At 71.8% G+C, this 56,265-nt stretch carries 55 protein-coding genes, 4 tRNA genes and 1 other RNA gene (1 of these 60 only partly in view); 17 read left to right on the forward strand and 43 right to left on the reverse strand.

All coding sequences use genetic code 11. The annotated features are described in order from the left end of the window. Positions 1 to 87 precede the first annotated feature (87 nt). From ettA to AOM09_RS08925, 4 genes are all read right to left on the reverse strand, one after another. Positions 88 to 1,770 (reverse strand): energy-dependent translational throttle protein EttA, encoded by a 1,683-nt coding sequence (gene ettA / locus AOM09_RS08910; RefSeq protein ID WP_062387063.1) that lies wholly within the window; start codon positions 1,768 to 1,770, stop codon positions 88 to 90. A 119-nt stretch (positions 1,771 to 1,889) separates the two neighbouring features. Continuing rightward, positions 1,890 to 2,414, reverse strand: coding sequence for a single-stranded DNA-binding protein (locus tag AOM09_RS08915; protein ID WP_062387067.1), 525 nt, complete (start codon positions 2,412 to 2,414; stop codon positions 1,890 to 1,892). 161 nt (positions 2,415 to 2,575) lie between these two features. Continuing rightward, a complete protein-coding gene (locus AOM09_RS08920) occupies positions 2,576 to 4,090 on the reverse strand; it encodes a GTPase (RefSeq protein ID WP_169747637.1) in 1,515 nt (504 codons plus the stop codon). Then, a complete protein-coding gene (locus tag AOM09_RS08925; protein WP_169747638.1) occupies positions 4,087 to 5,676 on the reverse strand; it encodes a dynamin family protein in 1,590 nt (529 codons plus the stop codon). Before AOM09_RS08925 ends, AOM09_RS08920 begins: the two co-directional genes overlap by 4 nt. 161 nt (positions 5,677 to 5,837) lie before the next feature. Here AOM09_RS08925 and AOM09_RS08930 point away from each other — a divergent pair. From AOM09_RS08930 to AOM09_RS08940, 3 genes are all read left to right on the forward strand, one after another. Beyond that, positions 5,838 to 5,913: transfer RNA gene (locus AOM09_RS08930), tRNA-Arg, on the forward strand. Positions 5,914 to 6,002: 89 nt separating this feature from the next. Then, a complete protein-coding gene (locus tag AOM09_RS08935) occupies positions 6,003 to 6,602 on the forward strand; it encodes a TetR/AcrR family transcriptional regulator (RefSeq protein ID WP_062387079.1) in 600 nt (199 codons plus the stop codon). 73 nt (positions 6,603 to 6,675) lie between these two features. Beyond that, the gene (locus tag AOM09_RS08940) at positions 6,676 to 7,785 is read left to right on the forward strand and encodes an NADH:flavin oxidoreductase/NADH oxidase (RefSeq protein WP_062387083.1); all 1,110 of its coding nucleotides are present in this window, start codon (positions 6,676 to 6,678) and stop codon (positions 7,783 to 7,785) included. A 3-nt stretch (positions 7,786 to 7,788) separates the two neighbouring features. On the opposite strand, the gene AOM09_RS08945 is transcribed toward AOM09_RS08940, so the two are convergent. The 9 genes from AOM09_RS08945 to AOM09_RS08985 all read right to left on the reverse strand — a co-directional run bounded on the left by AOM09_RS08945 (position 7,789) and on the right by AOM09_RS08985 (position 17,390). Next, entirely contained in the window at positions 7,789 to 8,808 is a 1,020-nt protein-coding gene (locus AOM09_RS08945; RefSeq protein WP_062387086.1) for a LacI family DNA-binding transcriptional regulator, read from the reverse strand. A gap of 2 nt (positions 8,809 to 8,810) precedes the next feature. After that, positions 8,811 to 10,334 carry a sugar ABC transporter ATP-binding protein gene (locus tag AOM09_RS08950; RefSeq protein WP_062387089.1) on the reverse strand — a complete coding sequence of 508 codons (1,524 nt, stop codon included), beginning with the start codon at positions 10,332 to 10,334 and terminating at the stop codon, positions 8,811 to 8,813. A 55-nt stretch (positions 10,335 to 10,389) separates the two neighbouring features. Next, positions 10,390 to 11,421 (reverse strand): ABC transporter permease subunit, encoded by a 1,032-nt coding sequence (locus AOM09_RS08955; protein ID WP_228375101.1) that lies wholly within the window; start codon positions 11,419 to 11,421, stop codon positions 10,390 to 10,392. Next, positions 11,421 to 12,470 (reverse strand): ABC transporter permease, encoded by a 1,050-nt coding sequence (locus AOM09_RS08960; protein WP_062387092.1) that lies wholly within the window; start codon positions 12,468 to 12,470, stop codon positions 11,421 to 11,423. The genes AOM09_RS08955 and AOM09_RS08960 overlap by 1 nt, the downstream gene beginning before the upstream one ends. Beyond that, positions 12,467 to 14,002, reverse strand: coding sequence for a sugar ABC transporter ATP-binding protein (locus tag AOM09_RS08965; RefSeq protein WP_062387095.1), 1,536 nt, complete (start codon positions 14,000 to 14,002; stop codon positions 12,467 to 12,469). Before AOM09_RS08965 ends, AOM09_RS08960 begins: the two co-directional genes overlap by 4 nt. A 105-nt stretch (positions 14,003 to 14,107) precedes the next feature. Further along, on the reverse strand, positions 14,108 to 15,118 hold the full coding sequence (locus AOM09_RS08970) for an ABC transporter substrate-binding protein (RefSeq protein ID WP_062387099.1): 1,011 nt from the start codon (positions 15,116 to 15,118) through the stop codon (positions 14,108 to 14,110). Between the two features lie 288 nt (positions 15,119 to 15,406). Further along, entirely contained in the window at positions 15,407 to 16,153 is a 747-nt protein-coding gene (locus AOM09_RS08975) for a hypothetical protein (protein WP_156162312.1), read from the reverse strand. Further along, positions 16,150 to 17,034, reverse strand: coding sequence for an ABC transporter ATP-binding protein (locus AOM09_RS08980; protein ID WP_062387105.1), 885 nt, complete (start codon positions 17,032 to 17,034; stop codon positions 16,150 to 16,152). The genes AOM09_RS08975 and AOM09_RS08980 overlap by 4 nt, the downstream gene beginning before the upstream one ends. After that, a complete protein-coding gene (locus AOM09_RS08985; protein WP_062387108.1) occupies positions 17,031 to 17,390 on the reverse strand; it encodes a GntR family transcriptional regulator in 360 nt (119 codons plus the stop codon). The genes AOM09_RS08980 and AOM09_RS08985 overlap by 4 nt, the downstream gene beginning before the upstream one ends. A gap of 211 nt (positions 17,391 to 17,601) precedes the next feature. Between AOM09_RS08985 and orn the strand changes: the two genes are divergently transcribed. The 3 genes from orn (at position 17,602) to AOM09_RS09000 (ending at position 19,099) form a co-directional block, all read left to right on the forward strand. Next, positions 17,602 to 18,219 carry an oligoribonuclease gene (orn, locus tag AOM09_RS08990; RefSeq protein WP_062387111.1) on the forward strand — a complete coding sequence of 206 codons (618 nt, stop codon included), beginning with the start codon at positions 17,602 to 17,604 and terminating at the stop codon, positions 18,217 to 18,219. Positions 18,220 to 18,256: 37 nt separating this feature from the next. Continuing rightward, positions 18,257 to 18,332 (forward strand) — tRNA-His (locus tag AOM09_RS08995). Positions 18,333 to 18,433: 101 nt separating this feature from the next. Then, the gene (locus AOM09_RS09000; protein ID WP_082098992.1) at positions 18,434 to 19,099 is read left to right on the forward strand and encodes a DUF4126 domain-containing protein; all 666 of its coding nucleotides are present in this window, start codon (positions 18,434 to 18,436) and stop codon (positions 19,097 to 19,099) included. A 73-nt stretch (positions 19,100 to 19,172) separates the two neighbouring features. Here the strand turns inward: AOM09_RS09000 and AOM09_RS09005 are convergent, their stop codons facing one another. Further along, positions 19,173 to 19,928, reverse strand: coding sequence for an ABC transporter ATP-binding protein (locus tag AOM09_RS09005; RefSeq protein WP_082098993.1), 756 nt, complete (start codon positions 19,926 to 19,928; stop codon positions 19,173 to 19,175). Positions 19,929 to 19,987: 59 nt separating this feature from the next. On the opposite strand from AOM09_RS09005, the gene AOM09_RS09010 reads away from it, so the two are divergent. From AOM09_RS09010 to AOM09_RS09020, 3 genes are all read left to right on the forward strand, one after another. Then, on the forward strand, positions 19,988 to 20,683 hold the full coding sequence (locus tag AOM09_RS09010; RefSeq protein ID WP_228375102.1) for an ABC transporter permease: 696 nt from the start codon (positions 19,988 to 19,990) through the stop codon (positions 20,681 to 20,683). After that, complete coding sequence (locus AOM09_RS09015) at positions 20,680 to 21,411, forward strand: ABC transporter permease (RefSeq protein WP_156162313.1); 732 nt, start codon at positions 20,680 to 20,682, stop codon at positions 21,409 to 21,411. The genes AOM09_RS09010 and AOM09_RS09015 overlap by 4 nt, the downstream gene beginning before the upstream one ends. Before the next feature lie 141 nt (positions 21,412 to 21,552). After that, the gene (locus AOM09_RS09020) at positions 21,553 to 22,548 is read left to right on the forward strand and encodes a glycine betaine ABC transporter substrate-binding protein (RefSeq protein ID WP_062387119.1); all 996 of its coding nucleotides are present in this window, start codon (positions 21,553 to 21,555) and stop codon (positions 22,546 to 22,548) included. 92 nt (positions 22,549 to 22,640) lie between these two features. Here the strand turns inward: AOM09_RS09020 and AOM09_RS09025 are convergent, their stop codons facing one another. From AOM09_RS09025 to AOM09_RS09035, 3 genes are all read right to left on the reverse strand, one after another. Beyond that, positions 22,641 to 23,741: an NAD-dependent epimerase/dehydratase family protein gene (locus AOM09_RS09025; protein ID WP_082098994.1), complete on the reverse strand. Its 1,101-nt coding sequence runs from the start codon at positions 23,739 to 23,741 to the stop codon at positions 22,641 to 22,643. Positions 23,742 to 23,969: 228 nt separating this feature from the next. After that, positions 23,970 to 24,605 carry a LysE family translocator gene (locus AOM09_RS09030; protein ID WP_062387126.1) on the reverse strand — a complete coding sequence of 212 codons (636 nt, stop codon included), beginning with the start codon at positions 24,603 to 24,605 and terminating at the stop codon, positions 23,970 to 23,972. 204 nt (positions 24,606 to 24,809) lie between these two features. Next, positions 24,810 to 24,885, reverse strand: a tRNA-Lys gene (locus tag AOM09_RS09035). A gap of 120 nt (positions 24,886 to 25,005) precedes the next feature. Between AOM09_RS09035 and bcp the strand changes: the two genes are divergently transcribed. From bcp to AOM09_RS09050, 3 genes are all read left to right on the forward strand, one after another. Further along, the gene (gene bcp / locus AOM09_RS09040) at positions 25,006 to 25,476 is read left to right on the forward strand and encodes a thioredoxin-dependent thiol peroxidase (RefSeq protein WP_062387130.1); all 471 of its coding nucleotides are present in this window, start codon (positions 25,006 to 25,008) and stop codon (positions 25,474 to 25,476) included. Positions 25,477 to 25,527: 51 nt separating this feature from the next. Continuing rightward, a tRNA-Leu gene (locus AOM09_RS09045) sits at positions 25,528 to 25,609 on the forward strand. 72 nt (positions 25,610 to 25,681) lie between these two features. After that, positions 25,682 to 26,314, forward strand: coding sequence for a LysE family transporter (locus AOM09_RS09050; protein WP_062387133.1), 633 nt, complete (start codon positions 25,682 to 25,684; stop codon positions 26,312 to 26,314). A gap of 112 nt (positions 26,315 to 26,426) precedes the next feature. On the opposite strand, the gene trxA is transcribed toward AOM09_RS09050, so the two are convergent. Continuing rightward, positions 26,427 to 26,792 carry a thioredoxin gene (gene trxA / locus AOM09_RS09055; protein WP_062387136.1) on the reverse strand — a complete coding sequence of 122 codons (366 nt, stop codon included), beginning with the start codon at positions 26,790 to 26,792 and terminating at the stop codon, positions 26,427 to 26,429. Positions 26,793 to 26,923: 131 nt separating this feature from the next. Here trxA and AOM09_RS09060 point away from each other — a divergent pair, with 131 nt between their 5' ends. Continuing rightward, a complete protein-coding gene (locus AOM09_RS09060; protein WP_156162314.1) occupies positions 26,924 to 27,466 on the forward strand; it encodes a DUF4916 domain-containing protein in 543 nt (180 codons plus the stop codon). 26 nt (positions 27,467 to 27,492) lie between these two features. Here AOM09_RS09060 and rdgB read toward each other — a convergent pair whose 3' ends face one another. From rdgB to AOM09_RS09105, 9 genes are all read right to left on the reverse strand, one after another. Then, positions 27,493 to 28,110: an RdgB/HAM1 family non-canonical purine NTP pyrophosphatase gene (gene rdgB, locus AOM09_RS09065; RefSeq protein WP_062387139.1), complete on the reverse strand. Its 618-nt coding sequence runs from the start codon at positions 28,108 to 28,110 to the stop codon at positions 27,493 to 27,495. Continuing rightward, positions 28,107 to 28,838 (reverse strand): ribonuclease PH, encoded by a 732-nt coding sequence (rph, locus tag AOM09_RS09070; protein ID WP_228375103.1) that lies wholly within the window; start codon positions 28,836 to 28,838, stop codon positions 28,107 to 28,109. Before rph ends, rdgB begins: the two co-directional genes overlap by 4 nt. A gap of 149 nt (positions 28,839 to 28,987) precedes the next feature. Next, on the reverse strand, positions 28,988 to 29,773 hold the full coding sequence (locus AOM09_RS09075; RefSeq protein WP_062387142.1) for an MBL fold metallo-hydrolase: 786 nt from the start codon (positions 29,771 to 29,773) through the stop codon (positions 28,988 to 28,990). After that, on the reverse strand, positions 29,770 to 30,591 hold the full coding sequence (gene murI, locus AOM09_RS09080; protein ID WP_062387144.1) for a glutamate racemase: 822 nt from the start codon (positions 30,589 to 30,591) through the stop codon (positions 29,770 to 29,772). Before murI ends, AOM09_RS09075 begins: the two co-directional genes overlap by 4 nt. Then, positions 30,588 to 31,220, reverse strand: coding sequence for a DUF2017 family protein (locus AOM09_RS09085; RefSeq protein WP_062387145.1), 633 nt, complete (start codon positions 31,218 to 31,220; stop codon positions 30,588 to 30,590). Before AOM09_RS09085 ends, murI begins: the two co-directional genes overlap by 4 nt. Further along, positions 31,217 to 31,504: an ATP-dependent Clp protease adapter ClpS gene (clpS, locus tag AOM09_RS09090; protein WP_062387147.1), complete on the reverse strand. Its 288-nt coding sequence runs from the start codon at positions 31,502 to 31,504 to the stop codon at positions 31,217 to 31,219. The genes AOM09_RS09085 and clpS overlap by 4 nt, the downstream gene beginning before the upstream one ends. Positions 31,505 to 31,539: 35 nt before the next feature. Next, positions 31,540 to 31,815, reverse strand: coding sequence for a DUF3039 domain-containing protein (locus AOM09_RS09095; protein ID WP_082099009.1), 276 nt, complete (start codon positions 31,813 to 31,815; stop codon positions 31,540 to 31,542). A gap of 32 nt (positions 31,816 to 31,847) precedes the next feature. After that, positions 31,848 to 33,437 carry a hypothetical protein gene (locus AOM09_RS09100; RefSeq protein WP_062387150.1) on the reverse strand — a complete coding sequence of 530 codons (1,590 nt, stop codon included), beginning with the start codon at positions 33,435 to 33,437 and terminating at the stop codon, positions 31,848 to 31,850. After that, the gene (locus AOM09_RS09105; protein WP_062387151.1) at positions 33,419 to 34,189 is read right to left on the reverse strand and encodes an ABC transporter ATP-binding protein; all 771 of its coding nucleotides are present in this window, start codon (positions 34,187 to 34,189) and stop codon (positions 33,419 to 33,421) included. Before AOM09_RS09105 ends, AOM09_RS09100 begins: the two co-directional genes overlap by 19 nt. A gap of 102 nt (positions 34,190 to 34,291) precedes the next feature. On the opposite strand from AOM09_RS09105, the gene AOM09_RS09110 reads away from it, so the two are divergent. Then, positions 34,292 to 35,161: a VOC family protein gene (locus AOM09_RS09110; RefSeq protein WP_228375104.1), complete on the forward strand. Its 870-nt coding sequence runs from the start codon at positions 34,292 to 34,294 to the stop codon at positions 35,159 to 35,161. A 142-nt stretch (positions 35,162 to 35,303) separates the two neighbouring features. Next, on the forward strand, positions 35,304 to 36,374 hold the full coding sequence (locus AOM09_RS09115) for a fatty acid desaturase family protein (protein ID WP_062387154.1): 1,071 nt from the start codon (positions 35,304 to 35,306) through the stop codon (positions 36,372 to 36,374). Between the two features lie 10 nt (positions 36,375 to 36,384). Here AOM09_RS09115 and AOM09_RS09120 read toward each other — a convergent pair whose 3' ends face one another. The 5 genes from AOM09_RS09120 to AOM09_RS09140 form a co-directional block, all read right to left on the reverse strand. Next, complete coding sequence (locus AOM09_RS09120) at positions 36,385 to 37,230, reverse strand: formate/nitrite transporter family protein (protein WP_082099010.1); 846 nt, start codon at positions 37,228 to 37,230, stop codon at positions 36,385 to 36,387. A 40-nt stretch (positions 37,231 to 37,270) separates the two neighbouring features. Beyond that, entirely contained in the window at positions 37,271 to 38,359 is a 1,089-nt protein-coding gene (locus AOM09_RS09125) for an endonuclease/exonuclease/phosphatase family protein (protein ID WP_062387157.1), read from the reverse strand. Between the two features lie 133 nt (positions 38,360 to 38,492). Further along, a complete protein-coding gene (locus AOM09_RS09130; RefSeq protein WP_062387159.1) occupies positions 38,493 to 40,241 on the reverse strand; it encodes a bifunctional metallophosphatase/5'-nucleotidase in 1,749 nt (582 codons plus the stop codon). Between the two features lie 205 nt (positions 40,242 to 40,446). After that, positions 40,447 to 40,814, reverse strand: a transfer-messenger RNA (tmRNA) gene (gene ssrA / locus AOM09_RS09135). Positions 40,815 to 40,867: 53 nt separating this feature from the next. After that, a complete protein-coding gene (locus AOM09_RS09140; RefSeq protein ID WP_062387161.1) occupies positions 40,868 to 41,434 on the reverse strand; it encodes a TetR/AcrR family transcriptional regulator in 567 nt (188 codons plus the stop codon). Positions 41,435 to 41,620: 186 nt separating this feature from the next. On the opposite strand from AOM09_RS09140, the gene AOM09_RS09145 reads away from it, so the two are divergent. Further along, positions 41,621 to 44,227 (forward strand): MMPL family transporter, encoded by a 2,607-nt coding sequence (locus AOM09_RS09145; protein ID WP_062387164.1) that lies wholly within the window; start codon positions 41,621 to 41,623, stop codon positions 44,225 to 44,227. Positions 44,228 to 44,391: 164 nt separating this feature from the next. Here the strand turns inward: AOM09_RS09145 and AOM09_RS09150 are convergent, their stop codons facing one another. The 7 genes from AOM09_RS09150 to AOM09_RS09180 form a co-directional block, all read right to left on the reverse strand. Then, on the reverse strand, positions 44,392 to 46,200 hold the full coding sequence (locus AOM09_RS09150; RefSeq protein WP_062387167.1) for a DUF2207 domain-containing protein: 1,809 nt from the start codon (positions 46,198 to 46,200) through the stop codon (positions 44,392 to 44,394). Positions 46,201 to 46,260: 60 nt separating this feature from the next. After that, complete coding sequence (gene smpB, locus AOM09_RS09155; protein WP_062387169.1) at positions 46,261 to 46,734, reverse strand: SsrA-binding protein SmpB; 474 nt, start codon at positions 46,732 to 46,734, stop codon at positions 46,261 to 46,263. Between the two features lie 81 nt (positions 46,735 to 46,815). Next, a complete protein-coding gene (locus tag AOM09_RS09160) occupies positions 46,816 to 48,243 on the reverse strand; it encodes a M23 family metallopeptidase (RefSeq protein WP_062387173.1) in 1,428 nt (475 codons plus the stop codon). Then, a complete protein-coding gene (gene ftsX / locus AOM09_RS09165) occupies positions 48,240 to 49,151 on the reverse strand; it encodes a permease-like cell division protein FtsX (protein WP_062387176.1) in 912 nt (303 codons plus the stop codon). The genes AOM09_RS09160 and ftsX overlap by 4 nt, the downstream gene beginning before the upstream one ends. Beyond that, the gene (gene ftsE / locus AOM09_RS09170; protein ID WP_062387178.1) at positions 49,148 to 49,840 is read right to left on the reverse strand and encodes a cell division ATP-binding protein FtsE; all 693 of its coding nucleotides are present in this window, start codon (positions 49,838 to 49,840) and stop codon (positions 49,148 to 49,150) included. Before ftsE ends, ftsX begins: the two co-directional genes overlap by 4 nt. A 233-nt stretch (positions 49,841 to 50,073) precedes the next feature. Then, positions 50,074 to 51,192, reverse strand: a complete 1,119-nt coding sequence (gene prfB, locus AOM09_RS09175; protein ID WP_062387574.1) for a peptide chain release factor 2 — start codon at positions 51,190 to 51,192, stop codon at positions 50,074 to 50,076. A gap of 104 nt (positions 51,193 to 51,296) precedes the next feature. Continuing rightward, positions 51,297 to 51,563: a hypothetical protein gene (locus tag AOM09_RS09180; protein WP_156162315.1), complete on the reverse strand. Its 267-nt coding sequence runs from the start codon at positions 51,561 to 51,563 to the stop codon at positions 51,297 to 51,299. 89 nt (positions 51,564 to 51,652) lie between these two features. Here AOM09_RS09180 and AOM09_RS09185 point away from each other — a divergent pair, with 89 nt between their 5' ends. Further along, entirely contained in the window at positions 51,653 to 52,924 is a 1,272-nt protein-coding gene (locus AOM09_RS09185; RefSeq protein ID WP_062387183.1) for a metal-dependent hydrolase family protein, read from the forward strand. A gap of 25 nt (positions 52,925 to 52,949) precedes the next feature. Here AOM09_RS09185 and AOM09_RS09190 read toward each other — a convergent pair whose 3' ends face one another. The 4 genes in view from AOM09_RS09190 to AOM09_RS09205 are tightly spaced (at most 16 nt apart) and all read right to left on the reverse strand, a layout consistent with a single transcriptional unit that may run on beyond the window. Continuing rightward, entirely contained in the window at positions 52,950 to 54,203 is a 1,254-nt protein-coding gene (locus AOM09_RS09190) for an MFS transporter (RefSeq protein ID WP_062387186.1), read from the reverse strand. Further along, entirely contained in the window at positions 54,200 to 54,790 is a 591-nt protein-coding gene (locus tag AOM09_RS09195; RefSeq protein ID WP_062387189.1) for a cysteine hydrolase family protein, read from the reverse strand. Before AOM09_RS09195 ends, AOM09_RS09190 begins: the two co-directional genes overlap by 4 nt. Positions 54,791 to 54,804: 14 nt before the next feature. Continuing rightward, positions 54,805 to 55,473, reverse strand: coding sequence for a cysteine hydrolase family protein (locus tag AOM09_RS09200; protein ID WP_062387192.1), 669 nt, complete (start codon positions 55,471 to 55,473; stop codon positions 54,805 to 54,807). Positions 55,474 to 55,489: 16 nt separating this feature from the next. Next, positions 55,490 to 56,265, reverse strand: partial view of an ABC transporter permease gene (locus AOM09_RS09205; protein WP_062387195.1) — the 3' portion only. The gene runs 223 nt beyond the window's last position; only the last 776 of its 999 coding nucleotides appear in the window; its start codon lies off the right edge, out of view — the gene reads right to left on this strand; it ends in the stop codon at positions 55,490 to 55,492.

The following is a 56,265-nucleotide window of genomic DNA, read 5'->3' on the forward strand; positions in this document are numbered from 1 at the left end:
GTGGCGAGGGGGTGGGTGGCGAGGCTGTGCGCCGCCGGGCGCGCGAGAGCCCCCCGGCGCCGGGCACCGGGGGGCTCTCGACCAGCGTCAGTCGCGCGTGAGCTTGCGGTACGTCACGCGGTGCGGGCGGGCCGCGTCGGCGCCCAGACGCTCGACCTTGTTGGCCTCATAGGACTCGAAGTTGCCTTCGAACCAGAACCACTTCGAGGGGTCCTCCTCGGTGCCCTCGTACGCGAGGATGTGCGTCGCGACGCGGTCGAGGAACCAGCGGTCGTGCGAGACGACCACGGCGCAGCCCGGGAACTCGAGCAGCGCGTTCTCGAGCGAGCCGAGGGTCTCGACGTCGAGGTCGTTGGTCGGCTCGTCGAGGAGCAGCACGTTGCCGCCCTCCTTGAGCGTGAGCGCGAGGTTGAGGCGGTTGCGCTCGCCGCCGGACAGCACGCCGGCCGGCTTCTGCTGGTCCGGGCCCTTGAAGCCGAACGCGCTCACGTACGCGCGCGACGGCATCTCGACCTTGCCCACGTTGATGTAGTCGAGGCCGTCGGACACGACCTCCCACAGCGACTTGTTCGGGTCGATGCCGCCGCGGCTCTGGTCGACGTAGGAGACCTGCACGGTCTCGCCGACCTTGAGCTCGCCGTCGTCGAGCGGCTCGAGGCCCACGATGGTCTTGAAGAGCGTCGTCTTGCCGACGCCGTTGGGGCCGATGACGCCGACGATGCCGTTGCGCGGCAGCGAGAACGACAGCCCGTCGATGAGCGTGCGGTCCCCGAAGCCCTTCTTGAGGTTCTTCGCCTCGATCACCACGGAGCCCAGGCGCGGGCCCGGCGGGATCTGGATCTCCTCGAAGTCGAGCTTCCTGGTGCGCTCCGCCTCGGCGGCCATCTCCTCGTAGCGGGCGAGGCGTGCCTTCGACTTGGTCTGGCGGCCCTTCGCGTTCGAGCGGACCCACTCGAGCTCCTCCTTGAGGCGCTTCGCGAGCTTGGCGTCCTTCTTGCCCTGGACCTGGAGGCGCTCCTGCTTCTTCTCGAGGTACGTCGAGTAGTTGCCCTCGTACGGGTAGAGGCGACCGCGGTCGACCTCGCAGATCCACTCCGCGACGTGGTCGAGGAAGTAGCGGTCGTGGGTCACCGCCAGCACCGCGCCGGGGTACTTGGCGAGGTGCTGCTCGAGCCACAGCACGGACTCGGCGTCGAGGTGGTTGGTGGGCTCGTCGAGGAGCAGCAGGTCGGGCTTCTCGAGCAGCAGGCGGCACAGCGCGACGCGGCGACGCTCACCACCGGAGAGGACCGTGACGTCGGCGTCCGGCGCGGGGCACCGCAGCGCGTCCATCGCCTGCTCGAGCTGCGCGTCGAGGTCCCACGCGTTGGCGTGGTCGAGCTCCTCTTGGAGCGTGCCCATCTCGGCCAGGAGCGTGTCGTAGTCCGCGTCCGGGTTCGCCATCTCCTCGGAGATCGCGTTGAAGCGCTCGAGCTTGCCGTAGATCTCGCCGACGCCCTCGCGGATGTTGCCGATGACGTCCTTGTCCTCGTTCAGCGGCGGCTCCTGCATGAGGATGCCCACCGAGTAGCCGGGCGACAGCCGCGCCTCGCCGTTCGAGGGCTCCTCGATGCCGGCCATGATCTTGAGGATGGTCGACTTTCCTGCGCCGTTGGGACCCACCACGCCGATCTTGGCGCCGGGGTAGAACGCCATGGTGACGTCGTCGAGGATGACCTTGTCGCCGTGCGCCTTGCGCGCCTTCTGCATGGTGTAGATGAACTCTGCCACTGCTGCTCCGTCGGTAGAACCGTGCGGGCGCGCGGGCGCCCGGATGCCGCCCCCTAGCCTACGGGAGGACGATGCGGCGGCGGGCGCGGGCGGTCCCCCACCCGCCGCCGTGCATGGGCTCAGGACGCCGGCGCCATCGCCTCCTCGTCGTCGTCGAGCGGCTCGTCCGCGGTGCCGATCCGCGGGTCGAGGTGCTCCGACGGCGGCACCTCCTCACCCTCGGGGTGGGACGCCGCGATCGCGCCCGCCGCGGCGCCCATGTCCTCCTCCCCGAGCGAGGCGACACCCGTGGCGCGCGAGAAGCTCGCGACGCCGCGCATGCAGTCCGGACCCAGCGCGCTCGCGTCGATGACGTGGTCGACGCGGGGTCCGTCCTTCGCCTCCCACGTGCTGGTCCGCATCCGGCCGGTGACGACCACCGGCATACCCTTCTCGATCGACTTCGTCACGGTGAGCGCGGCGCCGCGGAACGCGCGCACCGTGAACCACTCGGTGACGCCGTCCACCCAGACCGAGCGCTCGCGGTCGTAGAAGCGCGGTGTCGACGCGAGGCGGAACGACGCGATCGCGAGGTCCCCCTGCCCCTGGAACAGGCGGACGTCGGTGGCAACCCACCCGGACACTGTGATGGTCAGCTCGTTCATGCTCTCCTCCCTGGAGCCGCACGGTGCGGCGTTCCCAGGGTGGGCCGAGAGCGGACCGGCGCACCGTCGGTCGCGTGCATCTGTGGAGGACCGCCGGGGCGCGCGGGTCCGGGGACCACGCACCCCAGGGGCGCACAGCGCGATCGGCGCGCACAGCGCGGTCAGCGCGCGGGTCCGCCGTCCTCGGGCCGCGTCACGGGCTCCCAGATGTCGGCGGGAAGCGCGGGCTGGTCCGGCTCGGGAGCGGCCGCCGATCCGTCGGTCTGCCCGCCGATGCCCTCCGGCTCCGCCGCGCCGGCCCCCGCCGCGCTACCCTCAGCCTCGTCGGCGCCGGCCTCCGGCCGCTCAGGCGCCGCCGCGCGTGCGATGACCGTGAGCTCGTCGAGGTTGCGGTACGCCTGGTGGATGAGGTCCGTGGGCCGCACGACGGCCGGCTCGACCGCCTCGCGCACCGCCTCGCGCCCGAGCCGCAGCATCTCCTTCTGGATCGCCGCGGCGCGCACACGCCGGCGGAACAATGGCGCGTGATCCGCGACGGGCCACACGACGGCCGCGAGCGCGCGGTCCACGAGCACGGTGAGCTCCTCGGCCGGCGTGATCGCCTCGTCGATGACCACGCGCCACTGCACGGGAAGGCCCTCGGAGGCAGCGTCCACCCAGTCGAGCCGCTCCCGGTCGACCACCTCGAGCCGCATCGGCTCCTGGCGCGGCACGGATGCGGCGCGTCCCGCGACCACCGCCGCCGCAGCCTCCGCGCGGGCGTCGACGCCCGCGGCCTTGGCGAGCGAGCCGACCAGCTCGGCGACGTCGGGCAGCTCGGGGTCGGCGTCGCGAGCGAGCGCGCGCTCGAGCGTGCGCCCGGCGTCCACCAGATCGGCCGCGACCGCATCGGCCGCGACGGACCGGGCCTGCACCGCGCCCTCGAGCTCGGCACGCAGCACGTCGACCCCCTGGCCCGTCCGCGCGCTCACCGGCATGACCGGCACGGAGTGCATGCCGTCCTCGGCGAGCAGCCGCTGCAGGTCGCGCGCGACGTCCCAGGCATCCTCCGTGCTGAGGCGGTCGACGTGGTTGAGCACCACGAGCGACGGCTGGCCCGTCGCGGAGGCCTCGCGCAGGTAGCCCTCGTGAATGGCGTTGTCGGCGTACTTCTGCGGGTCGACCACCCACACCAGCAGGTCCACGCGCGGCAGGATCCGGTCGACCACCTCGCGATTGTGCGGGTTGACCGAGTCGTGGTCGGGAAGGTCGAGCAGGATCAGCCCCGTGAGGGTCGGGTCCTCCGCGAGAGGCGTGTCGTCACGCCGCAGGCGGCTGTCGACCGAGACCCCGAGCCAGTCGAGCAGGGCATCCGCACGGTCGTGCCCCCACACCGCGGCGCTCACGTGCGACGTGGTGGGACGCGCGACGCCCGAGACCGCGAACTCGACTCCCACGACCGCGTTGAACAGCGTCGACTTGCCCGAGCCCGTCCCGCCCGCGAGCGCGACCACGGTCCAGTCGATGCCCAGCTCGAGCCGCTCGTCGCAGCGGTCGACCGCCGCATGGAGCTCGTCGCGGATGGGCGCGGGGATGGCCTCGCGCGCCCACTCGAGCGAGGAGCGCAGCCTGTCGACGCGCTCGCGCAGCAGCGCGGTCTCGTCCCGCGGCCCGACCTCCTCGAAGCTCACGCTCACAGCAGCCCCCTCAGCTCCGCGCGGCGCAGGCGGATCTTGGCGGACGAGTCGGGCATGAGCGACGGGATGTCGGTCGGCTTCATCATGTCGAGCGACTCGCGGTTGACGCAGTGGCGGCGCGCCGCGTCGAGCTCCGCGCGCGCCTCGTCGACCGCATCGCCCACCGCCTGCGACGTCACGATCATGAGCGCGGTGCGCGCCTGCTCGATGCCGAGGGCGGCGCTCGCCAGCGTGGTGGTGAGGCCCGGCTCGCCGATCACAGCGATGCCGTGCTCGGCGCCCGGAAGCTGCAGCACGATCTCCTGGCACCGGTGCACCCAGCGCCGCGCCGCATCGGCCGCCTGGCGCTCGCGCGCCTGGCGGGCGTCGCGCGGGTCGCGCCGCTCCGCGAGCCACGGCCCCACTCCCGTCTCGGCGCGCCGCAGCGCGTCCTCCATCGCCTCCGCGACGGACGATGCGGCGAAGACCAGTCGCGACTCGACGGCTTCGAGCAGGTCGCGGTAGACAGCGTGAAGCAGCTCGTCGCGCTGCTCGCGTGCGTGGCGCCGGCGCACCCAGCGCGTGTTGCGCAGCTTGAAGAGCGCACCGCCGTCGGCGGTCGCCTGCTGCCAGCGTGCCGTGAGGGCGCCGGTCGGGATGGTCTCCCACCACCGCTCCCCGCCCTCCTGGGACACCTGCGCCGCGGCGCGGCGGACCTCGGAGCGCACGTCCTTCGCGGCCGCCGACTGATCGTCCATCGCCTCCGCGAGGGTCTCGAGCCACTCCTTGAGGGACTCGGCCGAGCCGTGGAGCGTGCGCTCGACGATCGTCGTGGCCGAGGCGGCCGCCACCGAGTCGAGCCACCGGCCCAGCCCGCCGACCACGTCGCGGGGCACCGTCGCCTGCCGCGTCGGGTCCTCGGGGATGACGAACAGCGGAAGCGTCTCGAGGTGCTCGGAGGCGAGGCGGTCGACCAGCTCGCGCCGCACCTGCGCCGCCACGTCGACGGTGACGCGGTTGAGCACGATCGCGATGGACGCGCCGCGGTCCGCACCCCCGCGCAGCGCCTGCCACGGCACGGCGTCGCCGTAGCGCGCGGCGGTGGTGACGAAGATCCACAGGTCGGCCGCCTCCATCATGAGGTGCGCGATCTCGCGGTTCTCCCCGCTGATGGAGTCGAGGTCAGGCGAGTCGACGAGCGCGAGGCCTCGCGGCATCGCCTCGGTGGCGATCACCTTGCAGCGCTGCGCCACGTCGGTGAGCACCTGGGTGTCGAGCGGGTGGTGGAACAGATGGGGCACCCGGGTGGTCGGGCGCAGCACGCCCGACGGCGTGAGCTGCTCCCCTACCAGGGCGTTCACGACCGTCGACTTGCCGGCGCCGGTCGAGCCCGCCACGACCACGATGGCCGGCGAGGCCTCCTCGCGCACGCGCGGGATGAGGTGATGGTCGAGCTGATCGAGCATGCGCCGGATGGTCTCGCGGGCGTCCTCGACCCCGGCAGTCGGCAGGGGGAGCTGGACCCCCGCGACCACGCGGCGGGTGTCGACCAGGGCATCGAGAAGGTTGCCGGGGTACGACCACGTCTTGATGGGTCGCATGCTCATGCGACGGCGCACCCTCTCAGAACCATGCGTCAAGCGTAGCGCGGGGGCCATGTACCAGGCGGCACGGGAGGCGATGGCGCGGCTTCAGCGCCCGCACGCGCACCGCGCCTCGGCCCGCCCGCGCGGTGGCACTACCCTGGTGACCGCGGCGACCACCGCCGGCCCTCGTAGCTCAATGGATAGAGCAACGGCCTTCTAATCCGTAGGTTGCAGGTTCGAGTCCTGCCGGGGGCGCCACGCATCGTGCGGGCGTGCCCCCAGGTAACTGCGCCGATGCCCGCGCGTACCGCCGCCCGGACGGGATCCCACTGGCTAGGCTGGTCCGCGTGACCACAGACCCGCGGTTCGCGCGCAGCGCGGACGCCCTCGCCGAGGCGGTCCTCGCGCTCGCGGCCGAGCGACCCATCGAACGCGTCGCCGTGACGGAGATCGCGCGCGTCGCCGGCGTGACGCGCGCGACCTTCTACAACCACGCGACGTCGCCGGCCGCGCTCCTCACCTCCGTGCTCGTGCGCGACCTGGACGCGATCCGCGAGGAGTTCTTCGCGGGCGTGGACCGCGCGCCGCAGGACATCGAGGACATCTGGCGCGCCGGCGAGCTGGTCCTGGTGCAGCACGTGCTCGCCCATGCCGCCGTCTACCGGCGCGGGCTCGCGCACGCGGACGGCGAGCACGGCTCGGCGCTCACGGAGCTGCTCGCCGGCCACGTCGAGGCGAGCCTGCTGAGGTTCGCGCGGGACCACGGCGTCGACGTTGCCCGCGGCGACGGGCCGCGCTTCGCCATGGCGGCCGCCTTCGTGGCCCAGGGCACGGCCGGGGCGCTGCGGGTGTGGCTCGACGGCCCCGAGCCGCTCGACCCGCAGGTCGCGGTCGACACGATCCTGTCGATGATCCCGCCGCTGTGGTTCGCGCTCGCGCGCGCCTGAGCCCACCGGCTCGCGGAATCACCGACGCGCGCCGCGCGTTCTTGCGGATCCAGCCCTCCGACGAAGGAACCTCATGACGTCTGCCCTGTTCACCCCGCTGACGCTGCGCTCGGTCGAGGCGCGCAACCGGCTGTGGGTCAGCCCGCTGTGCCAGTACTCGTGCGAGGAGCAGGACGGCGTCCCGCAGGACTGGCACCTCGTCCACCTCGGATCGTTCGCACGCGGCGGCGCGGGGCTCGTGATGGCGGAGGCGACGGCGATCGCTCCCGAGGGCCGCATCTCCCCGTGGGACACGGGGATCTGGGACGATGCGCAGCGCGACGCCTGGGCGCGCATCGTCGCCTTCATCCACGGGCAGGGCTCGCTCGCCGCGATCCAGCTCGCGCACGCCGGCCGCAAGGCCTCGACGTACCGCGAGTGGAGCGGCACCGGCTCGGTGCCCGCGTCCGAGGGCGGGTGGGACACCGTCGCTCCGTCCGCGGTCGCCTACGAGGGGTACGCCGCCCCGGCCGCGCTCGACGAGGACGGCATCGCCGCGGTGGTCGACGCGTTCGGCGAGGCCGCACGGCGGTCGCTCGAGGCGGGCTTCGACGTGCTCGAGGTGCATGCCGCGCACGGCTACCTGCTCCACCAGTTCCTGTCGCCGCTGTCCAACCGGCGGGAGGACCGCTGGGGCGGGCCGCTCGTGGGCCGCGCGCGCCTGCTGCTCCACGTGGTGCGTCGAGTGCGCGAGGTCGCCGGCGAGGACGTGCCCGTGTTCGTCCGCGTCTCGGCCACCGACTGGCTCGAGCCCGAGGGATGGACGCTCGACGACACGGTGACGGTCTCGCAGTGGCTGCGCGAGGCCGGCGCGGACCTGGTCGACACCTCCACCGGCGGGCTCGTGCCCGGGGTCCCGATCCCCGTCGCGCCCGGCTACCAGGTGCCCCACGCGACCGCCATCAGGGAGCGCTCCGGCATCGCCGCGACGGCCGTCGGGCACATCGTCGACGCGCACCAGGCGGAGCGCATCGTCGCGTCGGGCCAGGCCGATGCGGTGTTCGTGGGGCGCGAGTTCATGCGCGACCCCCACTTCCCGCTGCGCGCGGCGCACGACCTGGGCACGGAGATCGACTACTGGCCCGCGCAGTACACGCGCGCCTCGTGGAAGGCGCGTCCCGCGCTCACCGCCGACGAGGACTGAGCCCTACCGGTCCGCCGCCGCCCGCGTCGAGCCTCGCACCACGAGGCGCGTGGGCAGCGGCGTGTCCGAGGTCTCGCCGTCGTGCTCCTCGAGCGCGACGAGCACCTTCTGCATGATCTGCCGGCCGAGCGCCTCGAAGTCCTGACGGACCGTGGTGAGCGCCGGGTACAGATACCCGGCCTCTGGGATGTCGTCGAACCCGACCACGCTCACGTCCTCGGGCACGCGCAGGCCCCGCTGGCGTAGCGCCGACAGCACGCCGATCGCCATCTGGTCGTTGCCGACGAACACCGCGTCGCCGGGCGCCACGTCCAGCTCGAGCCCGAGCGCGTGCCCGCTCGCGGCGGTCCAGTCGCCGTGGGCGGGCTCGCTCACCTCGAGGCGACGCGCGCCGAGCTCGTCGCGCCATCCCCGCGCACGCTCCGTCGCATCGGGCGCCTGCGCGGGCCCCGCGAGGTGCAGGATCCGCTCGTGCCCCAGCTCGGCGAGGTGCTGGACGGCGGAGCGCGCGCCGCGGTACTGGTCGATGGCGACGATGCGCGGGTCGCGCCGCGCGGTCGACGCCGCCGCGACGACGGGGATGGCGAGGTCGAGCCCGCGCACCACCTCGAGCGCGCCGGCGTACGCCACCACCACCACGACGGCGTCGACGCGCTGGCGCAGCAGGCCCTCGACCGCGGCCCGCACCGCGGCGGGTTCGCTGTCGACGGTGCTGACGGCGTCGACGCTGTAGCGCGCCGCACGGGCCGCGAGGTTGAAGTGCATCGCGATCGAGGCCGGGCCGTAGTCCACCGCGCTCGGGGTGATGAGGCCGATGGTCCGCGTCCGCCGCGTGACGAGCGCGCGCGCCGCGGGCGACGGGCTGTAGTCGAGCTGCGCGATCGCCTGCTCGACCCGCTCCTTGGTCGCGGGCCGCACGTTGGGCATGCCGTTGAGCACGCGCGACACGGTCTGGTGGGAGACCCCCGCGAGGCGCGCGACGTCGAAGATGTTCGCCGCCTTCGCGCTGCCCTGCTTCGCCACGCCTACTCCTCGTCCTCGCCGGGCTGCGCGACGAGCGCGAGCAGCGAGTCGGTGGTGACGTCCGCCGCGACCACGGTCTCGACGATGCGCCCGTCCCGCATCACCGCGACGCGGTCCCCGACTCGCAGGACCTCCTCGAGCTCGGCCGAGATGAAGACCACGGACATGCCGTTGTCGGCGAGCTCGCCCACGAGGTTCTGGATCTCGACCTTGGCGCCGACGTCGATCCCGCGCGTCGGCTCGTCGAGCACCAGCAGCCGCGGCGACAGCGCGAGCAGCCGCGCGAGCAGCACCTTCTGCTGGTTGCCGCCGGAGAGGGTCCCCACCGGACGGTCGAGGTCGGGCGGCCGGATGTCGAGTGCGTCGACCCAGCTCGCGGCGAGCTCGCGCCGGCGCGCCGGGGGGATCCGCCGGAACACGCCCCGCTCGGACTGGAGCGCGAGCGTGATGTTGTCGAGCACGCTCAGCTCCGCCACGATGCCGTCGCGGCGCCGGTTCTCCGACGAGTAGACGACCCCGAGCGTGATCGCATGCCGCGGCGAGTCCAGCCGCACGCTCTCGCCCTCGACGCGGATCTCGCCGGACTCGAGCCGCGCGACGCCGGTGAGCGCGTGCGCGAGCGAGGTGCGCCCCGAGCCGAGCAGACCCGCGACCCCGAGCACCTCGCCCTCGGCGAGCTCGACGTCCGCCTCGACCACGCCGTGCGCGACGGTGACCCCGCGCGCCCGCAGGATCGCGCCGGCGCCCGCCTCCGCATCGTCCTCCGCCGCGCGCTCGCGGGACCGCAGCTCGGACACGGTGCGCCCGAGCATCTTCTGCACCAGGTCGATGCGCAGGAGCTCGCCCGTGAGGTACTCCCCCACCAGCTCGCCGTCGCGCAGCACGGTGATGCGGTCGGCGAGCTCGTAGACCTGGTCGAGGAAGTGCGAGACGAAGAGGATCGCGACGCCGCGCGCCTTGAGCTCGCGGATCACGCGGAACAGCTCGGCGACCTCGTCGAGATCGAGGCTCGAGGTCGGCTCGTCGAGCACGAGCACGCGGACGTCTGCCGAGATCGCGCGTGCGATCGCGACCAGCTGCTGGACGGCCACCGAGTGCGTGCCCAGCAGCGAGGCGGGGTCCAGCTCGAGCCCGAGCTCGGCGAGCGCCGCGCCCGCGCGCTCGCGCATGAGGCGCCGCGACATGACGGCGCCCCGGCGCGGCTCGCGCCCGAGGCAGATGTTCTCTGCCACCGAGAGGTTGGGGAGGAGCTCGATCTCCTGGTAGACCGTGCTGATGCCGGCGAGCTGAGCCTCGTGGGGCGTCGCGAAGGCCACGGCCTCCCCGGCGAGTCGCAGCACGCCCTCGTCCATCGCGAGCGCGCCCGTGATCGCCTTGATGAGCGTCGACTTGCCCGCGCCGTTCTCCCCCATGAGCGAGTGCACCTCGCCCGGGTACAGCCGGAAGTCGACGTGATCGAGCGCCGCATCGGCACCGAAGCGCACCGTCGCGCCGGTGAGCTCGAGCAAAGGCCGCACCCCGTCCACGCGCCCATTATCGGGGTGAGGACGAGGTGCGGCGTGCAACGTGGCTGGAAGAGGGCTAACGGCGGCCCTCCGAACGGGCCACGATCGCGCGCTGCACCACGATGAAGAGCAGCAGCAGCGCACCGACGATGATCTGCATCCACGCCTGCTCGGCACCCATGAAGTTGATGATCGTCTTGATGGTGCCGTACACCAGCACGCCGATCATCGAGCCGAGCACGAACCCGCGTCCGCCGGTGAGCAGCGTGCCGCCGATCACCACCGCGGCGATCGCGTCGAGCTCCGTGCCGATGCCGTTGCGGGGGTAGCCCGCGTTGGAGTACGCCGTCAGCAGCAGACCCGCGAGGCCGGCGCACGTGCCGGAGATCACGTAGGCGCCGATCTTGGCGCGCCCGACCTTGAGGCCCATGAGCCGCGCCGACTGCTCCGACCCGCCGATCGCGTAGATGGTGCGCCCGAAGCGGGTGAGGTGCAGGACGAAGGCGGCGATCGCCACGGTCACGAGCGCGATGATGCCCGTCGGCGTGATGACCCAGTCGCCGATCTTGATGCGCGTCGACTGGAGCCACAGCACCGCATCGTTCTCGACCTTGATCGAGGACAGGCTCACGATGAACGCGAGACCGCGGCCCAGGAACAGGCCCGCGAGCGAGGCGATGAACGGCTGGACCCCGAAGTACTGCACCAGGACCCCGATGAAGAGGCCGATCGCCGCGCCGCCGAGCAGCATGGCCGGCACCGCGACCCCTACGGGCAGCCCCTCCGCGAGCAGCTTCGCGCCGAGCATCCCGGTGAACGCCATCACCGAGCCCACCGACAGGTCGATGCCTCCCGTGAGGATCACGAACGTCATGCCGACCGCGAGCACCAGCAGGTACGCGTTGTCGATCAGGAGGTTCGAGATGGTGAGCGGCCTGATGAAGTCGCCGCGCAGGAAGATCTCGCCTCCGATGAACAGCAGGACGAGGATGAAGACCGCCGCGAACGACGGCATCATGCCGCCGTGGCGGCTCAGGAACGTCTGAACCCGGGACGGGCCGTCGTCGCTCGGGCGGCTCTCCGCGCGCGTCATCGTCATCGCGGCCATCACGCCACCTCCACCTTGTCGCTGTCCTGGACCCCTGCGCCGCGCGATCGCACGCGCGCGGTCAGCGCGGCGAGGCCGTCCCTCAGCCGCGCGGACTGCACGATCACGACGATCACCACGACGATCGCGAAGAACACCGGGCTCTGCGCGGACGAGACGCCCAGGAAGAGGATGGTGGAGTCGAGGGTCTGGATGATGAGCACGCCGACCACGGTGCCGGCGATCGAGAACTTGCCGCCGTTGAGGGACGTGCCGCCGAGCACCACCGCGAGGATCGCGTAGAGCTCGATGAACACGCCGGCCGCGTTGGCGTCCGCCGCCTTGATGTTGGAGGCGTAGATGAGGCCCGCCACGCCCGCGAGCGTGCCGCTCACGATGTAGGCGCCCCAGATGATGCTGCGCGAGCGCACGCCCGCAAGGCGGCTCGCCTCGGGGTTGATGCCCACCGCCTCGGTGAGCACGCCGAGCGCGGTGCGGCGCTCCACCAGGCTGAGGATCACGATCGCCACCACCCCGATGAGGAACGCGAAGGGCAGCGCGAACAGGTAGCCCGAGGCGATGAAGGAGTACGGCTCGGAGTTGACGGTGGTGATGAATCCGCCCGTGATGAGGAGGGCGACGCCGCGGCCGGCGAGCATCAGCACCAGGGTCGCGATGATCGGCTGGATCCCGACCACGGAGACCAGGAACCCGTTCCACGCGCCCAGCACCAGCGACACGAGCACGGCGACGATGCACGCGATCAGCACCGTGCCCACGTTGCCCGGGTCCTCGGCCCCGTCGATGATGGTGAGCGCGACCGCGCCGGAGACGGCCATGATCGCGCCGACCGAGAGGTCGATGCCACGGGTCGCGATGACGATGGTCATCCCGAGCGCCACGAGCATGAGAGGCGCCGAGTCGCGCAGGATGCTGATGAGCGGGCCGTAGAGCTCGCCGTCCTGGACGCGGATCTTGATGAACTGCGGCCGTGCGACGGCGTTGATGACGATGAGCGTCACCAGCGCCACGATCGGCCAGAACAGCCGATGCCGGTAGATGGCGGTCATGCCGCGCTCCCTTCGCCCGCGTTGGCGATGTAGTCGATGAGGGTGTCGAGATCGGTGTCCGCCGCGTCGAGCTCGCCGATCTTCCTGCGGTCCCGCAGGACCACCACCCTCTGCGCCAATCGAAGCACCTCCTCGAGCTCCGAGGAGATGAAGATCACGGAGAGTCCCTGAGCCGAGAGCTCGGCGACCTTGCGCTGGATGTCGGCCTTGGCCCCGACGTCGATGCCGCGCGTGGGCTCGTCGAGGACCAGGAGCTCCGGCGCGGTCGCGAGCCAGCGCGCGAGCAGCACCTTCTGCTGGTTGCCGCCCGAGAGGTTGCCCACGAGGGCGTTCGGGTTCGCGGGGCGCACGCCGAGGGCCTCGATGTACTCCTTCACCACCGCGTCCTGGTCCTTCTTCGGGATCTTGCGCATCCAGCCCTGGCGTGCCTGGATGCCCAGGACGATGTTCTCCGCGACGGTGAGGTCCGCGACCACGCCCTCCTCGCGTCGGTTCTCCGAGGACAGCGAGATGCGGTGCTCGATCGCGTGCCGCGGCTGGTGCACCTTGGTCCCCTTGCCGTGGACCTCGACCTCGCCCTCGTCGGCGCGGTCCGCCCCGTACAGCAGCCGCACCAGCTCGGTACGGCCCGAGCCGAGCAGGCCGGCGATGCCGACCACCTCGCCCTCGTAGATCTCGAGGTCGGCGGGCTCGAGCACGCCCCGCTTGCCCAGCCCGGTCGCCTTCACCACCGGCGTGCCGGTGCGGTCGATCACACGATGCGACGAGTTCGCGATGGCCGCGAGGTCCTCGAGCTCGCGGCCGATCATCTTGGTGACCAGCGCGTCGCGAGGCAGCTCGGCGATCGGGTGCTCCCCGACCAGCGTGCCGTTGCGCAGCACGGTGATGCGGTCCGAGATCTCGTAGACCTGGTCCAGGAAGTGGGAGACGAACAGGATCGCGACGCCCTTGCCGCGAAGATCTCTGATCACGCCGAACAGCTGCTCGACCTCGCCGCGGTCGAGGCTCGACGTCGGCTCGTCGAGGATGAGCACCTTGGCGTCGAGCACCATCGCGCGGCTGATCGCGACGAGCTGCTGGATGGCGATCGAGTGGCTCGCGAGCATCGATCGGGTGTCGAGGCTCAGCCCGAGGCTCTCGAGGTGGCGGGCGGCCTCGCGGTGCGTCGCCTTCCAGTCGATTCCTGTGCCGCGCCGCTGCTCGTGCCCAAGCATCACGTTCTCGCCGACGGTGAGGTTGGTGCAGAGGTTGACCTCCTGGTACACCGTCGAGATGCCGGCGTCCTGCGCATCGGCCGCGGTGGAGAAGGTCCGGCGCTCGCCGGCGACGGTGATCGAGCCTGCGTCGATCCCGTACACGCCGGTGAGCGCCTTGATGAGGGTCGACTTGCCGGCGCCGTTCTCGCCCATGAGCGAGTGGACCTCGCCGGGCCGCAACGTGAAGTCGACACCGTCGAGGGCGAGCACGCCGGGGAACCGGATCGTGATCCCGCGCATCTCGACGATCGGTGGGACGTCGATGTCCACAGTCATGAGGGGGCAGCTTTCTGCTCGGTGCCGCGGGTCCGCTGCGGGGGCCGGCCTGAGCCGACCCCCGCAGGTGGAGCCCGCGCCTACAAGGTCACGATCCTGAGGGGATCAGTACTTGCGGTCCGGCAGCGCCGCCTCGGCCGCGGCCTGGTCGAACGCCAGGTCCTCGACGTACTGCACCGCCTCCACGCTGTCGCCGTTGACCACGCCGGTCACGGCCGCCGCGACCAGGTCGCCCAGGAGCGGGTTGCACTCGACGATGTAGTTGATCTTGCCGTCGACGAGCGCCTGCATGCCGTCGTGCACCGCGTCGATCGAGATGATCTTGATGTCCTCGCCCGGGGTCGCACCGGCGGCCTCGATCGCCTCGATGGCACCCAGCGCCATGTCGTCGTTGTGCGCGTAGACCAGGTCGATGTTGTCGACGCCGTAGTTCTGGATGAAGCCCTCCATGACGGACTTGCCGCCGTCACGGGTGAAGTCACCGGTCTGCGAGTCGATCTTCTCGATCATGGTGCCCTCGATGGCGGCGTCGAAGCCCGTCGCACGGTCGTTCGCCGGCGCGGAGCCCGTGGTGCCCTCGAGCACCACCATCTTGGTCTCGGTGTCGCCGAACTCGGCGGCCGCCCATTCGCCGGCCTTGGTGCCCTCGGCCTCGAAGTCGAGGCCGATCCAGGCCGCGTAGAGGTCCGCCGCGGCGGACACGGTGCGGTCCTCGAGGATCACCGGGATGCCGGCGTCCTTGGCCTCCTGGAGCACGTCGTCCCAGCCGTCCTCGACGATGGGCGCGATCACGATCGCGTCGACGCCCTGGCTGATGAAGCCGCGGACCGCGGCGATCTGCGCGGCAGTGTCGTTGTCCGCCGCGTTGAAGACGAGCTCGAAACCGTTCTCCTCGGAGAAGGCCGCCTTCATGGACTCGGTGTTGGCCGAGCGCCAACCCGACTCCGAACCCGTCTGCGCGAAGCCGACGACGATCGTGTCGCCGCCGCCACCGCCACCGGTGTCGCCGGATGCGTCACCGCTGCTGCCGGTGTCGCCGCCGTCGGAGGAGCACGCCGTGAGCGCGAAGGCCGCGGCCCCCGCGAGCGCCATGCTGGTGAGGAAACGCTTCTTCATGGTCAGAACCTCCCTGTCCTGCCCGGCGTCGTTGCCGGATCGAGCGCGTTGCTCCACGGCGCCTCCATCGGCGCCGTGCATTCGCATATTAGCGCTCACATTGTGAGGGTTCACAAGCGGTCCACGGTCACGGTTATGTAACGGATCCTCGGTCACGTACCGCAGCGGGGCCCGGGCGCGGCACCATGGTGCCCACGCGGAATGTGAATGCTCACTTCCCGCTCCACGTGGAGACGCGTGAGGGCCCGCGCATCGCTGAGGGGGATGATGCGCGGGCCCGTTCGCGTGTCAGCCGCGCGAGGGCGCCCGCCGGATCACCAGCCAGCCGAGGAGCGCGAGGACGGCGCTCACGGGGAGCGTCCAGGCCATCACCACGGCGAGCGGGTTGTCGCGGAGGAAGCCGACCAAGGCGTCCCCGCCCGCGCCGACGAGCCACCACACGAAGGCGACCACCGCGAGCGCGAGGCCCGCGAAGTAGGCGTAGAGACCGTACGCGCGCCACCGCACGAACATCGCGCCGATGAGCGACCCCATCGAGGTGAACAGCAGGTACAGCGCGACGTAGTGGAAGGCGACGACCGCGAACGGCTCGTCGTAGAGGTACGCGGGGGCGTAGAAGGATCCGTCCAGCCACCACCCGCCCGTCGCGCGCTCGACCAGCGCGAGGAGCCCCAGGCCGATGCCGTAGCCGAGCGCCATGAGCCCGAAGACGGCGACCGTCCCGACGTAGTAGTCGCGCCGCGTCGCGGAGAGGCCGAGCGCGAACCGGAAGCCCGCGTTCATCGCCTGGATCGCGATCACCATCATGTAGATGACCAGCCACGACACACCGCCGGCGTACCGGAACGCCTCGGGCTCGAGGGTGTCGCCGGCGTAGTGGGAGATGAGGGCCCAGATGGACCACGTGAGCGCGTGGACGCCGAGGAGAACGATCCACGGCAGGATGACGGTGGGCCACGGGTTCGCGACGTGGAGGCGCATCACGGCGGCGATGCGCTGGCGGGCGGGGATCTGCGCGGCGAGCGTGGTCATCACGCCACCTCCTCGTGGACGGGTGCGCCGGTGCGGTGCACGATGAGCTGCTGAAGGGACACCGGGGCGACCTCGAGCCCCGCCGCCGCCGCGCGCTCCCGCCCCTGGGCGTCGACGCCGGCGACCGTGACCGAGTGGATCCCGGCGATGCTCTCGCGTCCGAGCACCTCGCGCCCGTCGACGAACGCGTCGACGTCGCTCGCGCGGCCGACGAGCCGCACGGCCGTGCCGCGCAGGTCCTCGGCGGCCGCGTCGATCTCGAGCCTCCCCTGGTGGATGACGAGGACGTGGTCGAGGAGGTCGGCGGCCTCGTCGATGAGGTGGGTCGACAGCACGATGGTGCGCGGCCGCCGCGCGTAGTCCGCGAGCAGGCGGTCGTAGAAGACGTGCCGCGCCACCGCGTCGAGGCCCGCGTAGGGCTCGTCGAGCATCGTGAGCTCGGCCCCCGAGGCGATGCCGACGATGGCGCCGACGGCGGACCGCTGCCCGCGGGACATCTTCTTCATCATCCTGTTGACGGGCACGTCGAAGTCGTCGACCAGCCGCGTCGCGAGGTGCGCGTCGAAGTGCGGGAAGAACCTCGCCGCGATCGCGAGCACGTGCCGCCCGCGATACGCGTCGGGATAGCTCTGCGACTCCTTGATGAAGCACAGCCGCGTCAGCACGCGGGCGTTCTCCACCGGGTCCTCCCCTGCCACGCGCACCGTCCCGGCCGACGCGAAGTCCTGCCCCGAGACGAGGTTCATGAGCGTGGTCTTGCCCGCGCCGTTGCGCCCGAGCAGGCCCGTCACCCCGCCTTCCTCGACCGCGAAGGTCACGTCGCGGACGGCGTGCACGGACCCGAAGCTTCGGCTCAGGCCCTGCGCCTCGATCATGGCGGTCATCGATCCGCCTCCTTCCTGATCATGTCGATGAGCTGCTCGGGTGCGAGCCCGAGCGTCGCGGCGCGCCGCATGAGCGGCCGCAGGTGCTGGTCGCGGAACTCGTCGCGGCGCGCCGCGAGCAGCACGGCGCGCGCGCCGGTCGCGACGAACATCCCGATGCCGCGGCGCTTGTAGAGCACCCCGGCGTCGACGAGCCGGTTGACGCCCTTGAGCGCCGTGGCCGGGTTGATGCGGTGGAAGGCCGCGAGCTCGTTGATCGACGGTACCTGCGACTCCTCGGGCATCGACCCGTCGAGGATGCGCGCCTCGAGCGCCTCAGCGATCTGCTGGAACAGCGGCCGGCCGTCGTCCACCACGCCTCCCGGTTCATTGGTTAGTTACTTCACTAACTAACCAACCATGCGGGTGGACGCGTGTCAACCCCGCGATTCCCGATGACATGAGTGAAAGGAGGGGACGATGCGGCGGACGCGAGGCGCGCAAAGGTCACCCTCGTCGCTCGTCCACCATGTGTCATCGGGAATCGCCCGGCGGCCGGCGTCGGTGCGGCTCGATAGGGTGAAGGGCATGACCGACACCCCCCTCGTCTGGATCGACTGCGAGATGACGGGCCTCGACGTGGGCGCCGACGCCCTGGTCGAGGTCGCCTGCCTCGTCACCGACTCCGACCTCAACATCCAGGGAGACGGCGTCTCCGTGGTGATCAAGCCGTCCGATGCCGCGCTTGCCGGCATGGGCGACTTCGTGCGCACGATGCACGAGACCTCCGGGCTGCTGCCCGAGCTCGAGCACGGCACCACCATGGAGGACGCTCAGGAGCAGGTGCTCGCCTACATCAAGCAGCACGTCCCCGTCGCCGGGAAGTCGCCCCTCGCGGGCAACACGGTGGGCATGGACCGCATGTTCCTCGAGCGCGACATGCCCGACGTCATCGGTCACCTGCACTACCGCGTCGTCGACGTCAGCTCGATCAAGGAGCTGGTCCGCCGCTGGTACCCGCGCGTGTTCTTCCAGGCCCCTGCCAAGACCGGCGGCCACCGCGCGCTCGGCGACATCCGCGACTCGATCACGGAGCTGCGCTACTACCGCGAGACCGTGCTGGTCCCGCTGCCCGGACCGGACTCGGACCAGGCGAAGGAGGCCGCGGCCCGCGTCGCCCCCGACGCGTCACCTGCAGCCTCGTAGACCCGGTACACTGGTCTCCGTCCCGCGAGGGACGATGGTGGCTATAGCTCAGTTGGTAGAGCATCGCGTTGTGGTCGCGAGGGCCGCGGGTTCAAGTCCCGTTAGCCACCCCATCTCGAAGGCCCCGGCGGTTCGCGCCGGGGCCTTCGGCGTTCCCGCACGCGCCGACTATCCTTGCGAGGGCGCCGACGCGGCGCACGACGAAGGAGGACACATGCTCGCAGGGCTCACAGGAGCCGGGCTCGCCGCCGCGGCGGGCCTCAACGCGTTCATCCCGCTCGTCATGGTCGGGCTCTTCGCGCGCTTCACGGACTTCATCGTGCTGAGCCCTCAGCTCGACTGGCTCGCCTCGTGGCCCGCGATCATCATCGGCCTGCTGCTGCTCGCGGCGGAGCTGGTGCTCGACAAGATCCCCGGCGTCGACCACATCAACGACCTGCTGCAGTCGCTCGTGCGGCCCCTGGTCGGAGGCGTGATCTTCGCCGCCACCGCCGCGTCCCAGGTGGTCGAGCAGAGCCAGTTCTGGAAGGACAACCCGCTCATTGCGGGCATCGTCGGCGCGCTGATCGCGTTCGGCGTCCATGCCGCGAAGTCCGCGTCGCGCCCGTCCGTGAACGCCGCCACCGCGGGCACCGGCGCGCCCGTCGCATCGTTCGCCGAGGATGCCACCGCGGTCGCGCTCAGCCTCGTCGCGATCTTCGTCCCGTGGCTCGTCGTGCTCGTGCTCATCGCGATGGCCGCGGTGTTCTACCGCATCGTCACCACGGGACGCCGGCGCCGCAGGCGCCGCGCCCAGCTCGAGGCCGAGGAGCGCGCCGAGCGCGAGGAACGCGCCGCCGCGGGCATCAAGACGCCGTGGTGGCGGGGCCGCTGGCGTTGATGGCACGTCGGGCACCGCGGCGGGGCCGCTGGCGCTGAGCCCCGCGCGCATCGTCCGGGGACGATGCGACCCGTCAGGCCGCGGGCGCCTCGCCGAAGTCGGCCAGGAAGTCCGCGACGAAGTCGTTGGCGGGCGCACCCGTCACCTCGCCGGGCGTGCCGAGCTGCTCGAGCACCCCGCCCCTCGACAGCACGGCGATGCGGTCCGCGAGCAGGACAGCCTCGCGGATGTCGTGCGTCACCATCACCACGGTGGTGCCCAGCTCGCGCTGGAGGGCCTGGAACTCGCGCTGGAGCCGGCGCCTGCCCTGCGGGTCGACGGCGCCGAACGGCTCGTCCATGAGCAGCACGGGCGGCCGCGCCGCGAGCGCGCGGGCCACGCCGACGCGCTGACGCTCGCCCCCCGACAGCTCGTGCGGATAGCGCGCCCCGTAGGTCGCGTGTGGCAGGCCCACGAGCTCGAGGAGCTCGTCGACCCTCGCGCGCGTGCGCTCCTTGTCCCAACCGAGCAGCCCCGGCACGGTCGCGACGTTCTGCGCGACGGTGCGGTGCGGGAACAGTCCCACATGCTGGATGACGTAGCCGATGCCGCGCCGCAGCTCGACGGGATCCTGACCCATGACGTCCTCGCCGCCGAGCAGGATCCGCCCCGAGGTGGGCTCGACGAGGCGGTTGATCATGCGCAGCGTGGTCGACTTCCCGCACCCCGACGGGCCGACGAGCGCGAGCACCTCCCCCGCGCGCGCCTCGAGGTCGAGCGCGCCCACGGCGACGGTGCCGTCGGGGTAGACCTTGTGCACCCGCTCGAGCCGGATCCCGGTGGTGTCCATCGGTCCACCGTAGCGCGACGGCCCGACCGCGCCGGATGCGCGGCGTGTACGGTCGAGGGGTGGATAACCCCTGGCTGTCGCTCGACTACCTGCGGCGCAGCGGCGACGAGGTGTGGGAGCACCTCGCGATCCACACCACCCTGACGCTCGAGGCGATGGCCCTCGCCATCGCGCTCGCGCTGCCGCTCGCGATGCTCGCGCGGCGCTCGCCGCGGCTGTCCGGACCGATCCTCGGGCTCACCGGCGCGCTCTACACCGTGCCGTCCTTCGCGCTGTTCGCGCTGCTCGCGCCTTTCACCGGGATCGGCCGCACGACGGTCCTGATCGGCCTCGTCGCCTACGCGCTGCTCGTGCTCGTGCGCAACACGCTCGTCGGGCTCCAGGGGGTCGACCCCGACGTCGTCGACGCCGCGCGCGGGCTCGGCTACTCCCCCACCCGGCTGCTGCTGACCGTCGAGCTCCCCAACGCCCTGCCGAGCATCGTCGCGGGCCTGAGGATCGCGACCGTGTCGACGGTCGCGCTCGTCACGGTCGGCGTGGTGGTGGGCTACGGCGGGCTGGGGCAGCTGATGTTCCGCGGCATGCAGTCGAACTACCGCGCGCAGATCGCCACGAGCGCACTGCTGTGCCTCGCGCTCGCGCTGGTGCTCGACCTCGCGATCGTGCTCCTTGCACGCTGGGCGATGCCGTGGGCGCGTACGCGCCGCGACAGGGTTCGCGCGCCGCGGGCGCGCGTCCGGGGGGCCGCGGCGTGAGCACCATCGGCGACGCGTGGGCCTACCTCACCGACCCGCTCAGCTGGGTGGGCTCCCACGGCATGTTCGGGACCGCCCTCGACGGCTCGCTGCGGTTCCAGCAGGACTCGATCGTCGCGCTCACCCTCGAGCACCTGTACATGTCGTTCGCCGCGGTCGGGATCGCCGCCGCGGTCGCGTTGCCGCTCGGCCTGTGGCTCGGCCACATCCGCCGGGGCGGCGGGGTCACCACCGTCGTGTCGAACGTCTCGCGCGCGATGCCGACCCTCGCGCTGCTCACGCTGTTCTCGGCGTCCGCGATCGGCTTCGGCAACCGCGCGGTCATCATCGCGGCCGCGCTGTTCGCGTTCCCGCCGATCCTCACCAACACGTTCACGGGCATGGCGGACGTCGATGCCGACGTCCGCGAGGCCGCGTTCGGGCAGGGCATGACGCGGCTGCAGGTGGCGCTGCGCGTCGAGCTGCCGCTCGCGGTGCCGCTCATCGCCGCCGGGCTGCGCACGTCGACCACGCAGACCGTCGCCACCGTCCCGCTCGCGGCGCTGGTCGCCGGGGGCGGGCTCGGCGTCATCATCAACACGGGCGTCGCCACGCAGCGCTACGGCCAGGTGCTCGCGGGCGGCGTCCTCATCGCCGTGCTGTGCCTCGGTATCGACGCGCTCCTCGCCCGCGCGCAGCGTGCCGTCACCCCCGCGCCGTTGCGGCGTGCGGCCGTCGTCGCCGCCTGAGCCGCGCCTCGTGCCCCGCGCGGCACCCATCCGCCCTCGCGACGGGACCGAATGGTGAATACCCTGGAAACCGTGCCGCATGGGAACAACCGGGACGTGGCTCCGGTTGCGCCCCATGAGACCCCCGATCCGAGGAGTGACATGCGAAGCACCAACGGAATCATCGTGGCGGCCACGGCCGCCACCCTGCTGCTGGCCGGATGCTCGTCAGGAGGGACCGGCACGGACGAGTCGCCGGGCTCGTCCGCCGCGACGAGCGACGAGCCGATGGCGGTCGCCTGCCAGCCCGTCCCGGGCGACGACCTGGTGGTCCTCGACGACGACAAGATGCTCCAGAACGCCGACAACGTGATCCCGGCGATCAACGCGGATGCCGCGTCGGATGCGGTGGTCGCGGCGCTCGACGCCGTGTCGGCCGTCCTCACCACGGAGGACCTCATCCAGCTCAACAAGGCGGTCGACATCGACCGCTCGACCTCGCAGGAGGCCGCGGAGCTGTACGTCGAGGACAAGGGGATCACGGCGCCCAAGGAGGGCTCCGGCTCGATCGTCATCGGCGCCGCGAACTTCTCGGAGAACATCACGGTCGCGGAGATCTACGCGGCCGTGCTCTCCGCGGCCGGCTGGGAGACCGAGGTCCGGACCATCGGCTCGCGCGAGACTTACCTCCCCGCCCTCGAGAACGGCGAGATCCAGGTGGTGCCCGAGTACGCCGCGACGGTGACCGAGTACCTCAACCTCGCCGCGAACGGCGCCGATGCGGAGGCCGTCGCCTCGGGCGACATCGACGCGACGGTCGCGGCCCTCGAGCCGCTCGCGGCCGATGCGGGTCTGGTGTTCGGCGCGGCGTCCGCCGCACAGGACCAGAACGCGTTCGCCGTCACCACCGCCTTCGCCGACGAGTACGGCGTCACGTCGCTCACCGAGCTCGCGGACACGTGCGGCACCATCTCGCTCGGCGGACCGCCCGAGTGCCCCGAGCGCCCCTTCTGCCAGCTGGGCCTCGAGGACGAGTACGGGCTCGAGGTCGCCCAGTTCGACTCGCTCGACGCCGGCGGCCCGCTCACCAAGAACGCCCTCCGTCAGGGCCAGGTGATGGTGGGCCTGGTGTTCAGCTCGGACGGCGAGCTCGGCTGACGCGCGGTGCACGCGAACGCCCGGTCCGTACGGACCGGGCGTTCGTGTCTCGGAACGGGGCCGAGCGAGAGGCGGGCGCGCCGGGCGACGGGTCAGGCGGCGGCCTCGATGGCGCGGACGGGCTCGAGGTAGTACTCGGCCACCTGGCGTCGCGTGGTCACGGCCGCGGTCGCGCCCGCGTCGACGCTGCGGACCCAGTCGACGATGCGCTCGGCCGAGCGGCGCAGGTCGAACGCGTGGTGCCAGTCGAGCAGCTCCGCGGCGCGCGAGCCGTCGAGCCACAGCAGCTTGTCCTCGAGGAAGCCGCAGACGTCGCGCTCGGGGCTGATGAGCGCCTCGTCGCCCCACGCGCGTGCGAGCTCGAACACCATCTCGCCCGCGGTGTGGCCCGCCGTCGGAGGTGCGAAGTTGAGGGCGTGGACGGTCTCCTCCTGCGCGGCGAGGAGGCGAGCCCCCAGGCGCACGAATCCGTCGACCACGTCGAGCACATGCTGGAACGGCCGCACGGCGAGCGGGTCGCGCACGGCGAACACGCGCTCCTGCTGGAAGAAGCGGACGCAGTTGGGGACCAGGCGGTCCGCGTCATCGCCGCCGCCGATGACGTTGCCGAGCCGGACCGACGCGGAGCGGTGCGGCGCGCCGCCGAGCCGCGGGAGGTCCATGAACTCGCGGAACATGTTCTCGGCCATGGACTTCGACGCGGAGTACGGGCTGCGGCCGCCGATGGGGCTGTCCTCGGTGAGCATGCCGCCGTCCGCCGCCATGGGGACGTAGCACTTGTCCGAGGTCACGTGCACGAGCGCCGGGACCAGCCCGATGCGCTCGGCCTCCAGCATGTTGAGCGAGCCGTTGAGGTTGACGTCGAACGTCAGGTGCGGATCGTCGAAGCCGCGACACAGGATCGCCTGCGCCGCGAGGTGGAAGACGATGTCCGGTCGCGTCAGCTCGAGCGCGGCGAACAGCCGTCCGCGATCGCGAACGTCACCCGTGATGCGCTGCACGCCCTCGTCCGCGAGCCACGCGGCGCGCGTCGCCGATGAGGGGTCGTCGTCGACGGAGTACCCGACGACGGTCGCCCCCAGATGATCGAGGACCGTGGCGAGCCACGCCCCGATGAATCCGCTGTGCCCGGTGATGAACACCGTCCGGCCCGAAAAGATCGAGCTGTCGCCAGCCCTCTCAGCGTCGCCCATCACATACCCCCGTGCTGTGATCCCCCCTGGACGGCGCGTGCACCGGCTCCTCGCTCAGCGAGCGGAGAGCCCGAAGCTCGCACCCTGCGGACACCTGCAGGATTCCGTCGGACCGAAAGGTCCGCCTTCGTCCGTTTTGTCCACGCCTCTACTTCTAGCGCACGGAACGGCGCTTGGCCAGTGGCAATCGCGGCAGATCGCGCGATTCGGAGGATTCCGGCGCGCGGTTCAGCGGTGCGCGAGGGCGAGCCGGACCCCCATCGCCACCAGCGCCGTCCCCGCCACGGCGTCCACCGCGCGCACGCCCCGCGCGCTCCCGAGCCACCGCCGCGCGTATCCCGCACCGAGGATGATGAGGGCGAACCACACGAGCCCCAGCGCCGCATGCACGGCCGCGAGCAGCAGCCCGACCGGGAGCGGCGCGTACCCGTCGGGGATGAACTGCGGGATCGTTGCGATGTAGAAGACGCCGATCTTGGGGTTGAGCACGTTCGTGGTGAGGCCGGTCGCGAGCGCCCTTCCCACCCCGCGCCGGGCCGCCGGCGGCGCGTCGGCGACCGTCGCATCGTCCCCTCGCACGGCCCGCCACAGCATGCGTCCGCCCAGGTAGACGATGTACGCCGCGCCGCCGAGCGTGACCACCCGGAAGGCCTGCTCGGAGGCTGCGAGCAGCGCGGCGGCGCCCACCGCGGCGGCGGCGCCCCACACGAACAGCCCGAGCGTGATGCCGAGCGCGGCGGCCGCGGCCTGGCGCCGTCCGCCGACGAGCGTCGAGCGCAGCACCAGCGTGGTGTCGATGCCGGGCACGATGGTGAGCAGCAGCGCCACCGCGGCGAAGCCGAGCACCGCCTGATCGATCGTCATGGCGCGAGCCTAGGCGTGCGGTCGGGCGACGGCGGCCGCGTCGGCGTCCACGACGGAGACGTGCAGGAGGACGGCATCGCCGGGGCTGAGCGCGGAAACGACTCAGGGCGGTCCGGCCACCCGTGACGAGTGGCGGAACCGCCCTGATCGAGGCCTGACCTTCCCGCTCGCGAATCGCTTCACGAGGAACCGGCACGATGCCCGTGGTACGCCCCCAGGGACTCGAACCCTGAACCCGCTGATTAAGAGTCAGCTGCTCTGCCAGTTGAGCTAGAGGCGCATCGTCCGCTACCGCGGCGCGAGAGAAGACATTACCCGACTTCTCCGAGAATGTGAAATCGGCACCGCGTCCCCGCACGCGACGCCCGCGCTCTCGCACCCCGCAGTTACGGTGGTGCCCATGACCGATACCCGACTCGCCGTGGGCGACCCCGCACCCGACTTCTCCGCCTCCACCGATTCCGGCACCTTCCGCCTCGCGGACCTGCGCGGCCGCAAGGTGATCCTGTACTTCTACCCCGCCGCGATGACCCCCGGCTGCACCACGCAGGCGTGCGACTTCCGCGACTCGCTCGACCGGCTCCACGCCGAGGGCTACGAGGTCGTGGGCATCTCGAAGGACTCCCCCGAGAAGCTCGCGCAGTTCCGCGAGGCCGAGGGCCTCACCTTCACGCTGGTCTCCGACGAGGACCGCGCGATCCAGGACGCGTACGGCGCGTGGGGCATGAAGAAGCTCTACGGCAAGGAGGTCGAGGGGTCGATCCGCTCGACCGTGGTGGTCGACGAGGACGGCACGGTGGCGCTCGCGCAGTACAACGTCAAGGCGACGGGCCACGTGGCCAAGCTGCGCCGCGACCTCAAGATCGACTGACACGCGCGGGAGGGACGATGCGCGGGCATCGGCCCGTATCCTGGTCCCCGCGCGCGAGTGGCGGAATTGGCAGACGCGCTGGATTTAGGTTCCAGTGCCCTCGGGCGTGGGGGTTCAAGTCCCCCCTCGCGCACGATCGATCCCGCACCGGCCCCGCCGGTGCGGGATCTGTGGCATCCGACCAGGTCCGCGCCACAATGACTCCGTGACGCACGATCTCCTCACCCTGGCGGCCGCGGGCTTCGTCGCGGGCCTCGCGGTGGCCATGCCGCTCGGCGCGATCGGCGTGCTGATCCTGCGCGAGGCGATGATGCAGGGGCTCCGGAGCGGCCTCGCTGCCGCCGCGGGCGTCGCGACGGTCGACCTCGCCTACTGCGCGGTCGCGGTCGCCGCGGGCGCGTTCGTCGCCGAGGCGCTCCAGCCCTGGATGACCACCATCGGCGTCGTAGCGGGCGCGGTCATCATCGGCATCGGCGCGATGATGCTGCGCGGGGCGCTGCGCCCGCCCGTGGCCGATGCAGGCGAGCCCGTCCGGGGCCGCCCCTGGCGAGTCTTCGCGCGCTTCGTGGGGCTCACCGCGCTCAACCCGGCGACGGTGGTGTACTTCCTCGCGCTCGCCGCGGTGGTCACCACCGTGACCACGGCCTCGTACGAGCCGGCGGTGTTCGTGGTCGCCGCCGGCGCCGCGTCGCTCCTGTGGCAGACGGGCCTCGCCGTCGCGGGAGCCGCCGTCGGCGCGCGGGTCCCGCCGCGCATCGTGCGGCTGCTCGGGATCGCCGCCGCCGTCGCGGTGATCGCGCTCGGCATCGTCGCGATCGTCGCCGCGCAGGCGGCGTAGCCGCACGCCGAGCCCGGGGCGCACCTGAGCCGCCGCGCATCGTCCCCCCGAACGGCGACGGCCCGACCTCCCCTAGGGGGGGAGGTCGGGCCGTCGCTCAGGCCGTGAGGGCTCAGGCGCTCTCGTGCTCGGCGATCTTCGCGCGGACCTCGTCCATGTCGAGGCCCTCGACCGCGCCGATGAGCTGCTGGAGGGCAGGGCCCGGCAGCGCGCCGGCCTGGTTGAAGACCATGACGCCGTCACGGAAGGCCATGAGCGTCGGGATCGCGGTGATGCCGTACTTGACGCTGAGGTCCTGGTGCGCCTCGGTGTCGACCTTGGCGTGGACGATCTCGGGCTTGGTGTCCGACGACTGCTCGAAGATGGGGGCGAAGCGCTTGCAGGGGCCGCACCACTCGGCCCAGAAGTCCACGAGGACGATGCCGTCCTTGCTCACGGTCTCGTCGAAGGTATCGGTGGTCAGCTCAACGGTGGCCATAGCTTCCTCTCTCTGGCATATATACCCTAGGGGGTATTCTAGCATTGTCGTCGGCACGGGTTTCGGTATCCAGGTTGTCATGCCACGGCGCGGATGACGGACCACGCGCGGCCACGCGGTAGAAAAGACTCATGACCGACATGGCCGAGCTCCCCGACGAACCCACCGGTTGGCTGTCCGACCGCGAGCTGCAGCACGTCCGCTCCGAGCTCCCGCTGGTGTACGTCAACGTGGTCCCCGTCCGGATTAATCCCATGGGCGAGGTGACCGAGGTCGGACTCCTGCTGCGGGCGATCGACGGCGTCATCTCGCGGGCCATCGTCGCTGGTCGGGTGCTGTATCACGAGCGCATCCGCGACGCGATCGTGCGCAACCTCGAGAAGGACCTGGGCCTCGCCGCGATGCCCCAGGTGCCGCTGTCGCCCGCACCGCTGGCCGTCGCCGAGTACTTCCCCACCAAGGGCCTCACCCCGTTCCACGACTCGCGGCAGCACGCCGTGGCGCTCGTCTACGTGGTGCCCGTCGACGGCCACTGCGAGCCCCAGCAGGGCGCGCTGGACCTCACGTGGCTCACGCCGGAGGAGGCCGCGAGCGACGAGATCGCGGCGGAGATGGCCGGCGGCCAGCACGTGCTGCTGCGCCAGGCGCTCGCTCACTGCGGCGCCCTCACCTGAGGTCGCGGGGCGCATCCCTCCCAGGTTCAGCCGGCGAGCGCCTCGGCGACGTGCGGCGCGAGCGCGCGGAACGCGTGGCCACGGTGGCTGATCTCGTTCTTGCGCTCGGGCGAGATCTCGGCGTTCGAGACGGTCTCGCCGTGCGCCCGGAAGATCGGGTCGTAGCCGAAGCCGCCCTCCCCCGCCGGCGCCCGCAGCAGCTCGCCCTCGACCACGCCCTCGCAGACCACCTCACGGCCGTCGGGCATCACCAGCACCGCCGCGCAGACGAAGCGCGCACCCCGATGCGCATCGGGGATGTCGGCCATCTGCGCGAGCAGCAGCTCGAGGTTCTCGCGGTCGGCGCCGTGCCGGCCGCTCCACAGCGCCGAGAAGATGCCGGGCGCGCCGCCCATGACGTCGACCGCGATGCCCGAGTCGTCGGCGATCGCGGGCAACCCGCTGCTCGCCGCGAGCGCGCGCGCCTTGATCAGCGCGTTCTCGGCGAACGACGTGCCGTCCTCGACGGGGCTCGGCGCGTCGAGCTCCTTCGCCGAGGCGACGTCCTCCCTGGTCAGACCGGGCAGGGCTGGCGCGAGGACCGCCCAGATCTCATCGACCTTGTGGGCGTTGTGCGTCGCGATCGCGAGGCGTGCCACGCTCAGCCCTCGAGCGCGACGGCCTGGAGCAGCGCGAGCTCCGCGTTGCCCGCGGTCGCGAGCGCGAGCAGCGCGTCGAGCTCGTCCTTGGAGAACGGCGCTCCCTCGGCGGTGCCCTGCACCTCGACGAACCCGCCCGCGCCGGTCATGACCACGTTCATGTCCGTCTCGGCGCGCACGTCCTCGACGTACGGCAGGTCGAGCATCGGCACGCCGTCGATGATGCCGACCGAGATCGCGGACACCGAGCCGGTCAGCGGGTTCGCGTTAGCCTTGATGGCGCCGTTGGCCTTGCCCCACGCGATCGCGTCCGCGAGCGCGACGTAGGCGCCGGTGATCGCCGCGGTCCGCGTGCCGCCGTCGGCGTCGAGCACGTCGCAGTCGAGGACGATGGTGTTCTCGCCCAGCGCCTTGACGTCGATGATGGCGCGCAGCGAGCGGCCGATGAGCCGGCTGATCTCCATCGTGCGCCCGCCTATCTTGCCGCGCACCGACTCGCGGTCGTTGCGCGTGTTGGTGGCGCGCGGCAGCATCGCGTACTCGGCCGTGACCCACCCCTCGCCGGAACCCTTCTTCCAGCGCGGCACGCCCTCGGTGAACGAGGCAGAGCACAGCACGCGCGTCCCGCCGAACGTCACGAGGCACGAGCCCTCGGCGTTCTTCTGGAAGCCGCGCTCGAAGGACACGGGGCGGAGCTGGTCGGGGGTGCGGCCGTCGGCGCGAGTCACAGTCATGGTGACGAGCCTATCCGCGCCCACCCACCCCCACCTCCCCGACAGTGGCAACGGAGCTGGTCCCGACCCGCCGGGGGTGGGACCGGTCACGCGGTGCGACGCGCCGGGAAACCGGGACGAGCTCCGTTGGAAGTGTCCGAGGGTGGGGGTCAGAGGACGTGGGTCTCGCCCGGGGTCGCGAGCGCCACCGGGGCGCCGTACGCGACGGCCGCGAGCTCGAGCGTCGCGGCGGGATCCACCCACGAGGCGACATGCGTGACGATGAGCTCGCCCACGCCAGCGTCGCGCGCGAGCGTGCCCGCCTGCGTGCCGTTCATGTGGATGCCCTCGGGGTTGACGCGCGAGTGCGCCCAGCCCGCCTCGGCGAGCAGCACGTCGCAGCCGCGCGCGAGACCCAGGACGTCGTCGCAGCGGTCCGTGTCGCCGGTGAACACCAGCGTGGTCGCGCCCTCGGTGATCGCGGACGGTCCGGCCACGCGCACCGCGACCGCGGGGACCGGATGCCAGGCGCGCGCCCAGGTGAGGGAGAACGGCCCGACCGCGGCGGTGTCGCCGTCGCCGACCGCGGTGAAGTCGAAGGTGTCCGCCGCAGCCGCGTCCTCGGATCCGGAGACCTGCACGATGCGCCGGTCGAGTCCCTCGGGTCCGTACAGGGGCAGCGGGGGAAGCTCCTCGTCCGCTGCGGGGCCGTACCGGCGCAGGACCGACAGCGCGGCCAGGTCGGCGCAGTGGTCGGGATGGCCGTGGGACACCAGCACGGCGTCCACGCGCGTCGGGTCGCAGTGCCGCTGCAGCGGCCCGATCGCACCCGACCCAAGGTCGAGGACGATGCGCCACGTGCGTCCCGCCGCATCGTCCGCCTCGAGCAGGTAGCAGGAGGCCGGCGAGTCCGGGCCCGCGGTGGAGCCCGCGCTGCCGACGACGGTGAGCCTCACGACGCCGCCTCCACGGCGGGCAACGGCTCCACCTGGCTCACCACGGGGCCGAGGAATCGCTGCGCGAGCGCCTCGAAGCGGTCGCGGGGCCCGGTGGCGTAGAAGCGGTGCGCGGGAGGACGATGCGCGGGGCTCTCGAGCCCGTTGGCGGCGAGGACGCGGTAGACGTCGCGCGCGGTCTCCGACGCCGAGTCGACCAGCGTGACGTCGGGACCCATGACGTACGAGATGGCACCGGCGAGCAGCGGGTAGTGCGTGCAGCCCAGGATCAGCGTGTCGACGCCGGCGTCCTGGAGCGGCGCGAGGTACTCGCGCGCCACGCGCATGACCTCGGGGCCGGAGGTCTCCCCCGCCTCGACCAGGTCGACGAAGCGCGGGCAGGCCTGGCTGGTGATGGTGAGGTCGGGCGCTCCCGCGAGGGCGTCCTCGTACGCCCCGGAGGTGACGGTCGCGACGGTCCCGATCACGCCGACGTGCCGCGACCGCGACAGGGTGGCGGCGCGGCGGGCCGCCGGCAGGATCACCTCGACCACGGGGATGCCGCGCTCGCGCGAGAACCGCTCGCGCGCGTCCCTCAGCACCGCCGCGGAGGCGGTGTTGCACGCGATCACGAGGGTCTTCACGCCGTCCGCGACCAGCGCGTCCATGATGTCGAGCGCGTGCTGGCGGACCTCCGCGATCGCGAGCGGGCCGTACGGGCCGTGCGCGGTGTCGCCCACGTAGTGCACCGCCTCGTGCGGCATCGTGTCCATGATCGCGCGCGCGACCGTGAGGCCGCCCACGCCCGAGTCGAACACACCGATGGGCGCGTCGTTCATGCCGTTCCTCCCAGCCTCACGGACACCAGGGACTCCTGGAGCCACGTGAGGGCGTCGTAGAGCATCCCGAGCCAGAGGCGCTCGGGATCGACCGGCGGCTCCGCCTCGGTCCCCTGCTCGGCGGCCTCGGCGGCGCGGGCGATCTCCGCGTGGAGCGCCTCGGCGTCCTCGTCGCTCGCGAGCGCGAGGCGCGAGGCGACCACGAGGCGCACGTCCGTGAGGGCCGCCGCCATGGGCATCACCTGCTCGGTGGGGACCACCCACTCGGTCGCCTCCGCGCTCAGGTCGTCCCACAGGCGGCGCAGGCGGGCGATCTTGGTGGCCCGCAGGTCCTCCTGGGTGAGCCGCCGGAACTCGTCGGCCACCTCGCGGTCGCGCGGCGCCGCATTCGGCAGCAGCCGCAGCAGCGCGGGATCCTCGGGCTCGACCGGATCGTCCTCGACCCCGTCGAGGAAGCGCAGGCTCTCCGCGAGGTCCTCGCGATGCGGCAGCGTCGAGTGCGGCTCCGAGCCGAACGACTCGGCGCCCAGCAGCAGCCCCACGTCGGCGACGATGCGCGCGATCACCAGGCGCTCCTCCTCGTCGAGCGCCGCGACGGCAGCGCCGTCGCGCTCGGCGAAAGCCCTCACCCGTCGCTCCGCTCGAGGGTCGCCCACAGCCCGTAGCCGTGCATGGCCTGGACGTGGATCTCCATCTGCTCGCGGCTCCCGCTGCTCAGCACCGAGCGACCCTTCTCATGCACCTCGCGCATGCGCGCCTCCGCCTCGTGGCGGGCGAGCCCGAAGTACTCCTGGAACACCCGGGTGACGTAGCTCATGAGGTTGACCGGGTCGTTCCACACGACCGTGACCCACGGCTCGCGCACGCGCGTGCCCACCCCCGCCTGGGGGTCGAGTCGTTCCTGGGTGCCCACGGCCCCAGCGTACGGCCGCGTGACGGAATCGGACGCTACTCGTCGCCCTCGTTGCCGAAGGCCGCGTCGAGGATCTCCTTGCACGCCGGGCACACCGGGAAGCGGTTCGGGTCGCGACCCGGCACCCACACCTTGCCGCACAGCGCGATGACCGGCTCGCCGCTCATGGCCGACTCGAGGATCTTCTCCTTCTTGACGTAGTGCGCGAAGCGCTCCGCATCGCCCGGCTCGACCAGCTCGCGGGTGTCGGTGCGCTCGATCGTCGCGGTGCCGCCCTGCGGCTGCGTCATCGGCTCAAGGGTCTCGCTCATGCCGCCCATCGTACGCGGGGCCTCCCGCGCGATCAGCCGACTGCGGCCAGCAGCCTGCCGGCGCGACGGTCGTACACGGCGCCGGCGGCGCGCACCCCGCCCGCGTACCCGCCGATGCCCAGGGCGGCGCCCATCGCGCACGCCACCCAGCCCCAGACCGGCGCCACCGTCAGCGACAGCACGAACGGCACCACGACGAACGGCACGATCGCGAGCAGCACCACCGACGACACCAGCTGCGCGAGCAGCCCCGCCCCCACCGCCCCGACCTCGGAGCCGAACGGGCTGGCGCCCGGGGCCGGGGCGCGGTAGGGCATGAGGACCGCGGAGAGCGCGGCGACGCCGAGGCTTACGCCCAGCACGCCCACGCAGGCGCCGAGCAGCCCCGGCGCGTCGACCCACGCGCCCGTCCAGGCGACGGTCGCGACCGCGACGGCCACGAGCAGCGGCAGGGACCACGATGCGGTCGCGGCCAGGCGGCCCCGCATGACCGCCTGGCCGATGCGCCCCGAGACGACGTCCAGCCAGAGCGCCGTCGAGTCGAACGCGACGTCGTTGTGGCGCCCCCACCCGATGGTCGCCGCGAGCACCAGGGGCACCAGGTACGACCACCGCCGGTCCAGGTCGAACACGGGCATCACCAGCACGAAGAAGGTGGCGGGCAGCAGCAGCACCCCGGCGAGCGACGCGAGGTAGCGCGGGTCGCCCGTCCACGCGCGCAGCAGCCGCGCATGGACCGCCGCGGTCGCCGGGTCGCGCGGCCTCACGTGCATGCGGGCCGGATCCAGCACGCGGTCGTGCCGCCGATGCGCGCCGCCGCCCCGCCCCCAGGGCGACACCAGCTGGTGGGCGACGTTGACGCGCCACACCGCGTGCAGGAGTGCGAGCCAGGTGCCCTGCAGGGCGATCCGCCACGCGGCGCCCCACCAGTCCCCCGCGGCCGCGTACGCGGGCGCGGCCGCCCCCGCGCCGAGCGGGGTGGCCGCCATGCGCTCGAGAAGGAGGTCGACGTCGGTCTCGATCACCGCCGAGAGCCCGTCGCGGAACAGCACGAACGCAACCGGGGCCACCACGGCGAGCCCGAAGGCGAGCGCCGCGAAGGTCGCGAGCTTGGCCCGCCGCGACGACAGCACGCGGGACGCCCACGCGGCGCTCACGCGCGCGCCCATGACGAGGCAGCCGTAGGCGAGCGCGAGCCCCGCGAGCGCGACCGCGAGGACCGCCGCACCGCTCGACCGCCACGACATCCCCAGCACCGCGAGCGCGAGCGCGAAGAACACCGCGGGCAGCGTGAGGAACGCCGCGACGGTGAGGCCGGGCATGATCGCGCGCGCCGAGACGCCGAGGGCGCGGAAGCGGCTCGCGTCGAGGGTGTCGTCCAGCCCTGACAGCACCAGCGGCAGCACCGCCCACCCCACGGTGATGAGCGCGACCGCCCCGACCAGCAGGTCGGCGCGCACGGCACCTCCCTGGCGCGCGAGCGCGTCCTGGCCCCACACGAGCCATGGGGCCATGGTCAGCGCCCACAGCACCCCCAGCCCGGCGACGAGCGCGCGCCACCATTCGCGCCGCGCGAGGTGCCACGCGGTGCGCAGGCGGATGCCTACGACAGCCGCAACCACGTGAGGTCCCGCTGGTCGCGGACATCGCCCACGAGCTCGACGAACCGGCCCTCGAGGTCACCGGTCGCGCCGCGCACCTCGGCGAGCGTGCCGGAGTCGAGGATGCGCCCCGCTCCCACCACCGCGACGTGGTCGCAGAGGCGTTCGACCAGCGCCATCACATGCGAGGACAGCACCACCGTGCCGCCCGTCTGGACGAAGGCCTGCAGGATGCGACGGATGGCGCCGGCGGAGACCGGGTCGACCGCCTCGAACGGCTCGTCGAGCACCAGCACGCGCGGCGCATGGACCAGCGCGCACGCGAGGCCCACCTTCTTGGTCATGCCCGCGGAGTAGTCCATCACCAGCGTGCCGCCGGCGTCCTCGAGGTCCAGCGCCGCCAGCAGATCGTCGCGGCGCTCCCGCACCACCTCGCGGTCGAGGCCCCGCAGGCGCCCGGCGTACGAGATCAGCTCCGCGCCGGTGAGCCGGTCGAACGTGTGCAGGCCGTCGGGCAGCACGCCCAGGAGCGGCTTGGCGGTCTCCGGCGCGGCCCACAGGTCGACGCCGAGCACCGCGACCGTGCCCGCGTCGGGCCGCAGCAGCCCGGTGGCCATCGAGAGCGTGGTCGTCTTGCCGGCCCCGTTGGGACCGACCACGCCGAAGAAGGACCCGGCGGGGATGTCGAGGTCGACACCGGCGACGGCGAGCGTCTGACCGAAGCGCTTGGTCAGCCCGCGCAGCGACAGCGCCGGTGCCGGTTCGATGCTCACGTCGTCAGCGTAGCGCCGCTTCCAGGCATGTCACCGGGCGGGAATCTCACGGGCACGACGGACGTTGCGCCACCGGACAGCCGCGAGGCAGAAGGAGGACCGGTGGACGATCGCATCGCGGCAGGCACCCGCATGGGCCCCGTGGAGCTGCGCGTCGAGGACCTCGACACGATGCTCGCGTACTACCGGGACGTGCTCGCCCTCGAGGAGATCAGCGCGGAGGGCGACCGCCGCGTGCTGGGCCGCGGAGGCGTCGAGGCCGTCGCCCTCACCCGCACGCGAGGCCTGCCCCGCTTCGATCGCCGGGGCGCCGGCCTGTTCCACACGGCGGTCCTGTTCGACTCGCGCGAAGGCCTGGCGGCGGCCGTGCTGCGCGTCGCGCGCGCGGCGCCCGGCTCCTACACGGGCGCGGCCGACCACCTGGTGAGCGAGGCGTTCTACTTCGACGACCCGGAGGGCAACGGCGTCGAGCTCTACTTCGACCGCCCGCGCGACGCGTGGCGGCGCGACGCCGCGGGCCGCCCTCTCATGGGCAGCGAGCACATCGACGTCAACGGCTTCCTCGACACCCACCTCACCGAGGCCGAGCTCGCGGCGCCCGCCGCCGCGGCGAGCGTCGGTCACGTGCATCTCCAGGTCGGGGACATCCCGACCGCCAAGGAGTTCTACGTCGGCGCGCTCGGCTTCGACGAGGTGCTCGACATGGGCAGCGCGCTGTTCGTCTCCGCGGGCGGCTACCACCACCACATCGGCCTCAACACCTGGAACTCCCGCGGCGCGGGCCCGCGCGCGGCCTCGCTGGGCCTCGGCACCATGGACATCGTGCTGCCCTCGGTCGACGATCTGGGCGCGCTGCGCGAGCGCGTCGCGCATCGCGGCGCGACGGTCGCCGACGACGGCCGCACCGTGACCGTGCTCGACCCCTGGGGATCCCAGATCCGGGTGACGGTCGGCGACGCGGCTTCCGCGTAGACGGCGTCATCGCTGGTCTCCGCACGATCTCGCGCGGGTCGCTGACACGTAACCTACGGTCGCGTAGGGTTACGGCATCCGCACCACCGGCGCCCGCGCCTGTCCTCGACTGGGAAGTCGTCCCCCACCGCCCAGGAGAGGTATGTCCGCGTCGCCGCAGCCCGCATCGTTCCCCGTCAACCGGATGACGTCGACCTTCGCGGAGCTCTCCGCGACCATCCGCGACATGGGCCTCATGAAGCGCTCGTACGTCTTCTACGGCGTGTACGGCGCGGCGCTCGCGCTCGCGCTCGGCGGCGTCGTCACGGGCATCGTCCTGCTCGGCGACTCGTGGTTCCAGCTGGTCATGGCCGCCGCGCTCGGCATCGTGCTGACCCAGGTCGCCTTCCTGGGCCACGAGGCGTCCCACCGGACGGTGCTCGCCTCCGGCCCCGCGAACGACCGCCTCGGCCGCGTCCTCAGCACGATCATCGTGGGCATCAGCCACCAGTGGTGGATGCGCAAGCACACGCGCCACCACGGCAACCCCAACCGCATCGGCAAGGACCCCGACATCGAGCGCGACACCATCTCCTTCGTCGAGGAGGACGCCGCCACCGCGCGCGGCCCGATCCGCTGGATCACGCGCCGCCAGGGGTGGCTCTTCTTCCCGCTGCTCACGCTCGAGGGGCTCAACCTCCACTACCGCTCGGTCGCGGACCTGGTGACCGCCGGCACGCGCCGCGAGCGGTGGATCGAGCTGCCGTCGATCGCGCTCCACTTCGCGCTGTACCTGGTGCCGATCTTCTGGTTCCTGCCGCTCGGGATGGCCTTCGCGTTCGTGGGCGTCCAGATGGCCGTGTTCGGCGTCTACATGGGGGCGTCGTTCGCCCCCAACCACAAGGGCATGATGATCGTGCCCGCGGACGCGCGCCTCGACTTCCTGTCGAAGCAGGTGCTCACCAGCCGCAACATCCGCGGCGGCTGGGCGATGTCGATCCTCATGGGCGGGCTCAACTACCAGATCGAGCACCACCTGTTCCCGTCGATGGCGCGGCCTCATCTCGCCCGCGCGCGCGAGATCGTGCGCGAGCACTGCGCCACGCTGGGCGTGCCGTACACCGAGACGTCGCTCGTGGAGTCCTACGGGATCGTGGTGCGCTACCTCAACCGCGTGGGCCTCGCGGCCCGGGACCCGTTCGACTGCCCCGAGCGCGTCGCGATGGGCCGCTGAGCGGGGACGATCAGCGGGTCGGAGCGTCCTCGAGGACCGCCTCGGCCTCCGCGACCAGGGCGGCCCCCGGCGCATCGTCCGCCTCGTCGACGCGCGTCCTGCCCGACACGAACGCGTAGGCGAGACCGATCACCACGGCACCGCCCACCAGGTTGCCCAGGCCCACCACGAGCATGTTGGTGCCGAACTGCGCGAGCGACACGTCGCCGCCCGAGATGAGACCCACGCCGAACACGGTCATGTTGGCGACCACGTGCTCGTAGCCGCCCGCGATGAACGCGAGCACGCACCAGAAGATGATGATCGCCTTCGCGGCCTCCGACTTCAGGCGGGTCACGCCCCAGATCGCGCCGCACACCATGATGTTGCACAGCACGCCGCGCCAGAACAGCTCGGCGGGCGTGTGGGAGATCTTGAGCGCGAGCGTGTCGGCCGCGAACTGGCCCGTCGCGCCCGTGAACAGTCCCGCCTGGACCATCACCCACGAGAACACGAACGCGCCCGCCATGTTCGCGAAGAAGATGCCGAGCAGCAGCCCGCCGGCCCGGGGCCACGAGATGCGCCGGCGCAGCGCGCCGAGCGGGAGCACCATCATCGCGCTCGTCGCGAGCTCGCCGCCCAGGAACACCACCGTGGTGAGCGCGATCGCGAAGACCGAGCCGCCGATGAGGCGCTCGAGCGGGTGCCCCGCGACATGGAGCGGGCCCGCGGCGGACCACATGAGGATCACGCCGGTGCCGACCCACATGCCGGCGAGCATGCCGGCCACCAGGAAGCGCAGGGGCGTGCGCGCGAGGCGCGACTTGGCGACGGACGCGTCGGCTTGGGCATCGACGGTATCGGGGAGAGTCAGCACGTCTCGACGGTAGGCGCTGCCGACGCGTCCGAGCAGGTACCTAGGTCCGGGGCGCGGCCGGATCGGCGGCACGGCCCGCCGCGACGATGCCCGCGTCGCCGCGCGACGCGCCCGCGAGCCTGCGCTCGAGGTAGGCCGCGGAGAAGTCGATGGTGATCTCGCACCACAGCGGGAGATGGTCGCTCATCTGATGGGTGCGCCACTGCGTGAGGTAGTAGCGGCGCGGATCCGCGGGCCGCTCCCCCGAGGCCGTCCTGAGATCGGTGTAGACGTCGGCGAGGTCCTGCTCGGTGAACACGGACTGGTAGTAGTCGAACACCCCGGCGCGCCCCGTGCCCACCAGCCGCTCGGGGTCCCGCAGGAAAGCGATCTGGTCGAAGTGGCGGTCGCGGCCCGCGTTGGAGGCGGCGGCGACCAGCTCCGTCGGCACCTCGAAGCCGTGGCGGGTCAGCGCGCCGAACGTCGCATCGTCCGTGCTGAAGATGTTGAAGTCCCCCAGCAGCACCATCGCGCGCGACCAGGCGTCGCGCTCGCGTGCGCGCGCGGCGAGCAGACCCGCCACCGCGTCGATCTCGGCGACGCGCTCCGCGGGCGCCGCATCGTCCGTGCCCCACGTGATGTGCACCGTGGTGAGGAAGAAGCGCGCCCACCCCGCGACGAACGCGACGATGTACGGCGTGCGCGCGAGCTGCCGCGCGTCGCCCGGCAGCACCAGTTCCCCGACGATGCCGCCGAGCCGGACCTTGCGCGAGTCGTACAGGAACGCGAGCCGTTCGCGGTTGCCGGGCACCCCCTCGGTGACGTCGGTGACCAGGAACTTCCACATGGGCCCGAGCAGCTCGAGCACGCGCCGCAGGCCCGTGAGGTCGCGGTTGACCTCCTGGACGGCGACGATGTCGAAGCGGTCGATGATCTCCGCGATGTAGTGCATCGCCTCGCGGCTCCGGCTGCCGAAGGACGCGGAGTCGAAGTCGCGGATGTTCCACGAGGCGAGCAGCAGCGTCCCCTCGAGCGTCTTCTCCGGGATCCCGTGGTCGGGATCCGCCATCTGAGCGCGAAGGAGGAGGAGGCGCTCGATGGTCCTGCGGTCATCGGCGTCGGCTGCGTTGAGATCCCGGTAGAAGGGCATGAGCCACCTCGACCATGGTCGCACCGCACGCCGATGCGCGCGCGGGCGGGAGCGGGCGGGAGAGGGCGGACGCGGCGCGCGGCGGCCGGGGTCGAGGGCCCACTCCCCCGACCCCGGCCGCCGCGTCAGCGCGTCACAGCCCGGCCACGCGGTCCTCGGGCGCCGTGAGGCCGGGGTTGGCCTCGAGGAACGCCACGAAGTTCGCGAGATCCTCGGGGCCGCCGAGCAGGTCGGTCCCCAACGTGAAGGCGTCGAAGTCGTCGCCGCCGCCGGAGAGGAAGTTGTACATCGCGACGCGGTAGGTGCCCGCCGGGTCGATCGCCTCGCCGTCGAGCATCATCGAGCCCTCGACCACCTTGCCGCCCTGCGGCTGCGAGTCGTCCCACGCGTAGGTGAAGCCCTCCGAGACGCCCAGCGCGAGGTACGGGCGGCCACGGGTCGGGACGTACTGCTGCTCGAGGGCCGCCTCGATGTCCGCGCCCGTCATGTCGACCGTGACGATGAGGTTGCCGAACGGGTTGACGTCGTACGCCTCGGCGTAGGTCACCTCGCCGCTCGCCTCCTCGTACTTCGGCGCGACCAGCAGGCTGGCACGCACGCCGCCGACGTTGGTGAAGGCGATCTCCGCGCCGCCCTCGTCCGCGCCGTCGGTGCCCCACAGGATCGCGTCGGCCACCAGGTCCGCCATCGGCGTCTCGATGCCGCGGTTCCCGCTCGAGTCTCCCGTGATGTCCTCGGCGACCGATCCGACCACGCGCGCCGCGAGCGGCCCCGACAGGGCGTCCCACTTCTCGGCGATCGCCGTGATCGCCGGATCGGCCGCCACGCCCGCCACGATGTGGTTGACCGCGGTGGTGCGCGCGCGGTCCACGTCGCCCGTGCGGCGGTTGAGGACCAGCGTCGTCTCGGTCACCACACGGCCGTACGATGCGGCGGAGGTCACCAGGCGCGGATGGCCCGCCGGGTCGTCGATCGAGCAGACGTAGGGCTCGTGGGTGTGGCCGGTGACGAGCATGTCGATCGCGGGCGACATGCGCTCGGCGATGGTGCGGATCGGGTCGGAGACCTGGTCGCAGTCGCTGACGCCGCCGCCCGCGGGGATCCCGCCCTCGTGCAGGAGCACGACGATGGCCTCGACCCCCCGCCGCTTGAGCTTCTTGGCCTCGGCGTTCGCCGTCCGGACCTCGTCACGGAACTCGACGCTCGCCACGCCGGTGGGGCTCACCAGAGTCGGCGTGTCCTCGAGGGTCATGCCGATGAAGCCGATCCTCATGCCGTCCACCTTCTTGATGGTGGTGCCGGGCAGCAGCGTGCCGGAGCCGTCCTTCTTCACCACGTTCGCCGCGAGCCACGGGAAGGCGGCGCCGTCGTAGGGATCGTCCGCGAAGTAGCACCCGTCGACGGGGTGGCAGCCGCCGTGCTGCATGCGCAGCAGCTCGTCCGTGCCCTCGTCGAACTCGTGGTTGCCGACGCTCGAGACGTCGAGGCCCATCGCCTCGAGCGACTCCACGGACGGCTCGTCGTGGAACAGGCCCGACAGGAACGGCGACCCGCCGATGAGGTCGCCCGCCGCCACGGTGAGCGACCGACCCTTGGGGGCGTCCTCCCGCAGGTCGTTCAGCATCGTCGCGAGGTACTCGCCTCCACCCACCTCGTCGGTGTCGTAGAAGTCGTCGCCGTCGGGGGACTCGAGATGCCCGTGGTAGTCGTTGAAGGACAGGAGCTGGACGCTCTGGAGATGGCCCGAGCCCTTCCCGTGGCCGTGCTTGTCGTGGCCGCCCTTCGAGCCCCCGAGCGCCGCGCCGGGCGCGGCCAGGGTGAAGGCGGTCGCGGCGACCGCGACCGCGGCGATGCCGGCGAGGCGGCGTGGAACTGTCATCATCGTTGATCTCCTGTTCGTAGGCCCTGGGATCGGCAGGTCTGCGAGCGGGCGATCAGCGAGAGAGCGCCGCACCTACGGGAAAACGTACTATCCCGACGTTTCCGACGAAAGGGTGCAGGCGGATCCACGCCGACGCGCGGCGGTGGCGGGCAGACGAACGGCCGCCGACCCCGACGGGGTGGCGGCCGTTCTGAACGACAGGGATGAGTGGAGATGCCGGGAATCGAACCCGGGTCCGCATGTCCAAACCGAAGTCTTCTCCGGGCGCAGCCTGAAGAAGGTTTTCTCAGCCCCTCACCCACCATCAGGCAGGTGGTGAGCGGGCTCAGTCATCTAGAAGTCCCGCAGTCCCCGATGACGAAGGACTGAAGCGAGTTCCCTGGTCGACGCCAGGATCCGGGTCGGGAACACCCCCGGGCTGACGGACTTCATGGCGCTCGCTTAGGCAGCGAGGGCGAAGTCGGTGCGCTTGGAATCGGCACCTATAGGTTGCAGAGGTCGTTTACGAGATAACTCTGCGTTCTCGGCCCGCTTCCCTCCGGAAGTAAACACACGTCGAAACCGATCATCCCCTGTGCAGTTGTGGTTCCAGTCTACCGGCAGGTCCGACAACGCCCAAGCAGCCGTCACGCGGACGATGCGCCGCCGGGCACGGGCAGGCCCAGGGCGATCCGCCACACCCAGTCGGCGACGGCCGCCGCCGGAGGGCGCTGCTCCATCGCGAGCCACTCGCCCATGACGCCGAGCACCATGCCGGTCATGCCGGCGGCGACGACGTCGACCGGCAGGTCCGCCCTCACGAGCTCGTCGACCTGCGGCGCGAGACCTCGGATCGCGTCGCCCATGCGCAAGCGCAGGCGCGCGAGCACCGCGCCGTACCCCGGCTCGGTGAACACCCGCGTGTACAGGTCCGCATGCTCCTCGACGTGCGCGAGGAAGCGCACGAGCGCCGGCGGCGGACCCGCGTCGAAGACGAGCGGGTCGAGATCCGCGCCCGCCTCCTGCGCCTTGAGGTCGAGCGCGTCGGCGAGCAGCGTCTCCTTGTCGGAGTAGTGCTGATAGAAGGTCGACCGGTTGATGCCCGCGCGCGCCGCGATGTCGCTCACCGAGACGTCGTCAACGCCGCGCTCGCGCGCGAGCGCGAAGAGGGCCTCCTGGAGGCGGCGGCGGGTCCTGACGATGCGTGCGTCCACGGCGCGATTGTGGCACCGCTCGCGCCATTCACCAAGTGATAACCAACACTTGTCGTGAAACTCGCAGGAGTGTCCTAGACTCGTCCCAGATGCGCCGACAGGCCCGGGTCACGCCCGCGCGGCCGCGCGGCGCATCCCGGCATCGTCGCCAGTCCCCCAGGACCTCCCACGAGAAAGGCTCTCCCTGTGGCCCACCTCCTGTACCGCATCGGCCGCGCGTCGGCCATGCGGCCGATCGTCGCGATCGTCGCGTGGATCCTTGCGCTCGCCGTCGCGGGCGGAGGGTTCGTCGCGTTCGGCGGCACCCTCACCGACAGCTTCTCCATCCCGGGCCTCGAGACCGAGAAGGTCACCGACCAGCTCACCGAGGAGATCCCGGAGCTCGCCGGCGGCTCGTCCCGCGCGGTGTTCCAGACCGAGAGCGGCGAGCCCTTCACGGACGAGCAGCAGCAGCAGGTGAGCGACGCGCTCGCCGCCGCGGAGTCCGTCGACGCCGTCACCGGCGTGATCGACCCGTTCGCCACGCAGGCGCAGCTCGAGGAGCAGACCGCTCAGCTCGAGGCCGCCCCGCAGCAGATCGAGGACGGCCGCGCGCAGCTCGACGCGGGTCAGGCCGCGCTCGACGACGGCCAGGCGCAGCTCGACGCGGGCCAGGAGCAGCTCGACGCCGCACGCGCCGAGCTCGAGTCGGGCCAGGAGCAGCTCGACGCCGCGATCCAGCAGGCGCAGGACGCCGGCACCTACGAGCTCGCCGCGGCGCAGTTCGAGGCGCAGCAGCAGCAGATCGACGCCGGCCTCGCGCAGATCGACGAGCAGCAGGCTCAGATCGACGAGCAGCAGGCTCAGATCGACGAGCAGCAGACGCAGATCACCGACGGGCTCGCGGAGCTCGAGGCGCAGGAGTCGCAGCTCGCGCTCGGCACGGACCTGGCCTCGGCCGCCGCGGGGATCACCACCGTGTCGGAGGACGGCACGACCGCGCTCGGCATCATCCAGTTCGACACGAACGTGTACGAGGTGGTCCAGGAGGACAAGGACGCGATCATCGCCGACGTCCGCGCGGCGACGCCGGACGGCATCACCGTGAACTTCTCCGCGGACATCGCCACCAGCGTCGAGGGCGTCATGGGCGCCGGCGAGGTCGTGGGCGTCCTGCTGGCGTTCGTGGTGCTCATGGTGATGATGCGCGCCATCTGGCCCGCGCTCATGCCCATCATCACGTCGGTGCTGGGCGTGGGCGTCGGCGTCGCGACCGCGCTCGCGTTCTCCGGCGTCGTGGAGATGTCCTCGGTCACGCCGGTGCTCGGCGTCATGCTCGCGCTCGCCGTGGGTATCGACTATTCCCTCTTCATCATCAACCGCCACCGCGAGCAGTACCGGCGCGGCATGGACCTCCACGAGTCCATCGGCCTCGCGAACGGCACGTCGGGCAACGCGGTGGTGTTCGCGGGCTCGACCGTCATCGTCGCGCTGCTCGCGCTCAACATCACGGGCATCCCGTTCCTGGGCATCATGGGCACCGTCGGCGCCTTCTGCGTCGGCATCGCGGTGCTCGTGGCCGTGACCCTCACGCCGGCGGTGCTCGGGCTCATCGGCGAGCGCGTGCTCGGCAGGAAGGCCCGTGCGACGCGCGGCGCCGCGGAGCACGCCGAGGCGCCCGTCCAGCCGATGCGCACCGGCGCGGCGCTCCTGCGCTTCGCCGCCGCGGTGGTCGGACTGCTCATCGTCGCCATCCCGGCGATGTCCATGCGGCTGGGCCTGCCCGACGGCACGCAGGAGCCCGAGGACTCGACCCAGTACATCGCGTACAAGACCGTCGACGCGAAGTTCGGCGAGGGTCTGAACGGCACGCTGCTGGTGACCGCCGACCTGCCCGAGGCCGTGTCGGATGACGACCTCCTCGCCGCCCAGGTCGCGGTGGTCGACACGCTCATGGAGAACGACGACATCAGCGCGGTCGCGCCCGCGGGGGCGTCGGCCGACAACGGCTTCCTCGCGTTCCAGGTCATCCCCGTCGAAGGCCCCGGAAGCGAGTCCACCGTCCAGCTGGTCTCCGACCTGCGCGAGCTTTCCCCGCTCGAGGACGGCACCGTCATCGGCGTCGCGGGCGAGGCGTCCGGCAACATCGACGTCTCCGAGAAGCTCGACGAGGCCCTCCCGGTCTACCTCGCCATCGTCGTCGGCCTGTCGATCATCATCCTCGTGGTGGTGTTCCGCTCGCTCATCGTCCCGCTCATCGCGACGCTCGGCTTCGTGCTCTCGCTGTTCGCGGCGTTCGGCATGGTGACGGCGGTGTTCCAGTGGGGCTGGGGCGGCGCCATCTTCGGCGTGCACGACCCGGGCCCGATCCTGAGCTTCCTGCCGATCCTGCTCACGGGCATCCTGTTCGGCCTCGCGATGGACTACCAGCTGTTCCTCACCACGGGCATGCGCGAGGCGTACGTCCACGGCACCGACGCGCGCCGCTCGGTGGTCGCGGGCCTGCGCCACGGGCGCGCGGTGGTCACCGCCGCCGCGATCATCATGATCTCGGTGTTCGGCGGCTTCGTGTTCTCGCACATCGCGATGATCCGGCCCATGGGCTTCGGCCTCGCGATGGGCGTGCTGTTCGACGCGTTCGTGGTCCGCATGGTCATCGTGCCGTCGCTCATGCACCTCGTGGGCGAGAAGGCGTGGTGGCTCCCGGGCTGGCTCGACAAGCTCCTGCCCAACGTCGACGTGGAGGGGTCCGCGCTCGAGCGCGAGCACCCCGTGCCCCACGCCGAGGAGGAGGAGCAGGCCGCTCAGGCCTGATCCGCTCCCGCTGACGCCGCGGCCCGCATCCCGTCAGGGATGCGGGCCGCGTGCCGTTCGCGTCCTGCCCGTCCCTCTTCGCCCTCCCGCGAGGTCCTGAGCGCCCGATGCGGCCACGAACGGGCGCCGAGCACCTCCCAGCGCGCCGGGGGACGATGCGCGGCTCACCAGCCTCCGCCGCCCCCTCCGCCGCCGCCACCACCCGAGAACCCTCCGCCGCCGGAGAAGCCCGAGCCCCCCGACGAACCGGGCGTGGGGGCGCTGATCGCCGCATCGGCGAGAGCGGTGAACTGGTTCATGCGCGCACCGAACCCGGCCGCATGCATCCAGAAGTAGCCGTACGCGTAGCCGTGGAACCAGGTCGGCTCGGCCAGCTGCGCGCCCTGCGCCGCGAGCGCCTCGAACTTCCTGGTCCACTGCTCCGCGACCCCGAAGGCGATGGCGAACGGCAGGTAGCGGCTGAAGAGGTCGTGTCCCTCCTCGAACCGCAGCTGATCCGCCTCGGCCTTGCCGAGGTAGAGCTCGAAGCCCCGCGCCTGCGCGAGGATCCTGCTACCCTCCGGCGTCCGCGCCGGCGCCGCCTTCGTGGTCGCCAGCACCACGATGCCGAGCGCCACGAGCGCGAGGGGCACGAGCGCGATCGTGGTGAGGTTCGCCGCCGCGATGGTCGCGAGCACGCCGGCGACCAGCAGCGCGATCCCGGCGCCCGCCCACGTGCCGCGCGCATGCGTGGGGTTGGAGCGGAACCAGCCGTGAGTCGTGACGTTCCGGTAGAGCTGGGCCTGCACCTGAGCCATGTCGGCGTGGAAGGTGGTCTTCAGCTCGGTGAGGGTGACGCGGTCGCGACCGTCGAAGATCGCGTCGAACAGCATCTGCTCGTAGGGGTACAGCGCATCGTCCGCCTCGCGCTGCCTCACAAGCGCGTAGTCGTCGCCCTCGAGAGCCTCGATCACGAGGTAGCCGCGCACCGCCAGGTCGACCATGGTCGCGGTCACGTCCCGGACGTCCGCCCGCTCGTCGATCAAGGTGCCCAGCTGGCCGGGCCGCAGGCCGTCCGGCGGCGCGAACGCGACCGCGACCTGCGCCCGCGTGTCGCGCCGGCGCACCGCCGCCGCCTCTCCCCCGACGGGACCCACCCCCGGGGCGAAGTCCGCGTACTCGAGATCGGCGCCCGTGGAACGGATGCGCCGCACCACGAGGACGAGCCCGGCGACGAGGACCACCAGGAAGCCGCCCACCGTCCACGGGGTGATACGGAACGCGTGCGCGAGATCGCTGCTCTCCCGCAGGACCGGCTCCGTCGCATAGGTCCCGGCCGGGGAGGCCACGACCACCGACATGGGCTCGCCGGCCCCGAGCGACGCCTGCGAGAACTCCGCGCCGGGACCCGCGAACGCCGAGAAGTCGCAGCGGGCGGTCCCCCTGGCGGGGCCCGCGAAGCACGTCGCGTCGGTGACGTCGGCCTTCCCCAGGACGGTCACGGTGATGTCGCTGATGGGCGTCTCCCACGAGTCGCCGATGACGTTCCAGTAGAACTCGTCGCCCGCCTCGGTCGCGTTCATGACGTCGTGGATCGTGTAGGTGAGCACATAGGTCTGGACGCCCGAGACGTCGCCCACGTTCTCGTCGCCCACGCGCACCACCAGCCAGTCGTCGCCCTCCTCGAGGTACACCTTCGCGGGGGCGCCGGACGGCGAGGCGGCGTCGACGTCGGTGATGTCGTAGACGCGGTCGAGGTCCGGGTCGTCCGTCGCCTGACGGATGGGGAGCGTCCAGTAGGGCCCGTGGCCCGGTTCGTCACCGAAGTCGAAGTCGATCTGGACGTACACGTCCGCAGAGCCGTCGGGCTGGAGCGAGTAGGACGCCTCCCACCGCTCGACGCTGCGCCCACCATCGGGCGCCGCGGCGTGCGCGGCGGCGGGGACGAACGCCGCTACCAGGGCGAACAGGAACGGCAGGACGATGCGGACCATGCGCCCATCATGCCGAAACCTCGACGCGACGGCGGACGCGACCCGCGCATCGTCCCCGCGTCAGCGGTTGACGCGGCGCTGCGTGCCGAAGGCGCGCTCGGCCTCGCGCTTGTCCTGCTTCTCGCGCAGCGACTGGCGCTTGTCGTGCATCTTCTTGCCTCGCGCGACGCCGATCTCGAGCTTGGCCCGGCCGTCGAGGAAGTACAGGCGCAGGGGCACGATGGTGTAACCCTTCTCGCGCGTGCGCTGCTGCAGGTCCTCGATCTCGTGACCGTGGAGCAGCAGCTTGCGCTTGCGCTTCGGGGCGTGGTTGGTCCACGTGCCCTGCGAGTACTCGGGGATGTGGAGGTTCTCGACCCATGCCTCGCCGCCGTCGACGTAGACGTAGCCGTCGCCGATCACGGCGCGGCCCTGGCGGAGGGACTTCACCTCGGTGCCGGTGAGGACGATGCCGGCCTCGAGCACGTCGTCGATGAAGAAGTCATGGCGCGCGGCGCGGTTGGTCGCGATCACCTTGAGGCCGCTCTCGGCCATGCTCCACCTCCTCGCGCGGGTCCCGGCGCGCCTGCCGGTCGACGGGCGCGACGCACCAGTCTACCGGCCTGCACGGCGCGCTCAGCCGATGTACTGCATCGGGTCGGTGGTGTCGCCGTTGACGTACACCTCGAAGTGGAGGTGGCACGCCGCCGACGTCCCGGTGTTGCCCGAGTAGCCCACCAGCTGGCCCTTCGTCACGTACTGACCCGAGCTCACGGCGAAGCTCGACAGGTGGTTGTAGCTGGTCATGAGCGACTTGCCGCCCAAGTAGCCGTGGTCCACCAGGACCGAGTTGCCGAGCCCGTACTGGTAGGTGGCCCACTGCACCCTGCCGGCGCGCGCCGCGTAGATGGGCGTGCCGCAGTAGGCGCGGATGTCCGTGCCGGCGTGCAGGCGCCAGTAGTGCAGGATCGGGTGGTAGCGCATCCCGTAGCTCGACGTGACGACGTGGTACGGCGACGGCCACGCGAGGATGCCCTTGGTGAGCGACCCTCCGGAGCTGGACGAGCCGCCGGAACCGCCCGAGCTCGACGAGCCGCCGGATCCGGACGAGCCGCCCGAGTTGTTCTGGGCCTTCGCCGCCTCCTCGGCGGCCTTGCGCGCGGCCTCCTCGGCGGCCTTGCGCGCCGCCTCCTCCTCCGCGAGCTTCTTCTTGACCAGGTTCTTGATCTGGTTGCGGATCGCGTCCTGCTTGGCCGCGATCTCCTGCTGACGCTCGAGCTCCTGGGCCTTCTTCTTCTCGAGGTCGGCCTTGATCTCCTGCTGCTCGGCGATGAGCGCGTCGAGCGCGGCCTTCTTCTCCTCGGCCTTCTTCTGCAGGCGCTCGGTCTCGATCACCAGCGCATCGGCCTCGGCCTTGAGCTCGACGATGTAGTCGCGCACCGCCTCCTGACGCGCGCCGCGGTTGCGGTTGACGGCCGCGATCTCCTCGACGTCGGCGAGCGCGTTGGACTGCACGCGCGAGGCGTTGTGCTCGGCGGCGAACTCGTCGATGAACTCCTGCGACGTGCTCGCGCCGAACACGAGGCTGAGCGCCTCGTCATCGCCCACGCCCTGGTACTGCGCGCGCGCGAGGGCCGCGATGATCTGCTCGAGCTCGCCGATGCGGTCCTCGTCCTCGGCGATCTGCTGTGAGATGGCCTTGTCCTGCGCCTCGGCCGCCTCGAGCTTGTCGGCGGTGAGCTTCTGCTGCAGGATCGCCTCGTCGACCTTCTCGTTGGCCGCGTCGAGCGCCTTCTGCGCCGCGGGGAGCTTCGCCTCGGTCCTCTCGAGCTTGCGGGAGGCCTCGACGATCTCCTTGCTCGTGTCCTCGAGAGCCGCCTCGAGGTCCTCGAGCTGCGACTCGTAGTCGGCCGACTTGTCCTTCGCGCGCTCGATGTCGTCGTCGTAGCTCGACGCGTACCGGAAGCCGCCCTCGGCGCCGGCGCCGGACACGAGCGTGCCCGTGAGGACCGCGACCAGCAGCGTCGCGACGGAGGCGACGATCGGGGTGCGAAAACGCCTCATGCGCGCGTGTACCTCCCCAGCGTCACGAGCGACGCGACGGCGGCGAGACCCACGGCGATGACCAGCAGCCAGGGTGCGACGTTCCACACGTCCTGCGCCCCGATGTACTGGACCCAGGTGACCGAGCTCTTGAGCCAGTCGTCGATCATGTACCGCACGCCGAAGAACAGGCCGGCGATCGCGAGGAGCGCGCCACCCGTCGCGGCGACCGCGCCCTCGAGCATGAACGGCATCTGGATGAGCGAGCGCGACGAGCCCACCATGCGCATGATCTGCGTCTCGCGACGCCGGCTCAGCGCGCTCAGGCGGATCGTGGTGGTGATGAGCAGCATCGCGGCGATCAGCATGACGATCGCGAGGGCCGCCGCGATCACGGTGGCCGCGTTGAGGAACCGGAACAGCTCGGAGAAGATCTCACGCTGGTCGCGCACCACGTCGACGCCGGGGAGACCCTCGGTCGCATCGGCCACCACCTGGTACTGCTCGGGGTCGGCGAGCTTGACGCGGAAGCTGGGCTGCATCTGCTCCGGCGTGAGCGACGACCAGATGCCCTCGTCGTCGTTGGCGACGAACTTCTCGTAGGCCTCCTCGCGCGACTCGTAGTACACCTTCTGGACCAGGTCCTGCAGCGCGCCGTCCTCGAGCACCGCCCGGATGTCGTCCTCCTGCGCGACCGTGACGGGGCCCTCGGCGCACTGCTCGTTGCGCGAGCTCTCGGGGCACAGGAAGATCGAGATCTCGACCTTGCCGTACCAGTCGTCCTTGAGCTGGTCGATCTGCATCTGCGTGAGCGCGGCCGCGCCGACGAACATGAGCGACACGAACGTCACGAGCACCACGGACAGCGCCATGGTCGTGTTGCGGCGCAGGCCGTTGAAGACCTCGCCGAAGATGAACCGGAGCCTCACACGCGCTCCAGCCCGTAGACGCCGCGGTCCTGGTCACGGACCAGCTCGCCGCCGCGCAGCTCGATGACGCGCTTGCGCATCTGGTCGACGATCTCGTCGTCGTGCGTCGCCATGAGCACCGTGGTGCCCGTGCGGTTGATGCGGTCGAGCAGGCGCATGATGCCCACGGACGTGCCGGGGTCGAGGTTCCCGGTCGGCTCGTCGCACAGCAGGATGGGCGGGTGGTTGACGAACGCGCGCGCGATCGCCACGCGCTGCTGCTCGCCGCCGGACAGCTCGTGCGGCATGCGCCGCTCCTTGCCCGACAGCCCGACGAGGTCGAGCATCTCGGGCACGGTGGACTGGATGTGGTGGCGGCTCTTGCCGATCACCTGGAGCGCGAAGGCGACGTTCTGGTAGACCGTCTTGTTCGGCAGCAGGCGGAAGTCCTGGAACACGGCGCCGATCTCGCGGCGCAGGTGCGGCACGCGCCACGCCGAGAGCTTGTTGAGGTGCCGGCCCGCGACGTAGACGTCGCCGCCGGTGGGGCGCTCCTCGCGCAGGATGAGCTTGAGGAAGGTCGACTTGCCCGATCCGGACGAGCCCACGAGGAACACGAAGTCGCCGCGCTCGATCTCCACGGAGACGGAGTCGAGCGCGGGACGGGCGCCCCGCTTGTAGACCTTGGTGGCGTTGTCGAGTCGAATCATGAGTGCTGCGCGCGCGAGGGGTAGGACCCGCGCCACCTCAGCATCGTAGGAACCGCGGCGGCGGGGTCCCGGGAGGCGCGCCGCTTCCGGCGTGTCCGGTTCGTCACTCCGTGACAGTTGACGATGCTCGAACCGTCTGACACCTGCAACGGACCTTGTCCCGACACGCCGGGCTCAACCCGCGCATCGTCCCCCGACACGCCGGCAACCCGGGACCAGCTCCGTTGCTGCTGTCAGGCGTGCTCGGCGGCCTTCTGCTCGGCGCGGCGCCAGCGGATGCCCGCGTCGATGAAGCCGTCGAGGTCGCCGTCGAACACGATCTGCGGGTTGCCGACCTCGTAGCCGGTGCGCAGGTCCTTGACCAGCTGCTGGCCGTAGAGGAAGTACGAGCGCATCTGGTCGCCCCACGACGCCTTGATGTCGCCCGCGAGCTCCTTCTTCTGCGCGGCCTCCTGCTCCTTCTTGAGCAGCAGCAGGCGCGACTGGAGCACGCGCATGGCGGCGGCGCGGTTCTGGATCTGCGACTTCTCGTCCTGCATCGAGACCACGATGCCGGTCGGGAGGTGCGTGAGGCGCACCGCGGAGTCCGTGGTGTTGACCGACTGGCCGCCGGGGCCCGACGAGCGGAACACGTCGACCTTGATCTCGGACTCGGGGACCTCGATGTGGTCGGTCGACTCGATCTGCGGGATCACCTCGACGGCCGCGAAGGACGTCTGGCGCTTGTCCGCGGAGCCGAACGGGCTGATGCGCGCGAGACGATGCGTGCCGGCCTCCACGGACAGGGTGCCGTAGGCGTAGGGCGCGTTGAGCTCGAAGGTGGCCGACTTGATGCCGGCGCCCTCGGCGTAGGAGGTGTCGAGCACCTTGGTGCCGTAGCCGTGGCGCTCGGCCCAGCGCAGGTACATGCGCAGCAGCATCTCGGCGAAGTCCGTGGCGTCGTCGCCGCCCGCGCCGGACCGGATGGTGACGACCGCGTTGCGCTCGTCCCACTCGCCCGTCATGAGCGTGCGGACCTCCATCGCGGCGAGGTCGGTCTTGAGCTTGGTGAGCTCGGCGTCGGCCTCGGCGAGCGTGTCCTCGTCCTCGCCCTCGGTGCCGAGCTCCACCAGCACCTCGAGGTCGTCGATGCGCGCGCCCATGCGGGTGACGCGCTCGAGCTCCGAGTTGGCCTGGCTCAGCTGGCTGGTGACCGCCTGCGCGTTCTCCTGGTCGTCCCACAGGTCGGGCGCCGCGGCCTCCTCCTCGAGCTGCGCGATGCGCGCCTTGAGCCGGGTCGGGTCGGTCACCGCCTCGATCTGGGAGAAGGTCGAGCGGAGCTCATGGATCTCGGTCGCGAAGTCGGTGGCCACGAGCGTCAAGTCTAGTGGCGCGCGTGCGGGACCTCGCGCGGGCTCGCTCCGGGGCGCGATCGGCCACCGGGCGCTCGGCCGCCGGGCGCTCAGCCGCCGTGCGCTCAGCCGCCGGTGACCGCGTCCTTGAGCTCCTCGGCCTTCTTGGTGGTCTCGTCGAGCGTCTGCTTGGCGTCCTCGACCTGCTGCTGGACCTCGTCGACCCTGTCCTCGGCCTGCTTCTTCAGCTCCTCGGCCTGCTCGACCGCGTCCTTGGCGCCCGCGGTCGCGTCGGCGATCGCGTCGCGCGCGTCATCGCAGCCGGTGAGGGACAGGCCGAGCGCGGCGGCGGCGGTGATGAGGACGATGCGGGGGCGGAGCGGGGCGGTCATGGCGGCCATCGTAGGCGCCCAGCCTCCGAAACACGATGTTCACCTATCGAGCGCTAGGCTCGTCGCAGCACCGCATCCGAAGGGACCTCATGTCATCCGCGCGTCTGCCCTCCACCCCGGTCCAGCAGGGAACCACCCGCATCGTCGGCGCCACCGTGATCGACGGCACCGGCGCCGGGCCTCGTGTCGCCGACGTCGAGATCGTCGACGGCAGGATCGCCGCGATCGGGGTGGGACCGGCCGCCGCCCGCGCGGACGCGACTTTCGACGCCGACGGGCTCTTCCTCACGCCCGGCCTCGTCGACACGCACGTCCACCTCACCATGCCGAACGGCTCCACCGAGGAGGCCGATCGGCTCAAGTTCATGGAGGAGCACGCCTTCGCGACCGCCGAGTCGATGCGCCTCACCCTCGAGGCGGGCGTCACGGCCGCCCGCGACCTCGCGGGTCTCACTCCCGGCTACCGACGGGCGGTCGCGGCTGGGCTCATCGCCGGCCCCCGCCTCCACGTCGCGATCACGATGCTCTCCCCCACCGGCGGCCACGCCGACCCGGTGCGCGCCAACCGAAGCCTGGCCGCGTACACCGACTTCGAGCCGATCCCCTCGGTCGGGGTGGTCGACTCCGACGACGAGGTGGTGAAGGCCATCCGGACGCTGGTGCGCACGGGCGCCGACGTGGTGAAGATCTGCACCACGGGAGGGATCAGCACGCCCGACGACAGCCCTGACGACCTGGGCGTCCCCGAGCGGCAGGTGCGACTCATGGTCGCCGAGCTCGCGCGCCGCGGCGGCCGGCCCATCGCGGCGCACGCGCAGGGCAACGAGGGGGCACTCGCCGCGGTGCGCGGCGGCGTGACGAGCCTCGAGCATGGCTACGAGATGTCCGACGAGCTGATCGAGGCGATGCTGCGGCGTGGCACCACCCTGGTGCCGACGCTGTCCACGCTGTCGATGTCGCCCGACCCCGCCCGGAAGCCACCGCAGGTCGTGGCGAAGAAGCTCGAGTGGCAGAAGCGCGGCCGCGACTCTGCGCGCCGCGCGATCGAGGCGGGCGTGCCCGTGGCCATGGGCACCGACGCCGGCATCCACCCGCACGGGAGGAACGCCGCGGAGATCGGCCACCTCGTCGACGCCGGGATGACACCGCTGCAGGCGCTCCACGCATGCACGATGCAGGGAGCCCGTCTGCTCGGGCTCGCCGACCACCTGGGCTCCGTCGAGGCGGGCAAGCTCGCCGACGTGGTGCTGTGGGACGTCGATCCGCTGACGGACCCCGGCGCGATGGTCGAGGCGGTCCACGCGCGAGCCGTGCTCCAGGCCGGCCGCGCCGCGAAGGACCTCGACGGCCGGATCGGCTGATCGCGGCGCCGCCGGCGCCGGGACGTCAGGCGGCGGGCGGCGGGACGGCGTGCTCGAGCGCGGCCGGGCGAGCATCGTGCGCGCGCTGTGCCGCGACCCTGCGCGACGCGATCCAGGCGACCGCCGCGCCCAGCGCCGACAGGAGGAACAGCGCCCCCGCCGTCAGCGGCAGCGATGCGAGCCCGCCGGCGTCGACCTGAGCGGCCGCGACGGCCGCGCCGAGCGACGATCCCGTGAAGATGACCGACGAGTTCACCGCGACGAGGAGCGTGAGGTGCCTGCCGGAGTGGCCGATGATCAGCGACTGCAGCGGCGGGTTGATGGCCCACGAGCAGAAGCCCCAGACCAGCAGGAACGCGGCCGCCTGCCACGCCGTGTCCACGATCATGAGCCCCGCGACCGCGGCCGCCGCGGCCGCCGCGACCACCACGAGCGCCCGCGCGGGTCCCACCCGATCGGCGATCGCGCCCAGGAGCGCGTTGCCGGCGAGACCGGCGAGCCCGTAGCAGAGCAGCAGGAGCGACAGCGGGGTGCCGGTCGCACCCACCGCGTCGGTGAGGAACGGCGAGACGAAGGTGTTGAGGCCGCTCGTCGCGGCACCCTCCATGGCCGCGGTCGCGAAGACGGCCCCGAGCGTGATCCACGCCCACGTGCCGAGCGCACCGGACATGCCCCCCGCCGCGTGGCTCGCCCGCGCATCGGCCACCAGTCCGGCCTGCCAGCGCGACGCGCGCAGCGCCACGAGCGCGACCACGACGAGCAGGATCGCCACCGCGATGAACGAGGCACGCGCGCCGATCGCGCCCGCGAGGGTGTTGCCCAGCGGAGCGCCGATGAGCGACGAGACGACCATGCCGCCGAACGAGATCGACAGCGCGCGCGACCGGAGCGAGGGCGCGACGATCGACCCGGCGTGGACGGTGCACATCGGCACCACCCCCGCGACGGTGATCGCGTGCGCGATCCGGGCGGCCGCCAGCTGCTCGGCGGATCCGGCCGCCGCGACGGCGAGCAGCGTCACCGCCTCGAGCGCGAGCGCGATGGTGAGCACCGTGTAGGGGCTGATCCGGCGCACCAGGATGGCGAGGGTCGGCGCGGCGACCGCGTACGCGAGGCCGAACACCGCGTTCGAGCGCCCGATGTCGCCGATCGAGATCCCCGTCTCCTCGGACAGCGCCGGGAGCACGCCGGGGACCAGCATGTTGCCCAGCGTCGCCGCGAACACCCCCGACGCGAGGATCCACAGCGTGGTGCGCGCACGACGGTCGATGCCGCTCACACGCGCTCGACGGACTCGAGCCACTCCATCGTCTCGGCGGACGTGACGAGGGACCGGCGCTGCATGTACGCGATCATGTCGAGCGCATCGTCGTGGGCCTGCTGGGAGGAACCGTGCACCACGTCGGTCACGACGTTGAGGAACAGGTCGCGCTGGTGCGCGTCGACCGCGGTGTAGAGGATGCAGATGTCCGTGAAGCCGCCGATGAGGATCACCGAGTCCGCCTTGTACGCACGCAGGACGATGTCGAGCTGCGTGCCGAAGAAGCCCGAGTAGCGGCGCTTGCGGATGTGGAACTCGTCGGGCGTCGGCTTGAGCCCCGACGCGAGCTCCGTGTACGGGCTGCCCTCGATGCAGTGCGGGCCCTCGGAGCCGTCCATCTCGCGGCCCATGTCGATGAGGTGGGGCTTGTGGACCTCCTGGATCCACACGACCGGGACGCCCTTCTCGCGGGCCAGGTCGACCATCGCGACCGCGCGGTCGCGCTGCGTGCGCACATCGAAGCCGTCCTGCTGGCCGGGGCTCCCGTCGAGCGGGCCTCCCTGGAAGTCGACGACGACGAGGACGGGGTTGCCGTGGATGTTCATGTGGTTCTCCCGTCTCAGCGCTTCAGTTCCATCGCGTCGGCGCCCGGCATCGGGGCGTCCGGCAGCGAGTCGAGCCACGCGTGCGCGGCATCGGCCGTCACCAGCGAGTCGCGCTGGAGGTACTTCATGGCCCGCAGCGCCGCATCGTGCGCCTTGTCGGACGATCCGCCCACGAGGTCGCTGACGGTGCGGAAGCGATAGTCGAGCTGGTGCGCGTCGACCGCCGTGTAGTGGATGCACACGTCGGTCAGGCCGCCGATCATCACGATGGTGTCGGTGGCGTAGCCCTTGAGCACGATGTCGAGCTCGGTGCCGTAGAAGCCCGAGTAGCGGCGCTTCTGGACCAGGTACTCGTGCGGCAGCGGCTCGAGTCCCGGGTACAGCTCGGTGGTCTCCCAACCCTCGACGCAGTGGGCGCCCTCGGCGCCGTCGAGCTCGCGGCCGATGTCGATCAGCGACGGCTTGTGGACCTCCTGGAGGAACACGACGGGCCGGCCCTTGGCGCGGAACGCGTTCACCAGGTCGATCGCGCGCTGACGGCGCGCCTGCTGGCCCGTCATCCCGCCGAGGGTCGACACGTGCGGCGTCGCGCCTCCGCCCTGGATGTCGACGACGAGCAGGGTGACGTTGCCGACGGGCGTGAGCGCGTCGTGCGGGGACCAGTCGGTCACCTGGAGCGGCATGGGGGGTCCTTTCGGTTCAGGAGAGGCGGACGCGGGGGTCGACCGCGGCGAGCGCGACGTCGACGAGGGTGTTGAGCACCACGTAGACGGCGCCGAGGATGAGGCAGACCGCGGCGATCGCGGGGAAGTCCCCGACGCCGATCGCGCCGGAGAGGTAGGAGCCGAGGCCGTTCCACGAGAACACCTGCTCGACCACCACGAGGCTCGACACCATGAAGCCCGCCTGCACCGCGAGCAGGGAGAGCGCGGGCGAGGAGGCGTTGCGGAGGGCATGGCGGCGGACGATGGTGCCCTCGTTCTCGCCGAGCGCGCGAGCGGTCCGCGCCCACGGCGAGGACAGGGACGACGAGATGCCGTCGGCCAGCACGCGCGCGAGCGCGACACCCGCGCCGACCGAGGCCGCGAGCGCGGGCAGGAGCAGGTGCTGGATCGCGTCCCACGTGTAGGTCGGGCTCGCGTGGAGGATCCCGTCGATCACGTAGAAGCCGGTGCCGTCCTCGTACGGACCGTACGAGGAGCGGCCCGCGGCCGGCAGCACGCCGCCGAGCCACTTGTAGAACACGAGCACCGAGAGCATCGCGATGAGGAACGAGGGCGCGGACGCCGCGGAGAAGAACACGAACCGCAGGAACGCGCCGACGCGTCCGGGGCGCGAGTACAGCGACGCGAGCGACACCCCGATGACCACGGTGAGCATGAGCGCCCAGCCGGCCAGCTCGAGCGTCGCCGGCAGCCGCGAGGACAGCTCGTCCGCGATGGGCCGCTTGGACGCGAGCGAGATGCCGAAGTCGC

The organism is Demequina iriomotensis (assembly GCF_000971395.1).
Taxonomy (GTDB): Bacteria; Actinomycetota; Actinomycetes; order Actinomycetales; family Demequinaceae; genus Demequina; species Demequina iriomotensis.

Bases quoted from the DNA above. Each gene is read 5' to 3' on its own strand.
- AOM09_RS09060 (WP_156162314.1), top strand. From the start codon at position 26,924: ATGACCGACATGGCCGAGCTCCCCGACGAACCCACCGGTTGGCTGTCC.
- AOM09_RS09185 (WP_062387183.1), top strand. From the start codon at position 51,653: ATGTCATCCGCGCGTCTGCCCTCCACCCCGGTCCAGCAGGGAACCACC.
- AOM09_RS09030 (WP_062387126.1), bottom strand. From the start codon at position 24,605: ATGACGATCGATCAGGCGGTGCTCGGCTTCGCCGCGGTGGCGCTGCTG.
- AOM09_RS09160 (WP_062387173.1), bottom strand. From the start codon at position 48,243: ATGAGGCGTTTTCGCACCCCGATCGTCGCCTCCGTCGCGACGCTGCTG.
- AOM09_RS08955 (WP_228375101.1), bottom strand. From the start codon at position 11,421: ATGGCCGCGATGACGATGACGCGCGCGGAGAGCCGCCCGAGCGACGAC.
- AOM09_RS09125 (WP_062387157.1), bottom strand. From the start codon at position 38,359: ATGCCCTTCTACCGGGATCTCAACGCAGCCGACGCCGATGACCGCAGG.
- AOM09_RS09025 (WP_082098994.1), bottom strand. From the start codon at position 23,741: ATGGGCGACGCTGAGAGGGCTGGCGACAGCTCGATCTTTTCGGGCCGG.
- orn (WP_062387111.1), top strand. From the start codon at position 17,602: ATGACCGACACCCCCCTCGTCTGGATCGACTGCGAGATGACGGGCCTC.
- murI (WP_062387144.1), bottom strand. From the start codon at position 30,591: ATGAACGACGCGCCCATCGGTGTGTTCGACTCGGGCGTGGGCGGCCTC.
- AOM09_RS08940 (WP_062387083.1), top strand. From the start codon at position 6,676: ATGACGTCTGCCCTGTTCACCCCGCTGACGCTGCGCTCGGTCGAGGCG.
- AOM09_RS09095 (WP_082099009.1), bottom strand. From the start codon at position 31,815: ATGAGCGAGACCCTTGAGCCGATGACGCAGCCGCAGGGCGGCACCGCG.
- rph (WP_228375103.1), bottom strand. From the start codon at position 28,838: ATGACTGTGACTCGCGCCGACGGCCGCACCCCCGACCAGCTCCGCCCC.
- AOM09_RS08915 (WP_062387067.1), bottom strand. From the start codon at position 2,414: ATGAACGAGCTGACCATCACAGTGTCCGGGTGGGTTGCCACCGACGTC.
- AOM09_RS08980 (WP_062387105.1), bottom strand. From the start codon at position 17,034: ATGACCGCCATGATCGAGGCGCAGGGCCTGAGCCGAAGCTTCGGGTCC.
- AOM09_RS09115 (WP_062387154.1), top strand. From the start codon at position 35,304: ATGTCCGCGTCGCCGCAGCCCGCATCGTTCCCCGTCAACCGGATGACG.
- AOM09_RS09005 (WP_082098993.1), bottom strand. From the start codon at position 19,928: ATGGACACCACCGGGATCCGGCTCGAGCGGGTGCACAAGGTCTACCCC.
- AOM09_RS09195 (WP_062387189.1), bottom strand. From the start codon at position 54,790: ATGAACATCCACGGCAACCCCGTCCTCGTCGTCGTCGACTTCCAGGGA.
- AOM09_RS09020 (WP_062387119.1), top strand. From the start codon at position 21,553: ATGCGAAGCACCAACGGAATCATCGTGGCGGCCACGGCCGCCACCCTG.
- AOM09_RS09200 (WP_062387192.1), bottom strand. From the start codon at position 55,473: ATGCCGCTCCAGGTGACCGACTGGTCCCCGCACGACGCGCTCACGCCC.
- trxA (WP_062387136.1), bottom strand. From the start codon at position 26,792: ATGGCCACCGTTGAGCTGACCACCGATACCTTCGACGAGACCGTGAGC.
- AOM09_RS08970 (WP_062387099.1), bottom strand. From the start codon at position 15,118: ATGAAGAAGCGTTTCCTCACCAGCATGGCGCTCGCGGGGGCCGCGGCC.
- smpB (WP_062387169.1), bottom strand. From the start codon at position 46,734: ATGGCCGAGAGCGGCCTCAAGGTGATCGCGACCAACCGCGCCGCGCGC.
- AOM09_RS08965 (WP_062387095.1), bottom strand. From the start codon at position 14,002: ATGACTGTGGACATCGACGTCCCACCGATCGTCGAGATGCGCGGGATC.
- AOM09_RS08960 (WP_062387092.1), bottom strand. From the start codon at position 12,470: ATGACCGCCATCTACCGGCATCGGCTGTTCTGGCCGATCGTGGCGCTG.
- AOM09_RS08925 (WP_169747638.1), bottom strand. From the start codon at position 5,676: ATGAGCATGCGACCCATCAAGACGTGGTCGTACCCCGGCAACCTTCTC.
- ftsE (WP_062387178.1), bottom strand. From the start codon at position 49,840: ATGATTCGACTCGACAACGCCACCAAGGTCTACAAGCGGGGCGCCCGT.
- AOM09_RS09000 (WP_082098992.1), top strand. From the start codon at position 18,434: ATGCTCGCAGGGCTCACAGGAGCCGGGCTCGCCGCCGCGGCGGGCCTC.
- AOM09_RS09130 (WP_062387159.1), bottom strand. From the start codon at position 40,241: ATGATGACAGTTCCACGCCGCCTCGCCGGCATCGCCGCGGTCGCGGTC.
- AOM09_RS09150 (WP_062387167.1), bottom strand. From the start codon at position 46,200: ATGGTCCGCATCGTCCTGCCGTTCCTGTTCGCCCTGGTAGCGGCGTTC.
- AOM09_RS09180 (WP_156162315.1), bottom strand. From the start codon at position 51,563: ATGACCGCCCCGCTCCGCCCCCGCATCGTCCTCATCACCGCCGCCGCC.
- bcp (WP_062387130.1), top strand. From the start codon at position 25,006: ATGACCGATACCCGACTCGCCGTGGGCGACCCCGCACCCGACTTCTCC.